This window comes from Chryseobacterium sp. Leaf201 (genome assembly GCF_001421435.1).
GTDB lineage: Bacteria > Bacteroidota > Bacteroidia > Flavobacteriales > Weeksellaceae > Chryseobacterium.
In genome coordinates this window covers 1-57,601 of the sequence record NZ_LMKA01000059.1, presented here as the reverse complement: position 1 = coordinate 57,601, position 57,601 = coordinate 1, and the positions used below count along the sequence as shown (strand labels likewise).

Genomic DNA, 57,601 nt, shown 5'->3' with positions numbered 1-57,601 from the left:
GATTAGAAATAAAGTTTTACTTTTGCACACGCAAATACGGCAAAGCCCAACGACAGAAAAGGGTAGCCGGGGAAGCGGAAGAAAAGAGATCATTGAAAAAYAGATATAACAACCAAGTAAGGAAAAACTAAAGCGTAAAATAACTTTGAGTGAGTCAGACAAACATACAATGGAGAGTTTGATCCTGGCTCAGGATGAACGCTAGCGGGAGGCCTAACACATGCAAGCCGAGCGGTATTTGTCTTTCGGGACAGAGAGAGCGGCGTACGGGTGCGGAACACGTGTGCAACCTGCCTTTATCAGGGGGATAGCCTTTCGAAAGGAAGATTAATACCCCATAATATATTAAGTGGCATCACTTGATATTGAAAACTCCGGTGGATAGAGATGGGCACGCGCAAGATTAGATAGTTGGTGAGGTAACGGCTCACCAAGTCGATGATCTTTAGGGGGCCTGAGAGGGTGATCCCCCACACTGGTACTGAGACACGGACCAGACTCCTACGGGAGGCAGCAGTGAGGAATATTGGACAATGGGTTAGCGCCTGATCCAGCCATCCCGCGTGAAGGACGACGGCCCTATGGGTTGTAAACTTCTTTTGTATAGGGATAAACCTTTCCTCGTGAGGAAAGCTGAAGGTACTATACGAATAAGCACCGGCTAACTCCGTGCCAGCAGCCGCGGTAATACGGAGGGTGCAAGCGTTATCCGGATTTATTGGGTTTAAAGGGTCCGTAGGCGGACTCGTAAGTCAGTGGTGAAATCTCACAGCTCAACTGTGAAACTGCCATTGATACTGCGGGTCTTGAGTAAGGTAGAAGTGGCTGGAATAAGTAGTGTAGCGGTGAAATGCATAGATATTACTTAGAACACCAATTGCGAAGGCAGGTCACTATGTCTTAACTGACGCTGATGGACGAAAGCGTGGGGAGCGAACAGGATTAGATACCCTGGTAGTCCACGCCGTAAACGATGCTAACTCGTTTTTGGGTCTTCGGATTCAGAGACTAAGCGAAAGTGATAAGTTAGCCACCTGGGGAGTACGTTCGCAAGAATGAAACTCAAAGGAATTGACGGGGGCCCGCACAAGCGGTGGATTATGTGGTTTAATTCGATGATACGCGAGGAACCTTACCAAGGCTTAAATGGGAATTGACCGGTTTAGAAATAGACCTTCCTTCGGGCAATTTTCAAGGTGCTGCATGGTTGTCGTCAGCTCGTGCCGTGAGGTGTTAGGTTAAGTCCTGCAACGAGCGCAACCCCTGTTACTAGTTGCTACCATTAAGTTGAGGACTCTAGTAAGACTGCCTACGCAAGTAGAGAGGAAGGTGGGGATGACGTCAAATCATCACGGCCCTTACGCCTTGGGCCACACACGTAATACAATGGCCGGTACAGAGGGCAGCTACACAGCGATGTGATGCGAATCTCGAAAGCCGGTCTCAGTTCGGATTGGAGTCTGCAACTCGACTCTATGAAGCTGGAATCGCTAGTAATCGCGCATCAGCCATGGCGCGGTGAATACGTTCCCGGGCCTTGTACACACCGCCCGTCAAGCCATGGAAGTCTGGGGTACCTGAAGTCGGTGACCGTAACAGGAGCTGCCTAGGGTAAAACAGGTAACTAGGGCTAAGTCGTAACAAGGTAGCCGTACCGGAAGGTGCGGCTGGAACATCTCATTTTAGAGACTCGTTTAACGAGTATAAACAAAATTAGTATCTTCGGATACAAGTACTTACTTAAAGTTTAAGCTTTAGTTTTTTTATTGGTTGCTATGTTATATAAAATACAAACCCACTAGAAATTAGTATCAGGGAAGAGAGATAGAGTATATGTAAAGGATTCAGTTTGAAAATAACTTATCACTCATAACTCATGACTCGTAAAAGAGTCTCGTAGCTCAGCTGGTTAGAGCGCTACACTGATAATGTAGAGGTCGGCAGTTCGAGCCTGCCCGAGACTACTAATTGCAAAAGACGGGAAGATATGAGATAAAAGACATCAGATGTTAAAGTCTGAGCTCTGGAATCTTAAATCTGAAGTCTACTAGAGGGGGAATTAGCTCAGCTGGCTAGAGCGCCTGCCTTGCACGCAGGAGGTCAAGGGTTCGACTCCCTTATTCTCCACATATTGTACTTAGTTACGCGAGTAATAAAGTATAATGTATGAGGGTAATAAAAGAAAGTGTATGTTCTACATAATGACGGAGCCGTCATTAATACGCTTCACTTGATTGCTTAAGTACAAGAACAAAGATCATTGACATTAACGGTAAAGACATCACAAAGAGAAAACCGAGCACTTATAAGTGCTTGAGTAACCTAAAAATAGGAAAGAAATCGTTAAGGGCGTATGGCGGATGCCTAGGCTTTCAGAGGCGAAGAAGGACGTGGTAAGCTGCGAAAAGCTGCGGGGATCGGCACACACGAATTGATCCGCAGATGTCCGAATGGGGCAACCCGGCATGTTGAAGACATGTCATCTCGTCTTCGGACGAGAAGCAAACCCGGAGAACTGAAACATCTAAGTACCCGGAGGAAAAGAAATCGAAGAGATTCCGTAAGTAGTGGCGAGCGAACGCGGATTAGCCCAAAAGCTTTTATATGTTTAATAGAATGTTCTGGAAAGAACAGCCGTAGAGGGTGATAGCCCCGTACATGAAAGGCATATTTAAGTGATAAATGAGTAGGGCGGGACACGTGAAATCCTGTCTGAATATGGGGGGACCATCCTCCAAGGCTAAATACTCCTGAAAGACCGATAGTGAACAAGTACTGTGAAGGAAAGGTGAAAAGCACTTCGAATAGAAGGGTGAAATAGAACCTGAAACCGTACGCCTACAAGCGGTCGGAGCCCACAAGTTGGGTGACGGCGTGCCTTTTGCATAATGAGCCTACGAGTTAATTTTACTAGCGAGGTTAAGGACTTAAGGTCCGGAGCCGGAGCGAAAGCGAGTCTGAATAGGGCGCATAGTTAGTAGGATTAGACGCGAAACCTTGTGATCTACCCATGGGCAGGTTGAAGCTCTGGTAACACAGAGTGGAGGACCGAACCGGTTGACGTTGAAAAGTCTTCGGATGACCTGTGGGTAGGGGTGAAAGGCCAATCAAACTGGGAGATAGCTCGTACTCTCCGAAATGCATTTAGGTGCAGCGTCGCAACAAAGTTTATTAGAGGTAGAGCTACTGATTGGATGCGGGGGTTTCATCGCCTACCAATTCCTGACAAACTCCGAATGCTAATAAATGTTCTGCGGCAGTGAGGGCATGGGTGCTAAGGTCCATGTCCGAGAGGGAAAGAACCCAGACCAACAGCTAAGGTCCCCAAATATATGCTAAGTTGAAACAACGCGGTTGGACTGCATTGACAGCTAGGATGTTGGCTTGGAAGCAGCCATTCATTTAAAGAGTGCGTAACAGCTCACTAGTCGAGCGGTCCGGCATGGATAATAATCGGGCATAAGCATATTACCGAAGCTATGGATTTATAATTTATTATATCTGGTAGGAGAGCATTCTGTTTGCACCGAAGCAGTATCGTGAGGTATTGTGGAGCGTACAGAAAAGAAAATGTAGGCATAAGTAACGATAAAGGGGGCGAGAAACCCCCTCACCGAAAGACTAAGGTTTCCTCAGCCATGCTAATCAGCTGAGGGTTAGTCGGGACCTAACGCGAACCCGAAAGGGGTAGTGGATGGACAATGGGTTAATACTCCCATACTTGCTCACACTAAAAAGGGGACGGAGTGCCGTACCTGCTGGAGACTGACGGAATAGTCAAGGCCTAGCCTTCGGGCGAAGCTGCTGCAGGGAAAGTGCTTCCAAGAAAAGCCGAAGTGAAGCAACCCGTACCAAAACCGACACAGGTGGTCGAGGAGAGAATCCTAAGGTGCTCGAGTGAGTCGTGGCTAAGGAACTAGGCAAAATAGTCTCGTAACTTCGGAAGAAGAGACGCCAGCAGCAATGCTGGCCGCAGTGAAGAGGCCCAGGCGACTGTTTATCAAAAACACAGGACTCTGCTAAATCGAAAGATGCTGTATAGGGTCTGACACCTGCCCGGTGCTGGAAGGTTAAGGAAGGGCGTTAGCAGCAATGCGAAGCGTTTGACTGAAGCCCCAGTAAACGGCGGCCGTAACTATAACGGTCCTAAGGTAGCGAAATTCCTTGTCGGGTAAGTTCCGACCTGCACGAATGGTGTAACGATCTGGGCACTGTCTCAGCCACGAGCTCGGTGAAATTGTAGTATCGGTGAAGATGCCGATTACCCGCAATGGGACGAAAAGACCCTGTGAACCTTTACTATAACTTCGTATTGACTTTGAGTAAGTAATGTGTAGGATAGGTGGGAGGCTATGAAGCGGGCACGCTAGTGTCTGTGGAGCCAACGTTGAAATACCACCCTTTACTTACTTGGAGCCTAACTTCTTTTAGAAGGACATTGCGTGGTGGGTAGTTTGACTGGGGTGGTCGCCTCCAAAAGAGTAACGGAGGCTTTCAAAGGTACCCTCAGCACGCTTGGTAACCGTGCGTAGAGTGTAATGGCATAAGGGTGCTTGACTGTGAGACCTACAAGTCGATCAGGTGCGAAAGCAGGACATAGTGATCCGGTGGTTCCGTATGGAAGGGCCATCGCTCATAGGATAAAAGGTACTCCGGGGATAACAGGCTAGTCTCCCCCAAGAGCTCACATCGACGGGGAGGTTCGGCACCTCGATGTCGGCTCGTCACATCCTGGGGCTGGAGAAGGTCCCAAGGGTTGGGCTGTTCGCCCATTAAAGTGGCACGCGAGCTGGGTTCAGAACGTCGTGAGACAGTTCGGTCTCTATCTATTGCGGGCGTTAGATGTTTGAGAGGGCTTGATTCTAGTACGAGAGGACCGAATTGAACAAACCTCTGGTGTATCAGTTGTACCGCCAGGTGCACCGCTGAGTAGCTACGTTTGGAAGAGATAAACACTGAAAGCATATAAGTGTGAAACTCGCCTCAAGATGAGACATCTTTTAAGGGTCGTGGGAGATGACCACGTTGATAGGCTACAGGTGTAAAGTTGGTAACAGCATAGCCGAGTAGTACTAATTACCCGTAGATTTATAGCCTATTGGTTACAACCAACAAGCCTTATAAGTGCAACAATGGTTTTGCCTTTGTGATGATATTTACCGATAAAANTACTAATTACCCGTAGATTTATAGCCTATTGGTTACAACCAACAAGCCTTATAAGTGCAACAATGGTTTTGCCTTTGTGATGATATTTACCGATAAAATTTGTAAAATGTAGAGGGTAAAAAGTATAATGTAAAATACATTGTACAAAATACATCCTACATTCCTACACTATATACAACCTTTAGGGTGGTTTTAGCGGTGGGGCTCACCTGTTCCCATTCCGAACACAGAAGTTAAGCCCACCAGCGCCGATGGTACTGCGAAAGCGGGAGAGTAGGTCGCCGCCAGTCTTTATTTAAAACTCCTTCATTCCGATGAAGGAGTTTTTTTTGTTTAATACATACCGGCTGAATCTGCAATAATCAATTTTCAAACATCTCTCAACTSAGGATAATTATATACCTAAATCTAATTATATATTTATAGATAAGATTTTTGTTCGCTATTACACATGCATATCTATGCATTTGAAGATATCTGGGACAACATATAATATTCTAATAAGCCTGAAATATAGATATCTTCAGCGCTCAGATAATACGCGGATGATTCTATCTTGAATAAATATTCAATATAAAACAGGATCAAGAGCTTCTACTTTCATTTCAAATAGTGTTGTTTAGGTATTATTTGACTTATAATGTTACCGAGACAATCCATCGATTATTACACATTTTATATTAACTCCTATAAAGCACTTATTGTAAAAATAATCCGGCTGTTGTACGTAGCTGCAGGAATAGTAACTGAAACACCGGATAATTGCAGCTGGACGGGAATATTCGTATAAGAAGCCAATGCAAGTGTAGCCTGAATACGGAACAGTTCCACATCGGTTAACGGAATCATTACATAAGAAGTTCCGCCGGTTAGCGTGCAAGCTACACAGGCAGTTGTCCCGTTTCCGGTTCGTCTTGCCTGTAAAATTAAACTGCTGTCCCAATTAGGATTGGGTTCATACCGTACGGTTATTTTACCGTTTCCTAATAATAACGGTACACTGGCATTTAACAATACCTGATTACTGGCGCTTTCATAAGTCCCCGAATAATTGCTGCCTGCTTCTGTAATGGATGGAACAGCTACAGTCCAGTTATTTCCCCCAACAGTAAGAACCCGTTGTGATTTTACATAACAGGAAATAAGTAGAAAAACAGAAATAATACTTTTATAGAAGAAGACTTTATTTAACAAACTATTATTATAGATCATGTTTTTACAATTATTCAGTAATGGTATAAGTGATGATAACCGGAGTATTTGTTCTGGCAGATAAATTAGCATACGTATTTGTAGTTAAGCTTATGCTCAATTGGTGACCATTGTTAGCGCCATTCCCGGTGAAGGCACCTCCGATCCCGCTGATGATGATTTGTGCAGCTGTCGTAAGTGTTATCTGTGCAGAAGGTATACCTAATATTCCGCCTCCGGATCCTGAAGCTCCTGAAGCCTGAATCTTTATATCAACTCCTGGAATCACCTGATTAACGGATGCCGTAATTCGTCTGCTTATCCCTCCCAAAGCTATCGCTGAAGTATAATTAACCCATTTAGTCATATTGACAGAAGGTAGGGCTACAGGCCTTCCCGCATCTGCAGGTGCAGAATAGCTTAAAGTAATCGGGCCGCTGGGCTCAACATCCATCAATGTTACTACGGGTAAGGTTACGGCAACAGTTCTGTTTCCTGTGCTCTGGGCGGATATTCTACAGGATACCATCAGAAAAATCACCGTATTTATTCCGAAATGTTTCATTCTACTTCTCATTATACGTTACTTTAATACTTTCCTTTTGAAATTTTATTTCTGATGGCTGTTTGATCACATGGATCATAAGTTCTTTTATTTCTGACGATTTTAATATAAACTGAAAGCTGTCAATGGGAATTTTATATCTTTTGTCCAAACCGTTTCTGTATACTTTTATGTTCCATATCCCGGGACGCAGATAAGTAAAATCATATTTTTCTCCCATACCAACTATTTTTCGGTACGTCTGGTCACCGTTGGATGCTTCCAGGATTAATTTTTCCTTCTTCTTATTTTCTTTTTTAGGTGGAATGCTGGTAAAAACCGGTGTACTTTCACTTTCGGAATAACGGATGTTTCCCTTGATCTGCCCGGCTGACAGCAATCCGAAATTGAATATGTTTTCTTTACCGGCAAGCAGTAATGAAGCTGGAAAATTAACATCAGGAATATCATTGATGTCCGTTGTTGACCTGTCAATCTCCAGAATATAGTTTCCGGGGATAATGTTTTTAAAGGTATAATTTCCGTTTTTATCAGTTACCGACAGATGATTGCCCAATGTCAGGCGGATTCCCTCAATCTTTTTTACTCCGAGATTCTTAACGGTTCCCGAAAGGGTTGTGTAATCTGCTATTTTTTGCGTTGGGACATTAAGATGTACAGCATAGCGCAATGAAAAAATAAAATCTTTATGGTCGAGTTCTCCGCGTTGTAAAGTATATCTTCCCGAAACATCAATTTCATGTCCCGGAAATAACCGGCGGTGAAAAAGGATCTCCAGAAGATTCCGGTCCGCATAATAATCTTCCGGCATGTAATTGTTCTGATAAAAAAGGCTGAAGCTCATGCGGTCTGAAAAACGACTGAAGATTCTCGCCCCGTAATAGAACTGTTTCTGCTGCTGCATCTGATACCGGGATGTATTGGCATAACTCCCATAGAGATTAAATGAAGTTTTAAATTTTTCAAATCCTATATTCGCGGTATAGAAACTTGAGTTTCCGGAAAATCCACTCAGATAATTATCTGTTTTTCCGAATTGCCCTTCCATATTCAGCTGGAAAATCCCGATCTGCTGATCAATGCTTATTTTGAAAAAACGTTCTTTGTAATCAAATTCTTTAGGCATCAGCCGGTCTTCATACCTTTGGAACCCATTGTACAGCATTACAGATCCGCTTTTCAGATATCTGTACTGTAAGCCATACTGCAGAAATTTCCGGTAGGGAGCAGCAAGAAACAGTGTATCCCTCTGGAAATTTCTGGCATCCTGCACATAAGTTGCCAGCACATTTATTTTTTTTGAAAGCCTGTACTGGAGATTCCCGTTGAACGTACTGGTATTGTTAAAATAGCCGGCATATTCAGGGCCTGATCTCGTATACATGATATTCCCGTTAATCTTTTCAAAACCAGCAGTGGCCTGAAGCATAAAAGCAGTTCCGTCCGTATTATTGGTTTTACTGTAAGAAGCTTCCCCGGATACTTCAAGATGGTTGTTAAGCTTAAACTTTCCGGCGAGATAAGGCAGATGCGCATCAGAATCCAGTCTGAAACCTGAGAACCCAGGTCCCACATTTTCCCTTCTTGGCACCTTGTATAAATATCCGGCTGTAATTTCCGATTCTCCGGCGAGCCTGAATTTCGAGTAGATATTAAACTCATCTTTGATATCCCGGAAGAATCTCGGGTGATTGTAAAATCCGCCCACGCTTACATTCTTCATGTCAAAACGGATTTCTGCACCGCGGCCGTACCTCGCATACTCCGTTAAGAAGGAGGATGAATAATTCTTATCTCCCAAATGAAAAAAAAAATGGTCCTGTTGGTAATTGATAAAATACTCTTCATACTGCGTAAAAGAATTAAATTCCACAGGATTTTTGGTGACAGCCCGAAATTCCAGCAGGTGCTGATTGTTTTTATCAAGGCTTCCTTTGCCATATACTTCACCCTGAAAACCATTATTATATTCGCCGCGGTTTCGCATTCCGATGAAAGAAGCAGAAGCTTTTACAGGAAGCCGGTGGAAAATGTCATCTTCTTCAGGTTGTACAGAAATTATTTTTACACCGGTATAAGCGATTTGCTTTTCCTTTATATTATCTTCAGAATATGCGGACAGGCTTATATTCTGATATTCATTCTTACCCAGATCAGGGTTCGTTTTTTTATGTACGGTAATTATCTTCCCTTCTCCCGCAGATAATATTAAAGATGTTCCTTCAATAACAGCAGCACTTATACTTTCCAGAATAACATTTTCAGATACATTTCCGTTATTTTTCAGCAGGAAAGAAGCTTTAATCGTTTCCCCCGCTTTTACAAAGTCCGGAGCATTTAAAACACTGACTGAGATTTTCCGGTTTCCCGAAACCGTTAATTCGGAATTCTTAATCCACTTTTCACCGGTGTTTTTTTCTGTCCCATGCAGAGTGACGCTGTATTTTCCCTGAGGAGTTTCTGCAGCAATTTTTATAGGAACAATATAAATGCTGTTTTCATGAGCATTGATTTTTAGTTCCCCGCTTTTTAAAATAGGTTGAATATATGGATTTGAAGTGGTCACAGAGACTTCATAAACAGGACTCCCGGAAGTTCCGTTTTCTATTATAAAAGAAACAGAAGTGGATGTCCCCGGCTGCAGACTGTCTTTATTGCTGTCAGGATTTTTTCTTTGGGCAATAAGCAGTGCCGGGAACAGCAAAGTAAAATATAATACATACTTCCTAATCATTCTTTACTTCCAATTCGACATTGAGGGCAAAAGCATTGTCGTCTTCATCCGTGGCAATCAATACGGCATTATAACCGGCGGGCGGTATTTTATCCAGATCAATAAGGAAAGATTTGGAAGTCTTCGGCAATAGTCCCATAGCCTGGCTGGAAAAATTACCGATTTTCTGTCCGTTCTTTTTATGGTAGATTTCCGCAGTTACTGTTGGCTTGCAGTAAAGCGTCCCCGTGTTGGTTATTGCTACTTTAAGAAATTTCCTGCCATCTTCTTTTTCAATCTTTACACCTTCAAATTTCAGATCCGAATTTGCTTTTTCGGAGTTTACATCGGTTATAATCTGTATGGCATACCGGACAATGGATGTGATATTGACACCCTGCCGGTCATTGTCAGGTTTAATGTCTTCCACAGGTTCTACAATAATCACGCTCCAATGGCTCCCTTCATCAGGATCCTGTTCCGGAATTGTTATTTCATAGAAAATTTCTGTTTTCTCTTTTCCTTTTAAAGAAACAAGATTTGTATTAAGCCTTATCCATCCTGCATTGCTTTTCTCGTTTTTAGCCTTGTCCGGAGTCGTATAATTTGCAGTTCCGTCAGACTGATAAGTAAAATCCTGTAGAAACAGTTTTACATTCTGAGGCTGGCTGCTTATATTCTCTATTGAAATTTTTCCTTTGTAAACCTGTCCGTTTTCTACCTTATAATGATGGGTAAGGCCGTTAAGGATCACAATATTAGCCTTTGATAAGCATGACAGGATCAAAAAGATAAACAAAAAGGAGGCGTGCTTTATCATTTTAATGTAAAGTTTAAGTTTAAAAAAATCACAGTAAATAGTAAGAAGCCGGTAAACAGCTTCTCCTGATTAAGACACAAAGGTTTTTCAGGCCTTAGTTATCAGAAATGGTGTAGGTTACTGTAGCTACAGCTGTAGTCGTTGCCTCCAGATCTGCATACGCAGCAACGGTGCCGGTTCCGCTTCCCGGAGCCAGTGCATAGGTAAGATTGTGACCGTTGTTTGCACCGTCACCCGTATAAGCACTTCCGATCCCGGAAATAAGGGTCTGGTCAGCTGCACTCAGTGTTAATTGTGAAGAAGGCACGCCTAAAGTTCCTCCGCCTGCTCCTGTTGCCGCAGCTGCTGTTACCCTGATATCAATCCCGGGAACCAGGGCATTTAGTCTTACGGAAACATTCCGGGTAGCATCAGTAACAGATTTAATTGAAGAATAATTAAGCCACAGGGTATTGTTGGTCCCGCTTGCTACAATAGGAAGACCGGCTTCAGTAGGAGCGGTAAATCCTAAAGTAATGTTTTTGTTGGCGGCCGGTTCTATGTCTACCAGTGCAACTTCAGGGATGGTAATGCCAATGGTATGGTTGTCCGTATTGGTATCCTGTGCATTTAATTTTGAAGAAGCTGTCAATGCACATACAGACAGCACTAAAGTAAAGGTAACTTTTTTCATGGTATTAAGATTTGTTTTAAAGATGATAAAATTCAATATATGATGAAATATATTTTCGTGCAATTTGTTGATTTTTAAACTAATGGTTTATGATTTCAATCAGTATTACAAAAAAAAGTCTTACCCGGCAGACGGATAAGACTTGTTATTTTAAATATGGCAGCGTTTAAAATCTGCTCAGGATTCCCCAGTGAATTTTAATATCATTGAATTTAAAAGGGTTTCCGAATTCATTACCGTTGGAAAGCTGGAAGCTCATCAGGCCGATCGGGATAAAGAAATTAAACCCGAGCCCGACACTGTAGAGTTTGGGTTTTACATTCAGCGATTTGTTGTTGAGCTGGCCGTATTGCCCGAAGACATCAAAGAAAGCCTGGCTCCCGATAAGATAGCGGTACTCTAAACCTCCGTAATAATAAAAGTCGGCGGCGAGGGAATTTTCATTAAAGCCCCGCATGGAATTCCAGCCTCCGAAGCGGTAGAGCTCATTGGCAGAAAAGTCGATTTTAGAGTCCATCATGGCTCCTTCCGCTTTCATATTGAGAAAATGGTTGCCGTTGATATGGTAATTATGCTCCCCGAAAAAGTAAAACTGGTTCTGCGGAGACCTGATGTTATCTTTGGTGTAGTTTGTCATCAGATAGTCATAGCCCGCATTAATCCTGGTCTTGTACAGGAACAGATCAATATCTGTAGGTTCCACCATTTCAAACCAGATCCCGATTCCTTTTTTGTTGTAATCTTTTCCCTGGACATACAGGGTATCAATGATACTTGAACTTTCAAAAGTTCCTCTCAGACCGAGCTTATTCCTTGCATTAAGGTGATAATAAAATGCGGGAAGTGCTTTTACATTGGCAAAAGTAGAATCCTGCCTGAAGATATTCACCTTCATATTCAGCCCGACATTGGATTTGAAAAGATACGGGATATCCGTCTGCAGGTCAAAAGTCTGGCCTTTGTCCGGGTTTCTCTGCCAGTACAGATTTACCGTTTCAAAACCGTTGAAGATATTCCTGAAATTAACGTTCAGCGTTCCGTTTAGGGTAAACTTATCGGTTTTATCATTACCGAAACCGATCACCCCGTCAAAGCTGTTTGTTTTTTTCTTCTCCATGAAAAGGTAAATACTCGTGGAGTCTTTTGTAAATAATGTCTGCGGAGGACGTTCCAATGTAATGAACTGGTGGCTCTGGAAACTTTTATTAATCGCGATAAGGTTTTTATCGTCATAGGTTTTCCCTTTAAATTCCTTTTCGAGGTTTTTAATAAACCTTTTCGGGACACCGGTGTAACCTTTTACCACAAACCCGTCAATCGTTCTTTTATTGTTTTTATTGATATCAAGCTCTACCACAGGATACCCGTTTTTCTGGCCCTTGTATCTGGACTTGATCCTGCTGAAGGCAAATCCGTCATCAATATAGGTTTTGCTGATTTTTTTCTTGGTGGAATCTAAATTTTTAGTGAAAAACTCCTTCTGGATCTTAGTGCGCAAGGCAATAGAATCTGAAAGGCTGACATAGGTTTCATTAAAGTTTTTCCCCTTGTCATACATAATTTCCGTGCTGTCTCCTTTTTTCCTGACTTCTTTCAGCTGTGTGAAAAAATAGTTGTTCTGGGCAAGGGAATCCAGGAATTTCACGGCAGCAGCAGAGTCATTTACTTTTTTTCTGACTTTGGTTTCGGTATCAATAAGAAAATAACTCTTCTTCTGCGCCTGTACAGCAACGCAAAAAAGGATAAAGAATATTTTTAAAAATAATTTCAATTAATACAAAAGTTTAAAAAATATCGTTGTTTGTCATTTCTTAAAAAGTCAGATGCTTTGCACAGATTCCTGCGGAATGACAAAATGCCGTTTATTTTGATTAAGGATGACACTTAAAATAAAAAGCTTAATAAGTTTAACTGAAACTAAGCCAGTTTATTATATTTCTTCATTAAATTCTCATAAGTTCCCTGGGGTAAGATCCATTTCAGAGGAACCCCGATTTTCTGCCCGAATTTACCGAAATAATAATGAGCTTTCCATTTATTTTTAGTTAAAAGTCCGTCAATATATTCCGCTACTTCCAGCGGTTCCGTTCCGTCGCCCACATGAGAATTCATCAAGGCATATACTTTATCAAATACATTTTTATAAGGCTCCGAAACTTTTGTCTTTACACGGTTTTCAGCGATATTGGTTTTGATGTCTCCCAGATGAAGCGAACAGACATGGATATTCCACGGATAGACCTCATATCTCATAGCCTCGGTCACTTTATCCAGCGCTGATTTTGAAGCCGAATAAAATCCTCGGAAAGGCAGTCCCATTTCGCTTCCGATGCTGGAAACATTGATGATCTGTCCGAACTGATGTTCACGCATTTTGGGCATTACGGCAGTCATCATCTGAACAGATCCAACCAGGTTCAGATTAAACAATTTCAGGATATCTTCTTTGGTGGAATCTTCTACAGCACCTACCATTCCCATTCCGGCATTATTGATCAGTACATCAATCCTTGTTTCTGTTTTCAGAACTTCTCCAATGGCATTCTGTACGGCATTATTATCTGTAATATCGGTCGGAATAGATGTGAAATACTGACTTTCGGTGAATTTCCGGCTTAAGCCATAGACTTTATGTCCTTTCTTCCCGAAATATTCTGCTAGTACGAAACCTATTCCTGATGAAGTTCCGGTGATGATGATTGTTTTTGACATTTAGTCTAAATTTTTTGAGTTTATAAAAATAATAATTTCATCAGTATTAAATTTTGCAAATATTGAATCTCCGCTTATATGGTTTATTAAATATAATTTCCCATTGTATTTAATAGATTTATCTTTCTCTTTTAAATGTAAAAAAGCAAATTCTTTCTCTTCATTTGAATAAGGATGGTCAAAAAAATTAAACTTTTCCACAAAAATGCTTTCGTTGTGAGGTGTTATTCTTTTAGATAAGATATTCCATTGATAAATCCATCGATTTATTACTAGATAGTTTTTATTTTCAAATCTCACGAAGCAATCTTTTGGATAAATATTAAAATGATCTTTTTCGAATCTTGCAATAACAACTTGATAATCTTTCTTTAGAACTACAAAGCCTAATAAAGCTAATATTGAAATTAAGGAGAATGAAAAAAATATTACTTTTTTCATTACGCAGTAAATATCTGAGACAAATCTTCCCAAAACATCGGATATGATTTTTCCACTACATTTTCGTCTTCAATATTCAGTTCGCTGATCAGGCAGAACGGAGCAAAGCTCATGGCCATCCTGTGATCCTGGTAGGTTTTGATTGAGATATTTTCTTCTGGTTCATTGAAGCCGACTGATTTAATGGCAGAATCTGTAATTTCAGTTTCAGCACCCAGTTTTTTCAGTTCATTATACAGAGCCAGCAGCCGGTCGGTTTCTTTTACCCGTAAAGTCCCCAATCCTGAGATTTCAAAAGGGATTTTTAGTGCTGCTGCCGTTACGCAAAGGGTTTGGGCAATATCCGGACAGTTGTTCATATCCAGGACAATCTTTTCCGGAAACCGGAAATCAGGATCCGGCTGAAGGGAAATTTTATGTTCGCTTTCCGTAAAAACGGTTTTAATTCCGAAAAATTCATTATAAATTTCTGCAATCGCAGCATCTCCCTGGGTGGATGTTTTATAAAAGCTTTTTAAATGAATGGTTTCTCTTCCTAAGGCTGCAAAAGAATAAAAGTATGATGCGGAGCTCCAGTCACTTTCCACTTCATAATTTATAATTGATGAATGATTATTGATGAATGGTTCAACTTTGATCGTGTTTCCGATGAAACTGTTTTTAATTCCGAATCTGGATAAAATATCAAGCGTCATTTCAATGTATGACCTTGAAGTCACTTCGCCGACAAGATTAATGTCTAACCCATTTTTCAGTTTTCCAGCTATCAATAGGAGGGAAGTGATGAACTGGCTTGAAATATTTGCCGGAACATCTACTTTAGTTTGAGTGATTTTTCTTCCTTTGATTTTCAACGGGGGAAAACCTTCATTCTCCAGATATTCAATTTCAACGCCCAGATGCTGTAAAGCGGCAACAAGATTTTTAATCGGCCTTTCTTTCATTCTTTTGGAACCGGTAAGAATGGTGGTCTTTCCTTCCATAATCGAATAGTAGGACGTAAGAAAGCGCATGGCGGTTCCGGCATGGTGAATATCCACCGTTTCTGTATTTTCAGACAGGGCTTTTTTAAGCAGCTGTGTATCCTGAGAGTTGGAAAGATTCCCGATCTGTATACCTTTAAACAGACTTTCTAAAATCAACAAACGATTCGAAATACTTTTCGAACCGCTGATCTGTACTGTTTTATCTTTGGTTAATTTTGACTTTTCTAGCTTCTTCATTCTTCAGATTTCAGATCCAAGACATCAGATTTCAGATATTTCCCCTCTGGTTTCTGCAATCTAATATTCAGGATCTTATTTTAATTTTTCATTATTCTGATGCCGGTCCTTATCCCGATCTGTCTTAATTTTCATCTTTTTATCAAAAGCTTCCTGCAGATTCACGCCGGTCTGGTTGGCTAAACATAAGGTTACAAACAGCACATCGGCCAGCTCTTCGCCCAGGTCTTTGCTTTTATCGCTTTCCTTTTCGCTCTGTTCACCGTATCTTCTTGCGATAATCCTTGCCACTTCGCCCACTTCTTCCGTCAGCATGGCCATATTGGTCAGCTCATTGAAATAACGGACACCGATGGTTTTAATCCATTCATCAACTTGCTGCTGCAGATTGGTAATTTCCATTATGCTTTATTATTGATCTGTTGTTCTAAAGTGGCTATCTTCGTGTTCAGCGCTTTCAGCTCATCTTCATGATCAGCTGATTTGCCGATAGTTTCTGTAACGTCAGCTACCTTTTTAAAGAATTTTCTTACAGCAAGGTAGACCAATACCAGTACGATAAAAACAGCTATTTTAAAGATATTAATCTCCATTTATGTAGTATTGATTTAGAAATATTGATAGGCTCCCAAAGTAGGATTGGAAGTTCTTGAAACCTCTGCAATATCCGTAGGAACGGTTGCTGCAACAGTGGCATTTCCTTTTCCGATAGCCGGAGAATTCTGCTTCACCCTTAAGTTCATCTGTGCCACAAAATAGTTGACAAACAGAGGATCTACGTTTTTAACCGACTGGATGACACTTGCATTATTTTCAAACGGGAAACCGGCCTCAGAAGTACCGGAATATTTCAGCAGGCAGTTCTGAAAAGTAAAGTTGAACATCTGCCCCGGCGTCTGCTCGAAATTTACGGCATTATCACGGTCAGAATATACAATACTGTTCCGTACGTTAAGGATTAACGCACCCTGTTCCGTCTGTCCTGATGCATTGGTCCATTCATTGGTGGCAAAAATTCCGTTCCTGTTGTAAGAACTCAATATATCAGAATAATTAACAAGGGTAGAGTGGGTATAATTATGGGTGCCGCCTTTAAAAATCCCTACAGCAGATTCGCCGCAGTTATTCGTCACCAGGTTTCTGGCATTCACGGTAGAGGCAACAGCATAAATACCGTACTCCTGAAAAGTGTGAATGAAAGAATTATTTATCGTAGCATTGGCCTGCTTTAATTCCAGTCCGGTAGCACCTCCGAAAAGCCTTGCATAATTCATGGTAAGGGTAGATCCCGCTTCCATTTTAATGGAATTCCAGTTTTTAGGAATCGTATCATAAGCAGGATCGTTCCGGTCTCCCCGCAGAATAACATTATTGGCTAATGTTCCGTTGATGTTTAAAGATGCTCCGGACAAAACTTTCATTCCACTGTTTTTATGGAAATATACTTTAGTCCCCGGCTGAATATTCAGGTTAACATTCTGATCGACTGTTAAATCGCCGTAAATTATTTTAGCCTTATTGTTGGTCCATGTTGCATCAGTAGTAATTATATTCGGATTGGTTGAGCTTTTGATGAAGAATTCTGCATCTTGAACCACAGAAAACAAAACCACACGCTGTTCCCCTGCAGGGCTCTGGAATAATATTTTATCTTCGGCAATAGCCTCCGGGCCCGTGGCTTCCGGTGCAATTTCCACGAAAATATACAAACTGTCTTTCTTTCTCAGCGGAACATCTTTAAAATCATGCCCCGGTTTTCCGTCTACATTGATTTTATATAGAGAGGACGCTCCTTTTTCAAGATGGATTCTCGGGATCAGGATGTCTTTATCTTCATTGTTGTATACTTTTACCGCGTAGGTTTCAGAACGGACCTGGTGATAAACGGTATCGCAGAAAACCGTATCCCTTGAAAAGCTTAATTCCTGAGAAGGCGCATCAAAACTAATGTCGTCCTTATTACATGATACAGCCATGACAAGCATCCAGAAAGAAAAAGCCAGTACTAATTTGAATTTCATCGAAATTAAAGTTTAAATAGATTTCAAATGTAACGAAAATACTTTAATTTTCATATCTCTAAAAAATTATTGATCAGGTATTTGTATATTTTAAAAAATATTGTATTTTTGCAACCTAAAATTAGCAGAGAAATACCATTACTATTTCGAAAGCAAAAACTTTAATTTTTTTTTAAAAATTGTATTATGAAAAAAGGACTTCACCCAGAAAATTATAGACTTGTTGTTTTCAAAGATATGAGTAACGACGAAGTATTTCTTAGCAAATCTACTGCTGAGACAAAAGACACCATCGAATACGAAGGTCAGGAATATCCATTGATCAAAATGGAGATCTCTTCAACGTCTCACCCTTTCTACACAGGAAAAACCAAATTGGTTGATACTGCAGGTAGAGTAGACAAGTTCATGAACAAATACAAAAAATTCGCTAAGTAATTTTTTGCAATTAAAAATATTTAAAAGCCTTTCGATTTTCGGAAGGCTTTTTTTATTGTAATTTTGTCACTACTGAATGTTAAACTTTAAACCTGACTGAACGATGCAATTGGTATTTTCAGATGCACAATACTGGGAAGATTTCCTTCCGCTTACTTTTACCCGCCCTGTTGCAGAAATGCGGTGCGGCATCCTTACCTTCTCCGAAAGATGGCAGAAAATTTTAAGTAATACAGAAGTTTCTTATTTTACGGAAACTTATTTACAGGATAAATTTACAGAGCCTGAAAAAAAAGAAAGCCTTTTTCTGGTAACGAATTTTTTACCGACCGAAAATATAATTCAGCAGATTAAAGATCTGAAGCAGGGCGAAGCTTTGGTGTATGAAGATGAGCTGGTGGCCGCAAAAATCAATATGGATGGTTTTTCGCTGCACCAGATTGAAAAGATGACCGATATTAAAGAGGAACTGGTGTTCTTTAAAAAGCCGTCGGACCTTTTTACCTATAATAAAGAAGCCATTGATTTTGATTTTCAGCTTTTGACCCACGGAAGGACTTCTCAGGAACTTTCATCAACCAACGGATTATTGGGAGATAAGAAAGACCTGTTTATCGAAGAAGGGGCCCAGGTTGAATTTTCCACATTGAATACCAAGACAGGGAAAATCTACATCGGCAGAAATGCTGAGGTCATGGAAGGCTGCCATCTCCGCGGCCCCATTGCCCTTTGTGAGGAGTCCAAATTTAACTTAGGAGCTAAAATTTACGGCGCGACAACCATTGGTCCGCACTCTAAAGTAGGAGGAGAAGTCAACAATATTATTATTTTCGGATATTCCAATAAAGGGCATGACGGTTTTGTGGGGAATTCCGTGATCGGCGAATGGTGTAACCTGGGAGCCGATACCAATTCATCCAACCTGAAAAACAATTACGGACACGTAAAATTGTGGAGCTACAGAACCAAAGCTTTTGAAGATACGGGATTGCAGTTTGCCGGATTAATTATGGGCGACCATTCCAAGACGGCCATTAATACCCAGTTGAATACTGGAACCGTTGTAGGCGTTGCTTCCAATATTTTTAAAGAAGGCTTTCCTCCGAACCTGATTGAAAACTTTTCATGGGGCGGATTTAAAGGCGATGAACGTTTCAAATTAGACAAGGCCTACGATGTCGCCGAGAAAGTAATGGCCCGAAGGAAAGTGCCTTTAACAGAGCAGGACAAAGCGATTTTCAAATATATTTTTGATACGTATTAAGAGAATAAAATAAAAACTTCAAAAAAATTGAAGTTTTTTGTTTTTTGATGTAATAGAATGTAAAAATTGATTGTCTTACTTATAGAAACAAGCTTATGACCCAGGAAATCTTTAAGGATTCGGTATTCGTTCTCAAAAATGAGATGTATCGCTTTGCGAAAAGGTTTGTCATGAGCAGTGACGAGGCAGAAGATGTGGTGCAGGACCTGATGATTAAATTCTGGCAGAAAAGAGAAGAGCTGGCACAGTTTGGGAACTTAAAATCCTATGCTTTGAAAGCCGTCAGGAATGAATGCCTGAACCGGCTGAAGCATCACGACGTCAAGCTGGGTTTTGCAGATATGCAGCTTCACCGGTCAGAACTGTACAGCATGGAAGTCAATAACCTGAAAGAGCATATCATAGGTTTTATCAATCAGCTTCCGGAAAAACAGAAGACCGTGATCCATTTGAAAGATGTAGAAGAATATGAAGTTTCGGAAATAGCAGAAATGCTGGAAATGGAAGAAAACGCAGTAAGAGTAAACCTTATGCGGGCAAGACAGAAAGTAAAAGAACAAATTTCTCAACTGATGAGCTATGAGCAAAGACAAATTTCAAGATAAATATAACGAGGTCTTCCAGAATATCAAGGAAGAAAAAATGGACTGGGATTTCGAAGATTTCCTGAAAAAAGCAGAAGGAAACGAGGATGAGGTCCAGAATAACGAAACACCCATTATCCCGATAGGGACAAAAGCAAAACCTTCATTCCCGAAATGGTTCTGGATGGCAGCAAGTGTAGCTGTGCTGTTGAGCATCGGTTTTATATTCAACGATAATCAGAAAAACGGGATTGAAGACCAGGCACAATTGGTTGAAAATCAGATTAAGCAGCAGAAAGGTGATTTTATTGAAGAAAATACAGACCACGAGGAGCAGGTAGTACTGAATCAGCCGTCAGATTCTGTTTCCGGAACTAAGAAAGATTCCGTATCACAGGAAAGAACCGTTGCCGAAAAAGATGTCATGGATGAAATCCTGCCTAAAAGAGGCCGTCTTAAAAAGGAAAGGAAACCTAAGTTTGTAAACAATTCTCCGAATAAACCTAAAGCTTCAGAGGCTGCGGCTTACCAGGATTCTTACGTAATTGTAAACGGAAAAAGAATCGAAAATGTAGAAGAAGCCATTAATGTAACTAAGTATTCATTTCAGATATTTGCAAATAACGTCAGTGAAAAATTAGCACAACCTAAAGTTGTAGACGACGATTATTAATTAACCTTAACCGATTATATATCCTGATCAGGCACGCATAATCAAAAATAAAAAATTGACTCATGAAAAAAATATTCTTCATATTCGCACTCGCTTTTTCACATTTCTTTAATGTGTACGGGCAGGATAAATTAGACCTGTTGTTCGAGAAATACCAGGATGTGGAAGGCGTAACTTCCATTAAGATTGCAAAACCTATGTTCGGGATGCTGAGCAGCCTGGACCTGGGAGACGCAGAACTGGATCAGATCAAGCCCCTGCTGTCAAAAATTACAGGGCTGAAAGTTTTGATTGCAGAAAAATCAACCGATGGAAAATCGGCTAAATCAAGGCAGCTGTCGCAGATCGGTAAAGATATTTCGTCTTACCTGAAAAGTATGAACTACAGTGAAATCATGTCCATGAACAGTGGCGGGGCCAAAATAAAATTTATGTCGGCGGAAGAAAAAAACGGTATTCTGGATGATGTACTGTTGAGTATAGACAGTGGTGGCGAAGAAAGTATCCTGGTGAAGCTGGACGGAAGGCTGTCCATGGACGATATCAGTAAGATTGTGAATTCAAACGAAACGAAGACCAATCCCGTTACCAATACAAGAAATGATCTTACCTCCCAGGGAAATTCTTCATATTTAAACGGAGAATCCAGAAATGTAAAGGACTTTACAGGAATCCAGGTAAGCACAGGGGTAAATGTAGTTTTCAAACAGGAAAGCCCGACCAGTGTGAAGGTAACTGCAGATGCCGATAAGCTTCAATATGTTATTACCAAAGTAGAAAACGGTGTTTTAAAAGTATATATTGATAACAAAGGTGTAAAAAACCTGAAGTTTAAGAACTTAAGTGTCAGTGTTTCCTCCCCGCGTATGGAAAATATCCAGACCATTTCCGGGGCAAGTTTCATCGTACTAAATACCATACAGGAAAATAACTTAAATATAGAGGCTTCATCAGGGTCCAATATAAACGGAAAGTTTGATGTGGCTGATAACATGAATGTATCCGTAGATTCAGGTTCAAATATAAGAGCAGGAGTAACCTCAGGGAAGATTGTTTTTAAGGGAACGAGCGGTTCCAATACGAATCTTGAAGGAACGGCAGGCACGGGAATATTTGAGGTTACCAGCGGAGCCGTATGCAGGGCGGAAAATTTAAAAATCAACACGGCAAATGTAGAATCTTCGTCAGGCGCAAGTATCAGCTTAGAGGTAAGAAATAAACTTAAAGTGGAGGCTTCATCAGGCGCTTCGGTAAAATATAAGGGAAATCCGGAGATCGATTCCAATATCAGCAAAGTTTCAGGAGGATCTTTAAGACAAATTAATTAAAATCAGTTACCATGAAAACATTGAAATATATTTTTCTGACCGTTTGTACCCTGTTTCTAATGCAGTCATGCATTGTATCCGAAAAAGCGAATATGGCGTACTTTTCAGATTCCGGAAACGATTTTAAAGGAGCAAAGTTTACCAGCATCAATATTCCGGTGTTTTTAGCCAAACCGGCTATTAGAAAAGCACTGAGAGAAGATTGGGATGATAATGAAGAGATTATCCGGATGATTAAAAAGGTCTCTAAAATCAAGATACTGACCGTTGAAAACGGAGACCGGGCCATGCTGAAAGATTTTGCAAGCTATCTGAATGATAACAATTATGAAGACTGGGCAACCATAAAGCATGACGGCGAAAATGTAAACATCAGGGTAAAGCAGAAAGGCGAAACCATTAAAAATATGCTGATTACCGTAAACTCAGGTAAAGAACTGGTTTTTGTTGATATAAAAGGAAGTTTTACGGCTGATGATATTTCAAAAATGATTGCTTCTGCAAGAGATAAATAGTTACTTTCATATTCAAAACATATTAAATTGTATTTTTTTTATAAAGGCCTTTCCGGATTTTGGAGCGGCTTTTTTGATTTAAGTTATTGATTGTTAAGTTTTATTTAAACTATTAAAATCGATTTTCGTAATTCAGCAAAATACCTTAATTTTGCAAGAAAGTAAAGATGTCTATTCATAACAAAATTGTAGAGACAGCCATCACTTTCGATGACGTGCTTCTAGTCCCTTCTTATTCAGAAGTTTTACCTAACCAGGTTTCACTGAAATCAAGACTTACTGACAAAATTACGCTTAATGTTCCCATCGTTTCTGCTGCAATGGATACCGTTACAGAAGCTGAGCTGGCAATTGCTCTGGCAAGAGTGGGCGGTCTGGGCTTTATCCATAAGAATATGACGATTGAGGAACAGGCTGCACAGGTTAACCGTGTAAAGCGTTCGGAAAACGGAATGATTTCAGATCCTGTTACCCTTTCGAAAGACCATACCCTGGCTGAAGCCAAGGAGACCATGGCGAAATATAAAATCTCCGGTCTTCCGGTAGTGGATGCTGAAAATATTTTAATCGGAATTATTACCAACAGGGATGTAAAATATCAGGAAAACCTTACCATGAAGGTGGAGGAGATCATGACCAAAGAAAACCTCATCACTTCGGATAAAGATACCAACCTGGAAAAAGCAAAAGAAATCCTTCTGAAGAGCAGGATTGAAAAGCTTCCTATTGTTGATAAAAATAATAAATTGGTGGGCCTGATTACGATTAAGGACATCGATAACCAACTGGAATACCCGAATGCAAATAAAGATGATAACGGCCGCCTGATTGTTGGCGCAGGCGTTGGAGTCGGTGAAGATACGCTGGACCGGATTGAAGCTTTGGTGAAAGCCGGTGTTGATATTATCGGGATTGATTCTGCCCACGGACATTCAAAAGGCGTACTGGATAAGATTTCTGAAATCAGGAAGGCCTATCCGGATCTGGATATTGTCGGAGGGAATATCGTAACGGCTGAAGCAGCTGAAGACCTGATCAAAGCAGGGGCAAATGTTCTTAAAGTAGGCGTAGGGCCTGGTTCTATCTGTACAACAAGAGTAGTTGCAGGAGTTGGGGTTCCCCAGTTATCTGCCATCTATAACGTTTACGAATATGCCCGATCTAAAAATGTTGCAGTAATTGCCGACGGAGGGATTAAACTTTCCGGGGATATTGTAAAAGCAATCGCAAGCGGGGCAGGAGCAGTGATGCTGGGATCACTTCTGGCAGGAACAGATGAAGCACCGGGTGAAGAAATTATATTCCAGGGAAGGAAATTTAAAACTTACCAGGGAATGGGAAGCCTTTCTGCAATGAAGAGAGGAGGTAAAGAAAGATATTTCCAGAGTGAGGCTAAGAAATTCGTTCCGGAAGGAATTGAAGGAAGAGTACCAAGCAAAGGCTCATTGGAAGAAGTTATTTTCCAGCTGACCGGAGGCTTAAGAGCTGGAATGGGATATTGCGGTGCCAAGGATATCAAGGCATTACAGGAAGATACAAAAATGGTAATGATTACAGGAAGCGGATTGAAAGAATCCCATCCTCACGATGTAATCATCACGCAGGAAGCCCCGAATTATTCTTTGTAATAATAATTTTAGTTATAAAATAAAAAAGACTGTCCAAATTCTGGGCAGTCTTTTTTATTTAAAATACAGCCGTAATATGAAAGGCTATACTGTATGTCAGATTAAATGAAATTATTTATGCAGATGGTCCTTAAAATCATCAATCCGGTAATCCGTCAGGGCATTTCCTTTTTCAATTTTCTCTTTGGAATAAAGTCTGAAATCATTTTCCGTTTTCTCCAGAAGATAATCATAAGGCCCGACCTGGGAAATCAGTTTTACCAGGACCGGAGAAATTTCCAGACAGATGAAAAGCCCCATAATAAATGTTGCCGCCAGGCCGATGATGGCCGAGTTTTTCCCCAGCTCATCCAGTGCCTGCAGCCTTGCCGCAAAACCGTTGAACCGGTCTTCAAAAGTTTCCGTAGATTTCCTTTCGGTTTCCAGGTTCGTATACACTTTTGAAATTTCTTTATCCAGATAAGCCAGTCTCGGGGTCACCTGTTTCTGGTAATTTTCAAGATCCAGCCGTCTCTGTTCCTTCAGTTCCTGCTTACGTTTGGCATTCGGGCCGAAGCCTTCCTTCCCGCTGGTCAGTCCGGACTGTTTCCCCAGAATTTCTTTTTCAAGCTCTACCGCTGCGGAATCATAGGATTTCTGGTATTGAACGATCTTGTCTGAAATCTGTTTTTTCTCTGTCTCAAAAGGTCCGCTCTGCTGAAGGATCCTTCCGTTCATCTCGCCCTGAAGCTGTTTTTTATTCCTCTGGATAATGGTATTCAGCTGCTTGTTAACTTCCTTTTCAAAAATTTTAAGCTCTAACGGCTTGGAAATAATAATTCCTAAAAAAGTGGCCAGGATCAGTCTCGGAATGGCCATCAGGATCTGGTTCCACCAGGTTCCTGTTTTCTTGATGGAAGATACAATATACCGGTCAAGGTTAAATATCATTAATCCCCACAGCAGGCCGAAACCGATTGCTGTCCAGATCTCGTCAAAAACCGTGTACATTGCATAGCCGGCAGAAAGTGTGGCAAAAACCGCCGTAAAAAGAACGATCCCCCCGATCCCTGCAAACTTATTCCATTCGCTGGGTGTTTTTCTGAGGATATGAATGTTTCCTCCGGAACAGACCATCAGAAACTTCTGAAACCAATTGATGTTATGATTGGCTTGATTTATAGTTTGTTGATTGTTTTTCATTATTGAAAATTTATACAAATGTACTATTAAAAATCATACCAATGCAAAAGATAGTATTATGTTTAACCCAGTATACTTGTTGTGACAGTCATTAAATTGAAAATCAATAAATTAAATTTATATTGGAAAAAAATCTTATATTTAAATATCATTCAAAAAAAATTATTATGAAAAATGTACTAAGACTTTCAGCCGTTTGTCTGGCGTTGACGCTGGTTTCGTGTAACAAAGAAAAAACCATTGATGATGAGCTGAAGGAAGCAGCAGCAGGGATGAACAAGCTGGGCCCGCAGATGATGAGTGACGGGATCCGCCTTGACAGTGTTTCTGTACAGCCCGGAAAAATATTCAAGTATAATTATACTTTAACGGAAGACGTAAAAGAAAGTGTAAGCCCTGAAGAAATCGAAGCCTTTAAAAAGCAGGCAAAAGAAGGAGCTCTGGCCGTTGTAAAAACCTCTCCGGAGATTAAGGAATTCCGGGATAATGATGTTACTATGACCTATTTTTATTACGATAAAAACGGGAAGCCGACCATGGATTTTACCATTATTCCTGCCGAATATAAAGCAAATAAATAATTTTTTTCAAAAAGTAAATTTCCCGCAGACTTCTACTTATAGATGATCTTTAAAAGTTTCTATAAATTTTCAATACTGAAATTTAAGCAGATGTTAATCCGGATTGGTTGATTGAATTATTTATTTCAAACGGTCCGGATTCTGCTTTAAAAAGCTGTCCCAGCCGGTATATGATTTAGTATCGGCAATGGTTCCGGAATTGAAATGATGGCAGACGGCAACCGCCAGTCCGTCAGAAGCATCAAGATACTTTGTAGGAAATTCTTTCAGTTTCAAAAGGTTCTGCAGCATGCCTGCCACCTGTTCCTTGCTTGCGTTTCCGTTTCCGGTGATCGCCATCTTTATTTTTTTAGGTGAATATTCCGTAATCGGGATATTCCGGTACAGGCTTGCTGCCATGGCAACGCCCTGGGCGCGGCCCAGCTTCAGCATACTCTGGACATTCTTGCCGTAGAAAGGAGCTTCCAGGGCAACCTCATCAGGATGATACTCATCAATCAGCGCCAGTGTCTTCTCAAAAATATATTTCAGCTTGGTTTCGTGGTTGGGATACTTTTTAAGGATCAGTTCATGGATGGAAACCATCTCCATATTCCCTTTTTTCACGGAAATCAGTCCAAACCCCATTATCGTAGTGCCCGGGTCAATCCCTAAAATAATCTTCTCTGCAATCATTAGGGCAAAGATAAGGCTTCTGCATTGTCCTGATAGGAAATTTCAGGCATAAAATGTAAAATAATTTGATACATAAGAAAATTATGTATAGATTTGCTAGGTATAAAAGAACAGTATTGAAAAAAAACAGTCTGTATAAAGGGACGCTCCAGAATATTATCCTGAAGCTGCTTGCCAGAGAAGTGAAAATGTACGGGTACCAGATTACCCAGCGTGCTAAAGAACTTACAAAAGGCGAGCTTGAAATGACCGAGGGCGCATTATATCCGCTTCTCCATAAGCTGGAAGCAGAAGGGATGATAACTTCTGAAATCCGGAAAGTCAGCGGGAGAGACCGCAAATATTACCTTTTAACGGATAAAGGGAAAAAACAGCAGATTGAGCAGGAACAGGAAATGCAAAACTATTTATTTAACCTAAATACCATTTTTAATCTATGATTACTCAGGACCAGGAACTTCAGATCGAAACGTATCTGCGCTCAAGAAAACTTTACCATGAACTGCATCTGGAAATTAAAGATCATTTTATGTCTCAGATTTCTGATGAAATGGCAAATCAGGGCATCGGTTTTCAGGAAGCATTTTTAAAAACAAAATCAGATTGGGGAAAAGAACTTGAAATGGTTCGTGCTGATCTTTTCTCCTTTAAGAAGATTGCAAGGATTGAAAAGCAGGTCCTGAAAAAAAGATTCAGGAAAATTGTCTTTTCTTCTGCTGCCTGGTCTCTGCTGTTCATCGCATTTTTCTTTATCAGTGCAGAAGCTTTTACGGTTTTACAGGTTGTATTAATGGGAAGCTGGATAGGCTTGTTAGGCTATAGTTTTTTAACTAAAAAAATTGCATTCTCTCATTACGTAGCAATCAGCTTCCATCCGCTGGTAATCCGGAATATGCTGCTGTCAGTGGCCTTGGTTTTTTTAATCGGTTTTCTTCCTGTTGACTTTATTACAACTCTGACAGATATGGAAATCAACCGGTTCTTCCTTGTGTACGCTACTTTTGTACAGCTGCAGATCTTATATTTTAAAGTGAAAAGAATAAATGTTTTAGTCTGAATTGATCATGTTAAATCTTAAAAATGATATCAAAAGAACAGGAACATCAGATTACTGATTATTTAATCTTACACAGGCTTCCTGTAGATATTCTGCTGGAAGTAAAAGACCATATGACAGAACAGGTTTCTGATATTCAGATGCAGGAAAACCTGGACTTTGACAAAGCTTTTTTAAAGACACAAAAGCTTTGGGCGGATGAGTTTAAAATGACAACCTACCCTGTTTTTTACAGTGGGCAGATCCCGGTAATCATCAAAAAAATAGTAAAAGAAAAGTACAGCAGCATCATTAAGAAATCACTTTGGTTTGGTATCCTGTCATTTGCCATTAATTTTATGCTTATTTATCTATCCGAAAATCAGGAAGTTTATAACGATCTTTTCAGATTTTATAATTCCATGTTTGTCCTGATCCCGTTTTTATTTTGGATTTTCAGTCCGGAAATGCGGAAATATGTAAGAAGAGATTTCAAATACCAGGGAAAGCTATTTTATACCTTATACCAGCAGAATTTAGGCCTATATATCATCTGTGCCAATGTCATGTTCCAGATTATATTAAGGGAAGACCGATACGTCTTTAACTTTTTCAGAACTGAAGATTCAGTAGCGTTGCTTCCGTTAATGATTGCGCTGCTCGTTCCTTTTATTTTACAGGTGATGATTATTTTTGTACTCATTAATTTTTTCGAGCACAGAAAATCATTGTATAAGATGCAGGATTTCCTTAGTATTCCAGAATAAGCTGCGTTTTTGATAGTCAAAAAAATTATTGGTCTTGAAATCTAATTTCTGACAGAATGATTATTCTGATGTACTGTTCCTCACAAAAACGATATAAATATCTTCTACCTTATTACTTTCGGTGAAAAATTTTGTCAAAGGCTTAGGGATATAATGAACATCATAGTGCTTTGAGTACAGAGAATAGCTTTTATTATACAGTTTATAGTCTAACCGTTTCCCGTGAAGAAAGACAAAAGAATGCTCACCTGCATATGGCGGACCCACGCTAATCTCTCCCAATGATTGCAGCATACCGTTTTCCTGAAGTTTTATAGTAGTATTTTGTGAAAGTTCATCCTTAGAAAAAACTTTTAACCTACGGTCAAAGATAAATGGATCCGGATTGAATTCCAGCAAAAAGTTTGACTCTTTAACCAGTTCCTCCGGAATTTCCAATGTGAAAAATCCGTTTTCATCTGTTTTTGTTGAATATACCTGTGATACGGTAATTAAGCTGACGTTTGCTGATATAGGTTTTCCGGTTCCATCTGATACTATTTTTCCGGAAATAGAAGGAAGGATATTTGTATCTTTTTGCTGTCCTTTATCCTGTTTTTTCTGAGGAGTTTTGACTTCAGTTACCGATATATGTCTGGTTTGAGCAGGGTAATGCTGGATTATGCCGGCTGTTAAAGCGAACCCTGCAGCGATTTTTGTAAAGGTAATGTTGCGTGGTCGGATATCTTTATTGAATTGCAGCCGGTTTTCCAAATGTTCTTCCGGCTTCCTGTTGATAAGGATACCACAGAACTTTTCACTATTGTTCTGTATAATAATGTCGGCAATTTCTGTATGGGTAAGTGTTGTAAGGTCGTACACTTTTTTTGAACACAGGCTGCAGTATTTTCCTCCCGGAATATCAGCCATCTTATCTGCTGATTCCGTGCAGGGCTTTTCAATTCTCAGATATGGTTTCATAAGCTTAGTTTACACCAGAACGGAAATTCAGGACAATTATTTTGAAATCAAATCACAGAACCAGAAAACATATTCTCCTTTACCGTCTTCATCATTTTCATCAGATTTAGGTTTCGGATATGTTTTTTTAACGGTTTCCCCAATTTCAAACTGAACCGGATTTTTAAAAATCGGTCCGTCAAAAGTGAAAGTGTGGAATTCCCCGTTCTCTCCGCAGGGATCCACATTTTCAGGTAAATCTTGAATAAAATCCTGATCAATAATTCTGCCTGCAAAACTTTTGTCCAGATACGTTTCATTGACGCAGGTAATGATGGTTTTAAAGCCTGAATCTAAAAATTGATGGATGAGGTCTGTGGTGTTCTGTTTCCATAACGGGAAAACGGCTTCCATACCGATGGCCCGCAGCTGATCTTCACGGTATCTGCGTAAGTCTTCCAGAAAAATATCCCCGAAAATGGAATGTGTTATGCCCCGGGACTGTATTTCATTCATGGTTCTGGTCATGATCTGATGATATTCTTCCATAGAAGGTTCCTGTGGAAGCTCCATTTTAATCAAAGGCAATCCTAAGCTTTCTGCCTGCTGTTCCAGCAGTGAAACATGAACACCGTGCATGGAAATCCTCTGAAATTCTTTATTGATACTCGTCAGCAGGGAAGAAACTTCAAATTGATCTTCCTTTAAAATTGTATACAGGGCGAGCGCAGAATCTTTTCCACTGCTCCAGTTGAAGATGGCTTTTGGTTTCATGTGTTGATAAGGTCTGTCATTATACCTGGGATTTCTGCATTTTTACTGCAGGCCGCTCATTTCTGCTTCAATCTGTACCATGCCCGCTTTCATACTGCCTTTATCAACCGCTCTCTGCCATTCTTTTTCAGCTTTGCTTTTATCTCCCAGGCTGTGATAATAACTTCCTAAAATGGTATGCCCTTCAATCTCACCCATGCTGATGATTTTCTGTCCCAGTTTTATAATTTCAGGGTTCTGCTTGGGCTTTTTAAGCTTATTTTTTAAGACAGCTTCCATTCCGCCGGCATCCTGCATCACCATTAACCCAAATTTTTCCATACAGGCTTTGGCGAGGCCTCTGGTGCACAGGTCATCTATGGTTTTGGTATAGTTGCTCATTGCGCTTTCATCAAACAGCTTGTCAAAATTATTGGCTTTGGATTTTGCTCTGATTTTACGGTAATATTCATACAGCAGCTGTGCATTCTTTTTAGCCAGGGCATTATCTTTCCTGTTGTTTTCAGCCAAGCTGTCTTTTTTCAGGTCCCATCTGGTATTCTGTACCCATGAGGAAATCCCGGTTAAACGGTTTTTAGACACTTTAAATACAAAAATATCTTTATCCGGAAAAACTACCAGTGAGTCATTCTTTACAAAATAATCCCCTTTCCCATAGCCTGCAATATCTACTTTCCCATTGCCGTCAAAAGCAAAATACGGGTATAAAGTTTCTTTAGCGTTGGTCATGAAATAGCCTTGTAGATTGTTGTCAGCCTCTTGTGCATTGAAATATCCACAGGAAATAATTCCGAGCAGAAATAAAATATATTTCATTATTTAAAATGTTTTCTTTGAGTAAAAATACAAAACCTCAAAGAAAATTCCTTGAGGTTTTAATTTATATTTTAAAACAGTCAGTAGTAAAACAGTCTGCCCGAAACGGATCTACATGTTTCTTCTGTACTTTCCGCCTACTTCAAACAGAGCATTGGTAATCTGCCCAAGCGAACAATATTTCACGGCATCCATCATGACATTGAATAAATTCTGCTGGTTGATGGCTGCGTGCTGCAATGTTTTTAAAGCATCTTCGGATTTATCTTCATTCGATTTCTGGAAATTGTGAAGCGTTTCAATCTGAACCTGCTTTTCTTCCTCCGTCGAACGGATTACTTCACCCGGGCGGACCGTCGGCGAACCGTCTTTTCCTAAGAAAGTATTCACCCCGATAATTGGATACTCACCGGTATGCTTCAGCCATTCGTAATGCATGGATTCTTCCTGGATTTTTGAACGCTGATACATCGTTTCCATGGCTCCTAAAACACCACCTCTTTCCGTAATTCTGTCGAATTCCGTATAAACGGCTTCTTCCACTAAATCTGTCAGTTCTTCAATAATAAATGAACCCTGAAGCGGATTTTCGTTTTTAGCCAATCCCAGTTCTTTATTGATGATCAGCTGAATGGCCATCGCTCTTCTTACAGACTGCTCAGTCGGAGTCGTAATGGCTTCGTCATACGCATTGGTGTGCAATGAATTACAGTTGTCATAGATGGCATAAAGCGCCTGAAGCGTCGTTCTGATATCATTAAAATCAATTTCCTGTGCGTGAAGTGAACGTCCGGAAGTCTGAATGTGGTATTTCAGCATCTGGCTTCTTTCATCAGCGCCGTATTTCAGTTTCATGGCTTTCGCCCAGATTCTTCTTGCTACACGTCCGATTACGGAGTATTCAGGGTCAATCCCGTTGGAGAAGAAGAATGATAAGTTCGGGGCAAAATCATTAATGTCCATTCCTCTTGACAGATAGTATTCCACATACGTGAAACCGTTGGCCAAGGTAAAGGCTAACTGTGAAACCGGGTTCGCACCCGCTTCTGCAATGTGATATCCGGAAATAGAAACGGAGTAGAAGTTCCTTACTTTTTCCGTGATGAAATATTCCTGAACATCACCCATTAATCTCAGGGCAAATTCAGTAGAGAAAATACACGTATTCTGGGCCTGGTCTTCCTTTAAGATATCAGCCTGAACGGTTCCACGAACCGTTGCGATTGTTTTAGCTTTAATTTCAGCATAAGCTTCGGCAGGAATAACTTCATCCCCTGTGATTCCTAATAATTTTAAGCCTAAACCGTTATTGGAAGGCGGCAATTCGCCATTATATTTTGGTCTTTCCAGCCCTTTATCGTCGAATTTTGCTTTTAAAACTTCTTCAACTTTAGCTTCCAGTCCGTTTTCAGCAATATATTTTTCAACATTCTGGTCGATGGCAGCATTCATAAAGAAAGCGAGCAGCATCGGAGCCGGTCCGTTGATCGTCATTGAAACCGAAGTCATGGCATTCACCAGGTCAAATCCGGAATATAGTTTTTTAGCATCATCCAGTGTGGCGATAGAAACACCCGCATTCCCGATTTTACCGTAAATATCCGGTGGTAGAGCAGGATCCTGACCGTATAAAGTCACCGAGTCAAAAGCAGTTGAAAGACGTTTGGCATCCATTTCCGCAGAAACATAGTGGAACCTTCTGTTGGTTCTTTCTGGCCCGCCTTCTCCGGCAAACATTCTCGTAGGATCTTCTCCTGTTCTTTTGAAAGGATAAATTCCGGCGGTATAAGGAAATCCTCCCGGAAGGTTTTCCTGGCCTTTCCATTTGATCAGATCACCCCAATCGGTGTATTTTGGTAATGATATTTTTGGAATTTTTAAATGAGATAAAGATTCTGTTGAGGTTTCAACCTTAATTTCTTTTCCACGGACAAAATAAGAATAAAACTCAGCTTTAAAAGCCTGTTTCGTATCATCCCAGTTGTTCAGGAAGTCTATATTTTCCTGTTGAAGATCTTTTTCGGCTTTCTGATATTCAGCATCCAAAGTTTCATGAGAAAGGAATTTTTTTACCCCTTCAATATGATACATTTTTCTTGCTAAATCTGCCTGTTTTTCAACATTGGCGTCATATTGCCTGTTGTTTTCAACAATTTCAGAAAGGTAACGTACTCTTTTCGGAGGAATGATGGTTACTTCATCGGTAATTTCCTGTTCAACAAACCCCTGCAGGTTTAACCCTGAAAATTTATCGTTTACTTTTTCAACTAACCTGTTGTATAATTCAGTTGTTCCGTGGTCGTTGAACTGAGATGCCTTTGTTGCATACACCGGCATATCGTCCAGCGGACTTTCCCATAACAAATGGTTTCTCTGGAACTGTTTTCTTACAGCCTGAAGTGCATCCAGAGCACCACGTTTATCAGATTTATTTAAAGCAACAAGGTCTGCATAATCCAGCATGTCGATTTTTTCCAGCTGTGTGGAAGCTCCGTATTCAGGAGTCATTACGTACATGGAAACGTCTGCAAAATCAGATACTTCAGAACCGGACTGTCCGATACCCGAAGTTTCCAGGATGATGACATCCGGATGAGCCAGTTTTAACACATTTAAAGCTGAATGAATAAACGGCGAAACAGAAACGTTGTTCTCCCTCGTCGCCATGGAACGCATATACACCCGCGGGTCATTGATGGCATTCATACGGATCCGGTCACCCAAAAGCGCACCTCCGGTTTTCTTTTTCGAAGGGTCAATAGAGATGATGGCAATTTTTTTATCAGGGTTTGAACGGATGAAACGTCTTACCAATTCGTCAGTAAGGGAAGATTTTCCGGCCCCGCCCGTACCTGTAATTCCGATAATCGGAATGTTGAGGTCTTTTGATTTTTCGTCAATGGCTTTTACCAATTCCGGTTTTTCTTCCGAGAAGTTTTCAACCGCAGAAATAATCTTGGCAATGCTGGTAGAATTCTCAAAGCTGATGGAATCCAGGTCTTCAGCCGTTACTTCTTTTCCGGTTGCGAAATCTGATCTTTTTACCAGATCATCGATCATGCCCTGTAAACCAAGCTCACGGCCGTCATCCGGGGAATAAATCCTGTCGATTCCGTAGGACATGATGTCTTCGATTTCTTCAGGAAGGATAACGCCGCCGCCACCACCGAAAATCTTAATCTGCGGAGAATTTTTTTCTCTTAGAAGATCATAGATGTATTTGAAATATTCGTTGTGGCCGCCCTGGTAAGACGTGAGGGCAATGGCATTCGCATCTTCCTGAATGGCTGTATTCACCACTTCTTCTGCCGACTTATCATGACCAAGGTGGATGACTTCGCATCCTGTTCCCTGGATCACGCGGCGCATGATATTAATCGCTGCATCGTGGCCGTCAAACAAGGAGGCCGCTGTAACGATTCTTACTTTATTTATTGGAGTATATTTTTGGGTTTCCATAAAAAATCTAGAAATTTTCTGAATTTTCAAATATAATAATAAAATAACAACCGGTGATTTATATTTAAATGATTGGATTTTAGTATTTTATATTTCAAAGGTTTAACATAAAGATGTCGCAGTCAGGCTATAGGCTGATTTACAATGATCATTTCCACCATTGATTAATATCCGGCTTCTCAAATTAAAAATCTCTATTTTTGCATCCTATTATATATATTCAGTATGAAAAAGGCATTCTTATATTTTGCATTGGGAACGGTTGTGAGTTTTTTGATCAATTATTTCTTTTACAGTTCAGAAAATATCGGGCTTGATATATATTACGCACTGGCTTTCGGTTTTGCGTGGGGGATTGCTTATTACCTGGATACACCCAATTTCACACTGTCTCAGAAACTGGGGCTGTCTTTTGCTGCCATGGCAGCTCTTGTACTGGTCGGGACATTGCTTTTCAGCCTTGAACTTGCCATTCCTTCCATCCTGAAATTTTCAACGGTTTTTGTGGCTTATTACCTGATTGCCAGCTTCCGGGCAAATAAAACACTCAGGAAGTAAGTTCTATACCATATATATTTATTATTTTATCAGAAGTTTGATAAACTTCATTCTGTTAAAAAAACAAGAAACAGGTTTGTCTGAATATTTCTTTTATTAATTATAGGGGAGTCTTAAACGAGCTTTTTTATTTACAGCATAATTAGAAATTTAAGCTCTTGTTATCACATTTGTACCTTTATTGTTATTATCCACATTCTTAATGCAGTAACGCAAATAAATGATTTAAGTATTTAAAACAAAATATGTTTTTGCATTCTGAAAATAATTTGTACCTTTGCACACCCTTATGGGGAAAATTATGTTTAATCTTTAACTAAAACGTGTGAATACATTAAGTTACAAAACTGTTTCAGCGAACAAAGCTACTGCTAATAAAGAATGGGTTGTGGTAGACGCTGAAGGACAGCCGTTAGGAAGACTAGCTTCTACGGTTGCAAAGATTTTGAGAGGTAAGCACAAAACAAACTTTACACCCCACGTAGATTGTGGTGATAACGTAATTGTTTTGAATGCTGGGAAAGTTACGCTTTCCGGAAATAAGTGGGACGACAAGACGTACATCTGGCATACAGGTTATCCTGGAGGGCAGAAGTCTATGACTGCGGCTGAACTTCAGAAGAAAGATTCTTTAAAAGTATTGGAAAAATCCGTAAAAGGTATGCTTCCGAAAAACAGATTAGGATCTGCATTGTTGAAGAACCTTTATTTATATGAAGGGACTGAGCACAAGCATGAAGCTCAACAGCCTAAAACAATTAATGTTAACGAATTTAAATAATTAATTATGTCTATAGTTCACAAAATCGGAAGAAGAAAAACTTCTGTAGCTAGAGTTTATGTAAAGCCAGGTTCTGGAAACATTACAGTAAACGGAAAAGATGCAAAAGATTATTTCTCTACAGACGTGATGGTTTACAAATTGAACCAGCCGTTTATCCTTTCTGAAACTGCTGGTCAGTATGACGTTACCGTAAATGTTTTCGGTGGTGGTAATACAGGTCAGGCAGAGGCTATCAGATTAGGTATTTCAAGAGCTTTATGTGAAATCAATGCTGAATTCAGATTAGCTTTGAAGCCTGCTGGTTTACTTACAAGAGACGCAAGAATGGTGGAAAGAAAGAAGCCAGGTCAGAAAAAAGCAAGAAAGAGATTCCAGTTCTCAAAACGTTAAGAACTGCGGTAGGCTTAGAGCAATATGCAATAAGCTATTTGAAAAACTTATTAAACTTTTTAACTCGCTTACAGCTTACAGCTTAGTGCCTGAAGCTTAAAGCAAATTGCCCGTTACGTTTAGCATCCAAACGCTTCTCCCATCTAAAGAAGTTGTTGATTGTTTAAGAGACGGAAAGTAAACTAACAAAAACAGAAAACATGGCAAAAGCAAATGTAAAAGACCTCCTAGAGGCTGGCGTACACTTCGGTCACATGACCAGAAAGTGGAATCCAAATATGGCTCCATACATTTTTATGGAGAAAAACGGTATTCACATTGTAGACTTACATAAAACAGCAGTTAAACTGGATGAAGCGTGCAGCGCTTTGGAAAAATTAACTTCTGCAGGTAAAAAAGTTCTTTTCGTAGCGACTAAAAAGCAGGCGAAAGAAGTAGTTGCTAAGCATGCTGCTGAACTTAATATGCCTTATATCACAGAAAGATGGCCGGGAGGTATGTTAACGAACTTCGTTACGATCAGAAAGGCTGTAAAGAAGATGAACTCTATCGACAAAATGAAAAAAGACGGTACGTTCGAAACTTTATCTAAAAAAGAAAGATTACAGGTAGACAGACAGAGAGCTAACTTAGAGAAAAACTTAGGTTCTATCTCTGACATGGTTCGTCTTCCTTCTGCAATCTTCGTTGTAGATATCATGAGAGAACACATTGCTGTAACGGAAGCTAAGAAATTAGGAATTCCTGTTTTCGGTATTGTTGATACCAACTCTGACCCTAGAAAAGTAGACTTCGTTATCCCAGGAAACGATGATGCTTCTAAATCTATCGATATGATCTTGAACATTGTTTCAGATTCTATCAAAGAAGGTCAGTCTCAGAGAAAAGCTGATAAAGAAAAATCTAAAGAAGAAGGAGAAGTAGTATCTGCTGATAAAGATGCTGACTTTGACGGAGAATAATTAAGGTTTTCCTTACCATAAAAAAACCACTGGATCTCAGATTCAGTGGTTTTTTATTTGATACATTGAGAGCCGTGGATTAATATCCATCCTAACAATTCATTTAATCAGCTAACTTAGTTTGAAAGCACCATGCTGTAAGAACTGCTTACCAGTTTGGTTTTCTGGTACACCGCATCACAGATCATCCCGGAAAAGTTGTAATTCTGATTTACCGGAACCATTACGGCAGCCTTTTTATTCACCCCGATCGGGATTTTCTTAAAGTAATTGTTTCCGCTGACAGTCAGTACGATATTACAGCGGGATTTATTTTCTACCATAACCGATGTTTTGCCGGGATCCGAAGAACCGTTCAGTATATCCGTTAAAACCGCAGCTGTTTCAGATTTATAGGTCTTAACCAAAGCCTGATATTCTCTCTCAGCCTGCGCGGCAGGCGTTGTGCTGCTTCCCGTATTGGAGACCGCAGGAACAACGGCTGGAGCTGGTTTTCTCACAGGGTAAGTTGTTTTTTTCGGCGCTGTACTGCCGCAGCTGTTCAGAAATAAAGCAGCCATAAAAGAAAAGGAAAGTAGTATTTTCATTGACAAAGTATCTGGGTGTAAATGTAATATTTTTACTTTTTTCAGCAGCCTTTTTCAATTGTTTATCAAAAAAAATTTGTCGTACATTCCGCCATCTATCAAAATATAAATAAAAAAGGATGTCTCTTTTATGGACATCCTTTTTTATAACTGATCAGAACGACTGATTAAATTCTTTTTTAATTGATTCTGAACTTAATATACGTAATTGTCTTTCCTTTTGCAGAGAACAGTTCCTCATAATAGGTTCTGATATCCCTTAAATGAGGTGTATTCGGGTCATATTCCAGCGCGCCGTAAATATCATGATGCGCCGTAATGATTTCATAGCCTGCTCCCTGCAGGAACCCAAGCGTGTATCCGTGAAGGAATTCAGAATCTGTTTTCAAATGAACGATCCCGCCGGGCTTAAGGAATTTTTTGTACCTCTCTAAAAAATCAGGGTGGGTCAGCCTGTGCTTCGTACGCTTGTATTTAATCTGCGGATCCGGAAAGGTAATCCAGATTTCATCCACTTCATTTTCCCCGAAAAAATGGTCAACCAGTTCAATCTGGCTTCTTAAAAATGCAACATTCTTCATGCCGTTCTCAACCGCTTCCTTGGCTCCGAACCAGAATCTTGCCCCTTTGATATCGATCCCGATAAAATTTTTCTCAGTGAAAGTCTTGGCAAGCCCTACAGAATATTCGCCCTTGCCGCAACCTAATTCCAGAACAATCGGATTCTCGTTTTTAAAGAAGTCCGTTCTCCATTTTCCCTTAAGGCCAAAGCCGTTCAATGCTTCCTCCCTTGACGGCTGGATCACGTTCGGCAATACTTTGTTTTCTGCGAATCTTACTAATTTATTTTTACCCATGAGAAATTTAAAATCCTGCAAAAATAACGAAAATTACACAAATGCCTTATTGTTGACATTAAAAATAGGGAACTGAGGCTTATTTTTTTGAAGAACTCCCTAAAGCGACCATCAGGGGTTTCTGGATTGTCTTCTGTGAAGCATACTGCGCGCCGCAGACAATACTCGTGAACAGGTAGTCGCCTTTCTGTACCACAATTGAATTGTCGCCGCGTGAAGGGACCGGAAGCCTGTATTTTGTAGTCCCGATGCCTTCGATCCGAACGATAATATTGCAGTCGGATTTATTTTCAATCATAATGATGCACTCTTTGGCATTGGGATCATTGTCAAAAAGGGAATTCAGGATTTTTACCGTTTTGTTTTTATGCTCTACCGGGTTTTCGGCCATCAGCATATTGAATTCTGAAGCTTCCGTATCCGGAATAGCTGCAGCGGGTTTGGCAGCTGCTACAGGCGCAATATAAACATTCTGGGGATTACTCGGGGTATAGACCACGGCAGCCTGCCCGGCCTGTAATTCTTTCTGGTATTTTGCAATCTGCTTCTGTTTGATGATCGCATTCATCTCATCAAAGGATATTTTTGTGGAAGAACGCCTTTTCAGCATAGCCAGCCAATCCTGCATCTGGCGGACCTTGGTATCTCCGGGCTGGGCGTTTTTAATATATTCCTTCATCATCTCCATCACACGCGGTTTCAGGACAGACCTGCGGGGATCATCAGGATGGGCATCCCTCAGGAAAGCATTGATCTCGTAAATATTTTTGCTTTTTAAAATATTACTGTAATCTTTTCCTTTTGACTGGGCTGAAAGATTCATAAAAAGGAGGGCACTAAAAAACAGAAGCAACTTTTTCATTTACTAAAATTAATTTATACTAAAATTATCCTCTCAGCCTAGTTGAATTCAGGTTATCAGTATGAATAAATTCTGTGAAGGCAGGATGATTTTTCTCCATTCCCAGATTTATCGATAAAATTACTATAATTTAAATAAAAACAAAAAATGTATACTGCAATTTTTGCCATATACATTTTCCGGCTTAATAAAAGCGGTAGTTTATTTCAGGACGTCCTGAAGATGCGAGTTCCTTAACCGCTTCTGGTAAATCGGCAGGTACTTTTCAATCGGGATTTTTACAGCCTCAAAATTACCGGCTGCCACATACGGATCAATATTTTCTGAAGTATACACAAACTGAAGAAAATTATCAATAAGGTTCTCCGGAATTTTAAATCTTGTGAAATAATCCTTACCCAGATAATTCCTGATCTGCGCTACAGAAGTGTTCATCCGCTCATATGCCATGTAACGCTGTTTCTTTTTTCTTTCTCCGGAAAGGATGTCGTATATACTTTCCAGGCTGAAGGTAAGTCCGCCGTCCCTTAACCCGGCTACCGGAAGCTGCGGAGGCGTGCCGTCGCCTTTTGGTTCAGGCAGACCGATCACTTTTTTTATGGCAAGACCCTTATCTTCTTTTTTCAGGGCATTTACATCGTATCTCAGGTTTCCCGTGGGCTTAAATCTGTTGATCACGATTTCCTGAATATCGTGATAGGCAATTTTCAGCTCGACCAGATTCTTCTGATTGACCATCTGAGGGGTAAGCTTAATATCTTTTCTCTCTGTGACAATAGAGGTAAAACGCACAATATCGCCGGCATTGGCGGGAAGGTTGAAATCACCGTTGTAATCACTCAGAACGGTTTTCTGCGTGGTAAGATTGGTAACATATACCTGATTGAGATATAAAACGGAGTTGTCTTTCAGAAAAACTTCTCCGGAGTAGAGCTGGGCGTTAATTTTTGCCAGAAAAACCAACAGCAAGAGGGTAAATAGCTTCTTCATATAAGTAAGGGCAAAATTACGCACAATTGCATCAATTTATATCTTATGCAGCCAGTTCCGGTGGTTAAAGTTATATTAAACTTTAGTTTGAAACTGTTAATGAATGTTATAGGAATGATGTAAATAAAACAGACTGTTTTTTCATAATAGACTTAATAATTCTTTACCAGAAGCCAGCTTGAATATTTTACCGTTGTGCTTCCCCCGAATTCCGTCCAGCTGATGAAATACCAGTAGGTGGCTGTATTTACGGACCTTCCGGTAATTCTTCCGTCCCAGATATACCGGTTTGCCTTGCTGCCTCTGAACACTTCCGAGCCATATCTGTCGAAGATCCTGAACTCGATACGGTCGTTATCCATCAATGCCGAATAATCTATGGCGTCATTGTACCCGTCCATATTCGGAGTAATGGTATTGATCAGGTTGATAATAACAAAAGTCCTTGTGACCTCATCACACCGGTTGGCATCACGGACATGAATGATATGATTTCCTCTCGGCACATTCATAAATACATTTGAAGCCTGCCAGGTGGTTCCGTCTAAAGAATATTCATAAGGAGGCGTTCCTCCGCTGACTCCGATGGTCACCGTATTCCCGATGATTTCAATCAGGCTGATAACCGGAAGCACAGATTCAGTTACGGTAACGGTCTGCCTGTACGTACAGCCTCCGGAAGTAAGATCTACCCAATAAGTCCCTGCCGTAACATTTGTAATGGAAGGAGTGGTTGCTCCCGTGTTCCAAAGATAACTGTCAAATCCCGGCCCGGCATCCAATGTCGTCAGTGTTTTCGGACAGATAATTTTATCCGTTAAAACAGTGGAGTGCTTAGGTATTGTTACCGTAATGGTAATGGAAGCGATATTAGGACAGACACCCGGTTTTTCAAACCGGATATAAATAGTCTGTGTTCCCGTTAAGTTTGCCGGACTTGATATCTGGGCCGTGTTGTTCTGTGCATCCGCCAGGGTAGGATGGAAAGTTGCGGTAACCAGGGGATCAGTCGTGTATTGACTGATGTAAGAACTTAAGTCTATGGATTTTATTCCGTCTAAATCATCGTCACATAAGCTAACGGCATGGCTGGTCTTGATCAATGGGATTTTAGTCCCGATGGTGAATATAAGGGGTTTGATGACAGGCGGGCATCCGTCCGGAGAATCCACCCGGATATAAATGGTTGTTGTAGCCGTATAAGACCAGTTATTCGGAAGGGTATTGGCATTTCCGGCATTGGCATCCGTTAGATTCGCATAATACCTTACGCCCGTGAAATAGGTTGGATTCCCCAAAACCAGCGGAGTAATGGTGGATAGGGTTACATTTACCACGCCGTCTAAATTATCATCACAGAAGGATCCCGTATAATTGCTGATGACGTTTGCAAAAGGATATACGTTTAGCGTTATTTGTGCAATGCTTTTACATCCGATATTGTTTTTCACCATGGCATAAACTATAGTCCCGTTAGTCGCAGGATAAGCAGTCGGCGTGGCTATTAATGTTCCGGGAGTCTCATTCTGGGCATTCAGTAACGTAGGATAATAGGTAACGGTTACCGGTGAACTGCCGGTGACGTTGGCGGTTGTCAGATTGAATATTCCCTGTCCGGATCCGGTATCGCAGGCATTCAGTATAGCATTATTAACGGTTAAAGTCTGGATGTTAATGGTTACCGTTACGGTTTCACAGTCGGGGAAATCAGGATTGTTTCCACAGAAGGTGTAGGTGAAGGTATCGGTTCCTACTGTCCCCGGGCTGGTTACCGTATAGTTAATAATGCCGGTTGCTGCATTTATGGTTGCTGTTCCTGAGGTTGGCGGCGTAAGGATGGCTACTGTTGAAGGAACCGGTGTCTGTGCGGATGTTGTAAATGCGGGAGTAATGGTTTTTGTGGTACAGACATCATACGCTGCTGCTGTCAGTTTGGTGCAGTTTAACACTTTAAACTGCTCGGTTACCAAAGGTGCGCAGCTGCCCATGGTTACTGAACAGGTATAATATCCCGCCTGGGTCGGAGTGATGGATGATCCCGTCGCTCCCGGAATAATATTTCCGTTGATGTACCACTGATACGTTTCATAAATAATCGGGTCCACAGTAAGAACAATTCCCGGAATACAGTTGCCTCCGGATTTCAGGATCACGGGCTGGGTAGGGAAACCTGCAAAAAATCCTCCGTAGCCCACGGCGTCACTTCCTGCTGTGATTCCTCCGGTAATCGCTTTAGAAGAAACCACAGTAATGGTTCCGGTGGTATTCGGGATTCCGTAGGTTACCCAGTTATTGGTGCCGGTCATATTAAAAGGGCCGGTGGTTGCGGGTGGTGCAATTCCGTTTACCGTAACTACCGCTCCTCTCTCTGTAATGAGGTTAAGTTTTGTCGGAATATTTAAAATACCCGCGGGGTTTCCCCCGGAGTAGACGAAATTTTCATTGATTAAGCCCAGCTCATTGATTTGTTTGGGCAGGTAACAGTTCAGCGAAGGGATGAAATTAAAGCCGCCCGTAGCCACTTCATTTCCCGTAGCGTTGGAATCTCCTGCCAGTACCTGATAAATATAAGCATTTTTGGAGGTCCTGATGTATAAATTGTAATGACCGTTCCCCTGGAGCTGATATTTATTGCCCGGGATCATAAAATACTGGCCGATATTTAAAGTGGCAATAGGAACAAGTTCATCATTCACCCGCACTTCCGTATTGTTTTCAGTGGCCACGACAAGCGCGCCTTCCATGTTTGAAGTAATGCTTCCATTTCCTTTTACCAGGGCGAATTCATTTCCCAATCTTTCTACGGGTACGGCCTGATCCATTAAAATATCCGAACTGCTGGGGAAATTTCCGGCATACTGGCCGTTAAAATTTCCGTTCGTGACATTTACAGGTTTATTGGAAACGATTTTGGCTCCGATAAAGCCGTCGGAATTTCCGGTATTGCTTCCGCTACCGTCAATAATATAAGACTGCCCTTTGTTTAAAGTAAAGGTCATTGTAGGCGTAGTGGTACCTGTGGTCCCGTTTGAAAACTGTACCGCAGGTTTGTAGCCTGATACCGTGACTGTGGTATTGTCTTCCGTAGCCAGTACGCTCGTCATAAAGTTCAGAATTGAATTGCTTACCGTAATCGGGGCATTGGCGGCATAGAAGAGCTTGCCGGTAGAAGGGATTCCTTTTGAAGTTATAATTTCCGCGTGGTTATAAACAGAAAATCTGAGGTTGGCGTAAAAAGGGAATTCGGCTTTTACGTAGAGGCCTTTCGTGATCGGGGTAAAAAGGTCAGTCTGCTGCGTGGTGATGATATAATCGCGTAGGATATCGACTTTCTGCGGATTGCCCTTGCTGATTATTGCGGTGGCAATCAGAACGTTATTGTTATAAATACTTACCGGGAATGGAGTGGTGCGGCTGGTGGAAAGATAAAGCTTCTGATTGGGATTCGGGTTTCCCGTGCGGTCTACCATAGGCGCAAACCAATGCTCCCTGTCCAATTGTGCAAATGCAGAAATGAAAAAATAAAATATAAATAAAAAAGATAGAACTTTCTTCATTAAGACGTCGTATTTATTACAAATTTAATAATAAAAAGTTTTAACTGCTTAAAAAATAAACAAAAAACCATGATTTTAAGATCATGGTTTTCAGTACATTATTGTGAGATATTATTCCATGTTTTTTACAAGGACCCATCCGGAATATTTTATCTGGGTCTGGGCTTTGTTAGGTTCCGTCCAGGTAATCTCGTACCAGTATGTGGCAGTCGGGATTTTTTTACCGTACATGGTTCCGTCCCATTTATAAGCATTGAATTTATGGGCCTGGTGTACCTTATTCCCATACCTGTCATAAATATTGAACACGAGGTTTTTCTTATAAGCCAGTTCAGAATAATCAATATAATCATTTTTATTGTCCCCGTTCGGCGTAATTGCATTAAGCAGGTTCGGAACGGTTACGGTTACATCAATAGGCTCACAGTTATAGAAATCCTTTACATAGATGCTGTTTTCACCTCTCGGAAGATTATCGAAAAAGTTTGAATCCTGCCATTTTATGCCATCCAGTGAATATTTGTAAGGAGGCGTTCCCCCGATTACGCTTACGGTAATGGTGTTGTTTTTAATCTCAAGATTTGAGATCACGGGCTGTACCGCAGGGATTACCTTTACATTCTGTTTGGTAAAGCATTCCCCTGTTTTAAGGTTAACCCAATAGGTTCCCACTCCCGCACTGATGGTCTGGCTTGTTTCTCCGGTACTCCACTGGTAGCCGTCAAATCCGGGTCCTGCATCCAGAGTCGCTTTATTTTCTATACAGATTATTTTATCACTCAGGACGGTAGACTGTACCGGAGGAATCACATTTAAGGTAATTTCTGCAATGCTGAAACATCCGTTTGAGTTGATCACTTTCACATATACTTTTGTATTTGAAGCAATATAATCGATAGGACTAATTTCATTGATTCCGTTGGAAAGGTCTGCAAGGGTAGCATAATATTTCTTAGTAAGTCCCAGTTGCGTTGTGAATCCTGATGTTTCAAGATTGAACATGGCCATCGTAGGACGCCCTTCAATATAGCATGCTCTTATGGATACATTTTTTACGATAGGATTCGGAGCTACGATCAGGGTCATAGTTACCTGTTCGCAGCCTACACCGGTAGCGGGATTTGCGCAGAAATGATATACCATAAGGTCATTGCCTGAAAAGCCGGGATTTGCAGTATAGGTAATAATTCCCGTTGCAGGATCTATGGTTGCCGTTCCTTTTGTAGGCGGGGTATCAATCTGTACGGTACCTAAAATAACCGGAATATTGGGATGGTTGGTAAATTTCGGAATAATTGTTTTCTGGGAATCGCAGATAATCAGGCTTTTCGTAATCTGCTCATAGCAGGATTCTACGAAAAAGATGGGCGTTGTTGCAAAGCATCCTCCCATTCCTACTTTTACGGTATAGTTTCCGGCCTGCATCGGCGTGTAGGTATATGTATTGGCGCCGGGAATAGGATTGCTGCCCAGGAACCATTGGTAAGATTCAAAACTGTCTCCCGTTTCCAGTACAGCACCCGGAATACATTCTCCCGTCTTGCTGATTGCCGGAACAGAAGAAAACCCTGCAAAATAACCTCCGTATCCTACAACACCGCTTCCGCCGGCAATCCCTGCCGTAACCGCTTTATTTGAAACAATGGTAACGTTTCCGGTAACTCCGGTAAGGGAATAAGACTCCCAGTCCAGGGTTCCCGTTACATTATAAGGACCCTGTGCGGCAGTCGGGGTTACACCATTAACCGTTACAGCAGCTCCTTTTTCTGTTAAAATGTTGAGCTTGATATTATTGGCAGCCTGAGGGAGCATTTCTATCATCCCGATCTCGTCAATTTTCCTGGGCAACAGGCAGTTTAACGGAGGGATGTAATTAAACCCGACCGTTGCGCTGGAAGTCGCCGTACCGGCAAGAAGCTGATATACATACGTGTTTTTTGTTGTTCTTACATACATGTTATAGTGGCCGCTTCCCTGGTCTATGTAGTTGGTATTGTTCGGTTCGTTTACCCGGTAATGCTGCCCTTCATTAATGGTGGCAACAGCAATAGGGTTATTGTTGACAAATATTTCAGTATTGTCTTCTGTTGCAACCAAAAGGACATCTTCTGTTTTGGCGGCAATATTACCGAATCCTTTCACAATCACGAATTCTTTCCCTAACCTGTCTGTAGGAACAGACTGGTCCATTATGATATCCCCGCCTGTTAATCCGGTTCCGATGTTGTATTCGCCCAGAAAGTTTCCGTTCGTTATGGAGACCGGCTTGTCTGAAACTATTTTAGCCCCGATGAAACCGGACTGGTTTCCGGCTTGGTTCCCTCTTCCCTCAATAATATAGGATTTTCCTTTGTTGAGTGTTATGGTAAGCGTAGGAGAAGCTGCACCGGTAATGCCGTTGCTGAATACAACAGCAGGCGAATACCCTGAAACCGTAACGGTGGTATTGTCTTCCGTTGCCAGAATTCCGGTTGTGAAATTCATTCCTGAGCTGGAGTTTGTAATCGGTGCCACAACGGCATAGAATTTCTTCCCGATCCCTGCTTTTCCTTTGGATGTTAAAATTTCACCATGGGCAGGAACCACAAACCTGAAGGTTGCAAAGAAAGGCTTGGTACCTTTAAGATAAAGCCCTTTGTTACCTACCGTAAAAAGGTCACCTACCGCAGAGCCGATCATATCCGCAGCATTGATGTCATATACCTGCGGGCTGCCCTTACTGATGGTTGATGTTCCGAGAACGATTCCATTATTGTAAATGGTAACCGTGAACGGAGTCACTGAATCTGTGGAAAGGTACAATGCCTGTTTTGCCGTGGTAGATAAATTGGATGCTGAGAAAGGAGCAAACCAATGTTCTGTATCTCTTTGGGCAGTAAGCTTAATAAACGTAAAAGTTAATAGAAGAATAAAATAGAACTGTTTTTTCATGGTTAGGCAGTTAGTATTAGCAAAAGTAAAGTTTTATTTCTTAAATTTTGTAAAAAACATAAAAAAAACACAGTTTTAAAACTGTGTTTTTACTAATTTATGATAAATACTGTTATTCTCTGTTTTTTACCAGGATCCATCCGGAATATTTGATCGGGGTCTGTCTGCTATTCGGTTCATTCCAGCTGATATCAAACCAGTAATTTCCTGTAGATACTTTTTTACCGCCTACGGCTCCATCCCATTTGTAGCTGTTGTCTTTGTTTCCTTCATGCATTTTACTTCCGTACCGGTCAAAAATATTAAATACAAAATTTGGCTTGTATGATAATGCTGAATAATCAAGAATATCGTTGATGCCGTCTCCGTTCGGAGTAATCATATTAATTAAATTAGGAACTGTAACTTCCCCATCAACAGGGTTGCAGTCATAATCATCCTTTACATAAAAAACAGTATTGCCTCTCGGAACATTCGTAAATATATTGGTATCCTGCCAGTTGGTCTGGTCTGTTGAGTATTGATAAGGGGCAGCTCCTCCCGTAACATTTACGGTAACGGTATTGTTTGAGATTTCAATGCCGGAAATAACAGGCTGTTCAGATGCATATACTTTTACGTTCTGTCTGGTAATACATTCTCCTGTCTTCAGGTCAACCCAGTAGGTTCCGGGCGCTACATTGCTGATAGACTGGCTTGTTGCTCCGGTGCTCCATGTGTACGAGGTAAATCCGGGGCCGGCATCCAGTGTGGTGGTATCTTCCATACAGATAATCTTATCTTCCAGGAGATTTGAATATACCGGTGGCAGGACAACCAGTGTAACTTTTGCAATTCTGTAGCATCCGTTGGCATTGCTCACTTTGATATATACCACACCGTTTGGCGCAATGTATGTGGCGGGGTTCAGAATTTCATTGGTCCCGTTCTGTGCATCGGTAGGAGATGGGTAATACTGCTTTACAACACCGGTCTGTCCTGTAACCGCAGCTGTTGTTAAATTGAACAGGGCCGTTGCGGGTGCGGACGGGATGAAACATGATCTCAGGGTCGCCTCATTTACCGTAGGGCTTTCAGAAACGGTGAAGGTTAAAGTTACCTGCTCACAGTCAACAAATTCAGGATCATTTCCGCAGAATTTATACACAATGGTATCCGTTCCGGCAAATCCGAAATTGGGGGTATAAACAATTACTCCGGTCGGGTCAATTACTGCCGTTCCGTTAGCCGGCGGGGTAATAATTGTTACTGAACTCGGAACGTAGGTCTGTGACGAGCTGGTAAATGCAGGTACAACCGACTGATACCCTTCACAAACCGTAAGCGCTTTTGTAGACTGCTGAAGGCATGTAAACACCTTATACACCGGCGTAATTGCAGGGATACAGGAAGCTACCGTAATTTTTACGGTATAATTTCCTGCCACCACAGGTGTAAAGGTATTGGAGTTGGCGCCAGGGATCGGGTTTCCGTTCAGAAACCACTGATAGGTATCATAGCTGTCATCCACTTCCAGTACAATACCCGGAATACATTCTCCGGTCTGCTTGGCAATTAACGGGATGGAAGAGAATCCTGCGAAATACCCTCCGTAACCGGCTGTGCTGTATCCTCCGTTGACGCCGGCAGTTACCGCTTTGGTTGAGGTTACCGTTATGTTCCCTGTAATTCCCGTAATTGCATAGGTTACCCACTGCGGGTTTCCTGTTAAAGGATAAGGCCCCTGTGCAGCGGTTGGCGCAGTTCCGTTTACTGTAACAGCCGCCCCTGTTTCTGTTAAAATATTAAGTTTTAATGTAATTGCCGAGGTGATTCCGGGCATAAGATTGATATTGCCGATTTCATCAATTTTTCTCGGCAGGAAACAGTTCAGCGGCGGAATATAGTTGTATCCTCCTGTATTATTGGCTGAGCCGGCTCCCACCAGCTGATACAGATATACATTTTTGGTAGTCCTGACATACAGGTTGGAGTGGCCTCCGCCCTGGTCTTTATACTGGCTGGCCAGAATCCTGTAATATTCACCCTCATCAATAGTGGCAATTGGTGTGGTAGCATCATTAAGAAAAATATCAGTGTCATTTTCCGTAGCGATGATAATTCCGCCTTCCATGTTTGCGGTGCTGGTAGAAATACTTTTTACCATGGCAAACTCATTTCCAAGCCGGTCTGTAGGAACGGACTGGTCCATGATTAAATCAGATCCGTCATTGCTTCCTGTCGCATAGAAGCCATTGGAATTTCCATTGGTTACCGAAACGGGTTTGGTTGATTCGATTTTTGCCCCGATGAATCCTTCCCGGTTAGCCACGACGCCGGCGTTGCCGGTCAGGATATAAGACTGGCCTTTGTTGAGGTTTACCGTAAGTGTAAGCGGAGTAGGCGTGTTTACATTGATAAACTGTATATTGGGATCATAGCCGGAAATGGTAACAGCGGTATTGTCCTCTGTTGCCATGATCGCGGTGGTGAAGTTGTAACTGGTTCCTGTTGTGGTAATTGGTGTGGCTGCAGCATAAAATTTGGTTCCTATACCGGCTTTGCCTTTAGAGGTGATAATTTCGCCGTGTGAACTGATGGCAGCCCTTAATGAAACAAAGTAAGGTTTTTCACCTTTTGTATAGACCCCAAGATTAGACGGAACTGCAGCGCTGGACGCAGCTGTTGTTCTTATGAGGTTGGTATTCAGGCTGAATGTCTGTGGTGTACCCTTACTTATGGTTACGGTTCCGATAACCGCATTATTGTTATAGATACTCACCTGAAACGGAGTTACAGAATCTGTAGAGAAATATAAAGCATGGCTGTAGCTGGAACTTGAACTGTCAAAATATGGGGCAAACCAATGGTCTGTATCCCTTTGTGCAAAGAGTGTACTGGTACCAAAGAGCATCAGTAAAAAAGATAATAAAAGTCTTGTCATAAATATGGAATTAGAATTATTGCAAAAATAATAGAATATTTTAATAGGTTATTAATCTTATTAACATTTTATATATAGATCTCATTTAAATAATTGATTTTTAGTGTAAATAAAAGATATATACAGACAAAATACGCAGAAGCTATCTGTACAGTATAATAATTGGAATGAAAAGTTCCTGGAAGAGTAAAAATAAAATTTAAGCTCAGAATGTGTTCATCTGTAGTTTATCTATGAATTTAAGATTCTGAATCTTTATTTCAATTGATAGAGGAAAGGATATATGAAAAAGCCACGATAATAATCGTGGCTTTAATCTGTTAAAAGGAATTTAATTTATATTCTTCACCATAATCCATCCGGTATATTTAACTGGTGTCTTGTCTTTATTCGGTTCATTCCAGTTGATGTGGTACCAGTAGGTTCCGGTTACCAGTTTCTTGTCGTAATGCTTACCGTCCCACTTGTAATTGTTGAACTTCTCGCCGGTAAAGATCTTGTTTCCGTACCGGTCATAGATCACGAAAGAAAGGTTGTCCTTATAAGCGAGCTCACTGTAATCAATGAAGTCATTTTTATTGTCTCCGTTCGGGGTGATGGCATTGATCAGGTTCGGTACGGTAACTTCCACGGAAACCGGCGTACAGTTGTAAGCATCTTTTACATAGAATGTATGCTGCCCTCTGGTAAGTCCGGTGAATACATTTGAATCCTGCCAGTTGGTCGGTGAATCCACTGCATACTGGTAAGGAGNGCATCTTTTACATAGAATGTATGCTGCCCTCTGGTAAGTCCGGTGAATACATTTGAATCCTGCCAGTTGGTCGGTGAATCCACTGCATACTGGTAAGGAGCTTTGCCTCCRGTTACTTTTACCGTTACCGTATTGTTGGAAATTTCAATTTCTGTGATGACAGGATCTAGAGCTTTTTTAACGCTCACCATTTGTTTTACAAAACATCCGTTATCTTCCAGGATTACCCAGTATTCCCCGACTGTTACGCCTTCAAGTACCTGGGTTGTGGCGCCTGTATTCCATTCATAAGAAGCATATCCCGGCCCTGCATCAAGATTGGTCCTGCCGTCAATACAGATWATTTTGTCAGCCAGGACAGTCGATCTTTTCGGAGGGATTACTTTTAAGTTCAGCTTGGCAATGGCGTAACACTGGTTGCTGTTGAATACCCTTACATAAACCGTTGTATTCCCGGAAATATAAGTATCGGCATTCAGGATTTCATTGGTATTGTTGCTGGCATCCGTAAAAGTAGGGTAATACTTTTTCGTAATCGGGCTGTTGTAAGGTTGAATGCAGCTTTTGTTTCATCGGTTTCAAGGAAACACTCACTCATGGTGGCTTCGTTGACTACCGGGGCAGGCAGGAAGGCCAGGGTGATCTTTGCATTGCCCACGCATCCTTCGCTGGTGGTTACTTTTACATACACCGATCCTTCTGAAGAAAGGTAATTGGTAGGATTGGTTATTTCATTGGTTGCTGCATTGAGATCCGCCAGGGTCAGATAGAATTTCTTTACGACCGGAGTATAATCCGTTACAGCAGCCGTGGTAAGATCGAAAAATCCTTTTCCGTTGTACTGGCATGCTTTAATGGTTTTGTCCGATAAGATGAAAGGAACAACATTCAGGTTTAAGGTCACATGCTCACAGTCGATAAACTCAGGGGCATTGCCACAGAACTGGTAGACAATGGTATCCGGCCCGGTATACCCAGCGTTCGGAATGTAGGTAATCTGTCCTGTTGTCGCGTTTAATGTAGCTGTTCCGTGGGTAGGGTAGGTAAGGATGGTTACAGTGCTGGCAACCGGCGTCTGTGTTGTGGTGAATGAGAATGCCGGGGCAATTACTTTGGTGGCGCATGCATTTAATGCAGCCGTTGTGTTTCTGATACATGAGAATACTTTGTAAATGGGCGTTGTAACCGGTGGGCATGCTCCCATGGTCACCTTTACCGTATAGTCTCCTGCAACAGCGGGGGCGTGGGTATACTGTGTAGCGCCCGGGATTGCAACCCCGTTCAGGAACCACTGGTAAGTTTCATAGCTGTCATCTACTTCAAGAATAATTCCGGGTGCGCATTCGCCGGATTGCTTGGCGATAACCGGAATAGAGGAAAACCCGGCAAAATATCCGCCATAACCCACCGCTCCGCTTCCCCCTGCAATACCTGCGGTTACGGCTTTGGTAGAGGTTACCGTCACATTTCCTGATAATCCGGGAATAGAGTAGGATACCCAGGCTGTTGTACCCTGTACCGGATAAGGACCCTGTGCAGCAACAGGAGCTGTTCCGTTCACGGTAATGGCAGCACCGGCTTCCGTTAAAATATTCAGTTTAATATCATTAGAACTTCCGTTAAGATCATTAATCAGGGCGATTTCATCAATTTTTCTCGGCAGGAAACAGTTTAATGGCGGAATATAATTGTATCCCAGCGTGGCAATACTTATCGCAAGCCCGGCAAGCAGCTGATACACATATACATTTTTACTGGTCCTGATGTACATGTTGTAATGGTTATTTCCCTGATTGATATAATTGGTATTGCTGGCTGCGTTTACCCTGTAATACTGCCCTTCGTTAAGTGTTGCTGCGGGATTTGTGCTGCCGTTAACATATATTTCTGTGTTGTTTTCAGTCGCTATTACAAGAGCATCCTCTACCCTGATGTCGATATTGCCGTTCCCTTTTACCAGGACAAATTCATTGCCCAGACGTTCTACCGGAACCGACTGATCCATAATGATATCTGAGCTTAATCCGACTGATCCAAGGGAAAACTGGCCGTTGAAGTTGCCGTTGGTTACCGAAACAGGTTTGTCAGATTCAATTTTGGCACCGATAAAGCCTGCCGCATTGCCGGACTGGTTTCCGATCCCTTCAATAATATAAGACTGTCCTTTATTTAAAGTGAAAGACATGGAAGGGGTTGTACTTCCGTTGGTTCCGTTAGAAAATGTAACGCCGGGAGAATACCCTGATACTGTAACGATCGTATTATTTTCAGTGGCTAAGATCCCGGCCATAAAATTATAGATGGATCCGCCGCCAACATCAGTAATCGGGGCTGCCGCCGTATAAAACTTTTTACCGATTCCTGCTTTCCCTTTAGAGGTCAGCACTTCCCCGTGACTGGGAACCGAGAACCTGAGATTGGCATAATACGGTTTTGTACCTTTGGTATATAACCCTTTCGTGATGGGCTTAAATAAATCAGTCTGTGATGTGGTAATAATGTTGGCTACCGGAACATTATAAACCACCGGGCTTCCTTTACTTATCGTCACCGTGCCGATAACCGCATTATTGTTGTAAATATCTACATTAAACGGCGTAGTGGAATCCGTAGAAAAATATATGGACTGGCTGTTGATGCCTCCGGTAAGACCCGTCCTGTTCATCATCGGTGCAAACCAATGTTCCGTATCCCTCTGCGCAGAAAGCGTATTAACGGTACTAAAAATTAATACCAGAACTAGTAGAAATCTTCTCATATATAGGTAGTTGTGATTAATACAAAATTAAAACAATATCCTATATACCGTTAATAAAATGGCAATAAATTTTATATTTTATTCCCGATTCTTAATTAATAACCATCCTGAATACGAAACCGGTAATTTTTTATCCGGCTCGGTCCATCTCAGTAAATACCAGTAAGTTCCGGTAGAAAGCGGCCTGCCGTTTACCTTTCCGTCCCAGATATAGTTTTTGCCTGATGATTTATAAACCGGTGCCCCGTACCGGTCTACTACTTCTATGGAGACATTCTGCTTGATTCTCAGGTCAGAATAATTCAGAACGTCATTCAGTCCGTCTCCGTTAGGGGTTATGGTATTCACAAGGTTCAGTACCAGGAATTCTTTGGTGACCGGCGAGCAGCCGTCTGCACTTAACACATACACCATATGCATGCCTCTTGATAGTCCCTGGAAAACATTATGCGTTTGATAATCAATTCCATTCAGGGAATATTGATATGGAGGCGTCCCTCCTGAAACCGATACTGTGGCATTGTAGCCGGAAACCTCAATTTTGGTAATCGTCGGTGCCTGTGCTGTGGTAACATTTACATACTGACGGTAAACACAGCTGTTAAAGCCAAGGTCAACCCAGTAGTTTCCTGTTCCTGCATTAATGGTCTGCGTGGTTGCTCCGGTGCTCCATGCATAAGATGTAAACCCGGAGCCGGCGTCCAGTATGGCTTTGTCATTGCTGCATACCATCTGATCTTTCAGGCGGTCTGATTTTTTAGGTGATTTCAGTGCCATTTTTAAAACAGCGGTATTGGGACATTCGGAAGCGCTTGTAAATCGGATATAAAATGTACTTATTGCCGTAATGGACTGGTTCGGGGAAATTGCATTGATGCCGTTCTGGGCATCAGCTAAAGTGGAATAAAATGATAAGGCAACGCCTGTATTGGTCGTGAATAAATTTTTATAGTCATTAAGATTCACATTTTCCGAACTGTTAAGGTCATTATCGCAGATCTCATTAGTCAGGTTGTTGGTAATCAAAGTAATTCTGTTCCCGATCTTAAAATTAATCTGACCGAACGCTGGAGGGCAGGTTCCGGTAAGCGCATCCACTCTTACATAAACGGTTGTATTTGCTGTATAGGTCCAGTTCGCAGGTAAATTGTTTGCATTGCCGGCGTTGGCATCTGCCTGGATAAGGTAATATCTTACATTGAAACTGGCCGGATTTGTTACGATTGCAGGGGTAATGTTTAAAAAATTAACATTCACTGTTCCATCAAAATTATCATCACAAAGGTTGGCATTAAAGTTTCCTGTATTGATGTTGGGAGATGGAGTAGTGGCAAGAACAATCTGGGCCACTTTTGTACATCCGTATTGAGACGTCACATTCGCATAAATGGTTCCTGCTGGTCCGGTGTATGTTGCCGGTGCTGCGATAGGTGTTCCTGTGAGCGCAGGATTTGTAAAATACTGGACGGTAGTTGCCGGATCCGGCGAAACATTGACGGAAGTCAGGTTAAAAGTCCCGTTTCCGTTGGCGTCGGCGCAGGATGTTAAAGTTCCGTTGGCAGTCTGCAGGACATTAATGTTGATATTGATTTTAAAATATTCAAAAGCGGAAGGGTTTCCGTTGCCCTGTATATAATAAATAAATGAATCGGTTGTATTGGCGGTAATCCCCGGGTTTGGGGTATAGGTAATCTGCCCTGTTGCAGGATTTACGGTTGCGGTAGCTGAAGTTGGTGCCGCCGTAATGCTGGTATTGGCAGAGATAATGGTCTGGGTAGAATTTGTAAAGGCCGGTGTAATGAGTTTTGTGCCGCAGGACCCGATGGTATAGGTGGTTGTAGTCATCGGAGGACAGGCCGTATACGTGTAAGGTGTGGTAAGTTTTGAGTCGCAGTTTGTTTTTGTAATCAGGCAGGTGTAGGTCCCGGCTCCGTACAGTTCCGGATTAAGGGAATAAGACGTAGCACCTGGAATGGCCACTCCGTTAAGAAACCACTGGTAGGCATCATACGTATTGTCAACCTGCAATAAAATGCCTGTATAACAATCTCCGGTTTTTGAAATAACAGGGATGGACGAGAAGCCTGCAAAATATCCGCCATAGCCTACGGCACCGCTGCCCGCTGCAATTCCTGCAGTAACAGATTTTGTAGAGCTTACGGCGATAGTTCCGGATACATTCAGGACAGAATAGGTTACCCAGTTCGGGTTTCCCGTTACGGGATAAGGACCGTTGACGGCTGCAATCGGGTTGCCGTTTAACGTAACCGCAGCGCCTGTCTGGGTGATTATATTTAATCTGGTGTTGAACGTCTGGCTGCCTATTTTATTGATAAAACCTATTTCATCCACTTTATTCGGCATAAAACAGCTTAAAGGCGGGATAAAGTTCATTCCTCCGGTAGCATATTCATTTACGGAAGCACTTCCGGTAATTCCTGCCAGCAGCTGGTACACATAGATATTCTTGGTGGCAGAAATCCCCATATTGTAATTTCCGCTTCCCTGGTTAAGGTAATTGTTGCTCGGAACCATAAAGTGTTCTCCCGCATTCAGGGTAACTGCCGCAGTACCGCCATTGAAAGCAACCTGCGTATTGTCTTCTGTGGCAATGATCAGGGCTGTTTCCATCTTATAAACGATGTTTCCGTTTCCTTTTACCAGCACAAAATCTTTTCCCAGACGGTCAACAGGCACGGCCTGGTCCATCAGGATATCATTGTTGGTGGTATTAAGGACATTGTAGATTCCGTTAAAGTTTCCGTTGGTTACTGAAACAGGCTTCGTAGATTCTATTTTTGCTCCTACCAGCCCGGCCATATTGGAACCGGAATCACTGCTTACGGCATCAATAATATAAGACTGTCCGCGGTTTAAGATAAATGTTTTGGTAGGTGTGGAAGTCCCGTCCGAAAAAATCACATTCGGGTCATAGCCTGAAACCACGACAGACGTATTGTCTTCCGTTGCGGTGATCCCTATGGTAGAGTTGATATAATAATTTGAGCCTGTAAGCGGGGCAACGCCTGCATAAAATTTTGTTCCGAGGCCTGCCAAACCTTTGGAGGTAATGATTTCGGCATGATTGGGAACCGAAAACCGGTAGTTGGCGAAAAACTTTTTAGGGCCTTTTACAAACATCCCCATTGAATTGGGCGTAAAAAGATCTCCCTGCTGATCCGCAATCATGAAATAATTAGGAATATTAACCTGTACCGGGTTTCCTTTGCTTACCTGAAGGGTATTGTAAAGTGTATTGCCGTTAAAAATCTGCACGGAAAAAGGTGTGGTTTCATTGGTGGAGAGATACAGGTACCCTTGCAGGTTGGTCATTCCGGATCTTGCTGCCATAGGTGCGAACCAGTGGTCCGTATCCAGCTGAGCATTAAATAATAAGCAAAAAAAAGTACAAATAACCAGTAAAAATTTTTTCATGTTTATCAATAAGGGCTGCAAATGTAAATATTAATAATCAAATATTTGTATAAAATTAACACTATAAACACTTATTCCATGATTTTAATGAATATTTAATTATTTGTTCATATGGGAAATGATCTCGCAATTATATAAATAAAAAAATCCCGGTGAAAAAATCACCGGGACTGATATTTTGAATCTGAAAAGATTATAAGCTTACTCTTACAAATCCGGTTACTTTAAGGTCTCCGTTTACAGACTTAACATAGTCTGCTACAGACATGCTTCCATCTTTAATAAAAGACTGGTGCACCAAAGTATTGTCTTTGTAGAATCTCTGCATTTTACCTTTAAGGATGTTTTCGATAATGTTTTCAGGCTTACCTTCCTTCGTTAACAGTTCTCTTTCAATTTCCAATTCTTTGTTGATTATTTCCTGGGAAACCATAGTTTCGTCAAGAGCAATCGGGTTCATGGCAGCTACCTGCATAGAAACGGATTTAGCAGCTTCAGCAGCGCCTTCTACGTTAGCAGAAAGGGCAGTGATAGAAGCGATTTTGTTTCCGGCGTGGATGTATGCCCCTAAGAAAGGACCGTCTAGTCTTTCAAATGCTCCGATCTCGATTTTTTCACCGATAACACCTGTCTGCTCCACTAATTTCTCTGCAACAGTGATCCCGTGGAAATCCGTAGCTAAAAGTTCTTCTTTGGTAGCAGCCGTGATTGCGATTTCAGCCAGTTCGTAAGCCAGTTCAATGAACGCTTCGTTTTTAGCCACAAAATCAGTTTCGCAGTTCAGGGAGATGACAACACCTAATGTATTGTCTTCGTTTACTCTCGCGATTACTACTCCTTCGGTAGTTTCTCTGTCCGCTCTGTTAGCTGCAACTTTCTGTCCTTTTTTTCTAAGGATATCTACCGCTTTTTCGAAATCTCCTTCTGCTTCAACTAAAGCTTTCTTGCAGTCCATCATACCTGCACCCGTTTGGTTTCTCAATTTTGCTACGTCAGCAGCTACTGGTGTATAAGACATAATTATCTATTATTTTTTATATTTAATATTAGTATTAATTTTTAGCTT

The 57,601-nt window shown here is 41.2% G+C and carries 44 protein-coding genes, 2 tRNA genes and 3 rRNA genes; 20 read left to right on the top strand and 29 right to left on the bottom strand.

The genetic code is table 11. The annotated features are described in order from the left end of the window. The first annotated feature begins 166 nt into the window (after positions 1 to 166). The 5 genes from ASE55_RS07135 to rrf all read left to right on the top strand — a co-directional run bounded on the left by ASE55_RS07135 (position 167) and on the right by rrf (position 5,459). Positions 167 to 1,683, top strand: a 16S ribosomal RNA gene (locus tag ASE55_RS07135). Between the two features lie 207 nt (positions 1,684 to 1,890). Further along, positions 1,891 to 1,964 (top strand) — tRNA-Ile (locus ASE55_RS07130). An 89-nt stretch (positions 1,965 to 2,053) separates the two neighbouring features. Continuing rightward, positions 2,054 to 2,127: transfer RNA gene (locus ASE55_RS07125), tRNA-Ala, on the top strand. A 206-nt stretch (positions 2,128 to 2,333) separates the two neighbouring features. Beyond that, positions 2,334 to 5,096, top strand: a 23S ribosomal RNA gene (locus ASE55_RS07120). 255 nt (positions 5,097 to 5,351) lie between these two features. Further along, a 5S ribosomal RNA gene (gene rrf / locus ASE55_RS07115) occupies positions 5,352 to 5,459 on the top strand. Together the 16S, 23S and 5S rRNA genes with 2 tRNA genes alongside form the textbook arrangement of a ribosomal RNA operon. 397 nt (positions 5,460 to 5,856) lie before the next feature. On the opposite strand, the gene ASE55_RS07110 is transcribed toward rrf, so the two are convergent. The 12 genes from ASE55_RS07110 to ASE55_RS07055 all read right to left on the bottom strand — a co-directional run bounded on the left by ASE55_RS07110 (position 5,857) and on the right by ASE55_RS07055 (position 17,528). After that, positions 5,857 to 6,381, bottom strand: coding sequence for a hypothetical protein (locus ASE55_RS07110; protein ID WP_238585009.1), 525 nt, complete (start codon positions 6,379 to 6,381; stop codon positions 5,857 to 5,859). Between the two features lie 10 nt (positions 6,382 to 6,391). After that, positions 6,392 to 6,937: a hypothetical protein gene (locus tag ASE55_RS07105; RefSeq protein ID WP_238585008.1), complete on the bottom strand. Its 546-nt coding sequence runs from the start codon at positions 6,935 to 6,937 to the stop codon at positions 6,392 to 6,394. Next, positions 6,927 to 9,659 carry a carboxypeptidase-like regulatory domain-containing protein gene (locus tag ASE55_RS07100; protein ID WP_056217120.1) on the bottom strand — a complete coding sequence of 911 codons (2,733 nt, stop codon included), beginning with the start codon at positions 9,657 to 9,659 and terminating at the stop codon, positions 6,927 to 6,929. Before ASE55_RS07100 ends, ASE55_RS07105 begins: the two co-directional genes overlap by 11 nt. Next, positions 9,652 to 10,458, bottom strand: a complete 807-nt coding sequence (locus ASE55_RS07095) for a WxL protein host-binding domain-containing protein (RefSeq protein WP_056217118.1) — start codon at positions 10,456 to 10,458, stop codon at positions 9,652 to 9,654. The genes ASE55_RS07100 and ASE55_RS07095 overlap by 8 nt, the downstream gene beginning before the upstream one ends. A gap of 94 nt (positions 10,459 to 10,552) precedes the next feature. After that, positions 10,553 to 11,131: a hypothetical protein gene (locus ASE55_RS07090; protein ID WP_056217131.1), complete on the bottom strand. Its 579-nt coding sequence runs from the start codon at positions 11,129 to 11,131 to the stop codon at positions 10,553 to 10,555. A gap of 166 nt (positions 11,132 to 11,297) precedes the next feature. After that, positions 11,298 to 12,902, bottom strand: a complete 1,605-nt coding sequence (locus tag ASE55_RS07085) for a hypothetical protein (RefSeq protein ID WP_056217116.1) — start codon at positions 12,900 to 12,902, stop codon at positions 11,298 to 11,300. 146 nt (positions 12,903 to 13,048) lie between these two features. Then, positions 13,049 to 13,843: an SDR family oxidoreductase gene (locus ASE55_RS07080; RefSeq protein WP_056217113.1), complete on the bottom strand. Its 795-nt coding sequence runs from the start codon at positions 13,841 to 13,843 to the stop codon at positions 13,049 to 13,051. Beyond that, positions 13,844 to 14,284, bottom strand: a complete 441-nt coding sequence (locus ASE55_RS07075; RefSeq protein ID WP_056217112.1) for a hypothetical protein — start codon at positions 14,282 to 14,284, stop codon at positions 13,844 to 13,846. Then, complete coding sequence (locus ASE55_RS07070; RefSeq protein ID WP_056217109.1) at positions 14,284 to 15,507, bottom strand: 3-phosphoshikimate 1-carboxyvinyltransferase; 1,224 nt, start codon at positions 15,505 to 15,507, stop codon at positions 14,284 to 14,286. Before ASE55_RS07070 ends, ASE55_RS07075 begins: the two co-directional genes overlap by 1 nt. 75 nt (positions 15,508 to 15,582) lie before the next feature. Further along, the gene (locus ASE55_RS07065) at positions 15,583 to 15,909 is read right to left on the bottom strand and encodes a nucleotide pyrophosphohydrolase (protein WP_034678907.1); all 327 of its coding nucleotides are present in this window, start codon (positions 15,907 to 15,909) and stop codon (positions 15,583 to 15,585) included. Further along, complete coding sequence (locus tag ASE55_RS07060) at positions 15,909 to 16,100, bottom strand: hypothetical protein (RefSeq protein ID WP_056217107.1); 192 nt, start codon at positions 16,098 to 16,100, stop codon at positions 15,909 to 15,911. The genes ASE55_RS07065 and ASE55_RS07060 overlap by 1 nt, the downstream gene beginning before the upstream one ends. A 15-nt stretch (positions 16,101 to 16,115) precedes the next feature. Next, a complete protein-coding gene (locus tag ASE55_RS07055; protein ID WP_056217103.1) occupies positions 16,116 to 17,528 on the bottom strand; it encodes a hypothetical protein in 1,413 nt (470 codons plus the stop codon). A 186-nt stretch (positions 17,529 to 17,714) separates the two neighbouring features. Here ASE55_RS07055 and ASE55_RS07050 point away from each other — a divergent pair, with 186 nt between their 5' ends. From ASE55_RS07050 to guaB, 7 genes are all read left to right on the top strand, one after another. Further along, positions 17,715 to 17,966 carry a type B 50S ribosomal protein L31 gene (locus ASE55_RS07050; RefSeq protein WP_027387566.1) on the top strand — a complete coding sequence of 84 codons (252 nt, stop codon included), beginning with the start codon at positions 17,715 to 17,717 and terminating at the stop codon, positions 17,964 to 17,966. A gap of 103 nt (positions 17,967 to 18,069) precedes the next feature. After that, positions 18,070 to 19,230 carry a GlmU family protein gene (locus ASE55_RS07045; protein ID WP_056217100.1) on the top strand — a complete coding sequence of 387 codons (1,161 nt, stop codon included), beginning with the start codon at positions 18,070 to 18,072 and terminating at the stop codon, positions 19,228 to 19,230. A gap of 95 nt (positions 19,231 to 19,325) precedes the next feature. Next, positions 19,326 to 19,835, top strand: a complete 510-nt coding sequence (locus ASE55_RS07040; protein WP_056217098.1) for an RNA polymerase sigma factor — start codon at positions 19,326 to 19,328, stop codon at positions 19,833 to 19,835. Further along, positions 19,810 to 20,487: a hypothetical protein gene (locus ASE55_RS07035; protein ID WP_128414518.1), complete on the top strand. Its 678-nt coding sequence runs from the start codon at positions 19,810 to 19,812 to the stop codon at positions 20,485 to 20,487. The genes ASE55_RS07040 and ASE55_RS07035 overlap by 26 nt, the downstream gene beginning before the upstream one ends. Positions 20,488 to 20,549: 62 nt before the next feature. After that, positions 20,550 to 21,815, top strand: coding sequence for a DUF4252 domain-containing protein (locus tag ASE55_RS07030; RefSeq protein ID WP_056217095.1), 1,266 nt, complete (start codon positions 20,550 to 20,552; stop codon positions 21,813 to 21,815). A gap of 11 nt (positions 21,816 to 21,826) precedes the next feature. Continuing rightward, positions 21,827 to 22,330: a DUF4252 domain-containing protein gene (locus ASE55_RS07025; protein ID WP_056217090.1), complete on the top strand. Its 504-nt coding sequence runs from the start codon at positions 21,827 to 21,829 to the stop codon at positions 22,328 to 22,330. 167 nt (positions 22,331 to 22,497) lie between these two features. After that, a complete protein-coding gene (guaB, locus tag ASE55_RS07020; protein WP_056217088.1) occupies positions 22,498 to 23,958 on the top strand; it encodes an IMP dehydrogenase in 1,461 nt (486 codons plus the stop codon). Positions 23,959 to 24,069: 111 nt separating this feature from the next. Here guaB and ASE55_RS07015 read toward each other — a convergent pair whose 3' ends face one another. Next, positions 24,070 to 25,140, bottom strand: a complete 1,071-nt coding sequence (locus ASE55_RS07015) for a DUF4407 domain-containing protein (RefSeq protein WP_056217085.1) — start codon at positions 25,138 to 25,140, stop codon at positions 24,070 to 24,072. A 167-nt stretch (positions 25,141 to 25,307) separates the two neighbouring features. Here ASE55_RS07015 and ASE55_RS07010 point away from each other — a divergent pair, with 167 nt between their 5' ends. Beyond that, the gene (locus ASE55_RS07010; protein ID WP_128414517.1) at positions 25,308 to 25,721 is read left to right on the top strand and encodes a hypothetical protein; all 414 of its coding nucleotides are present in this window, start codon (positions 25,308 to 25,310) and stop codon (positions 25,719 to 25,721) included. A gap of 120 nt (positions 25,722 to 25,841) precedes the next feature. Here ASE55_RS07010 and ruvC read toward each other — a convergent pair whose 3' ends face one another. Continuing rightward, complete coding sequence (gene ruvC / locus ASE55_RS07005) at positions 25,842 to 26,396, bottom strand: crossover junction endodeoxyribonuclease RuvC (RefSeq protein ID WP_056217079.1); 555 nt, start codon at positions 26,394 to 26,396, stop codon at positions 25,842 to 25,844. Positions 26,397 to 26,512: 116 nt separating this feature from the next. Here ruvC and ASE55_RS07000 point away from each other — a divergent pair, with 116 nt between their 5' ends. Genes ASE55_RS07000 through ASE55_RS06990 form a run of 3 tightly spaced genes read left to right on the top strand, consistent with a single transcriptional unit; the run spans position 26,513 to position 28,199 of the window. Next, complete coding sequence (locus ASE55_RS07000) at positions 26,513 to 26,836, top strand: PadR family transcriptional regulator (protein WP_082474367.1); 324 nt, start codon at positions 26,513 to 26,515, stop codon at positions 26,834 to 26,836. Beyond that, positions 26,833 to 27,453, top strand: coding sequence for a hypothetical protein (locus tag ASE55_RS06995; protein WP_056217073.1), 621 nt, complete (start codon positions 26,833 to 26,835; stop codon positions 27,451 to 27,453). The genes ASE55_RS07000 and ASE55_RS06995 overlap by 4 nt, the downstream gene beginning before the upstream one ends. A gap of 23 nt (positions 27,454 to 27,476) precedes the next feature. Then, on the top strand, positions 27,477 to 28,199 hold the full coding sequence (locus ASE55_RS06990; protein ID WP_056217070.1) for a hypothetical protein: 723 nt from the start codon (positions 27,477 to 27,479) through the stop codon (positions 28,197 to 28,199). Positions 28,200 to 28,259: 60 nt separating this feature from the next. Here ASE55_RS06990 and ASE55_RS06985 read toward each other — a convergent pair whose 3' ends face one another. The 4 genes from ASE55_RS06985 to ASE55_RS06970 all read right to left on the bottom strand — a co-directional run bounded on the left by ASE55_RS06985 (position 28,260) and on the right by ASE55_RS06970 (position 34,187). Then, positions 28,260 to 29,159 (bottom strand): carboxypeptidase-like regulatory domain-containing protein, encoded by a 900-nt coding sequence (locus tag ASE55_RS06985; protein WP_056217067.1) that lies wholly within the window; start codon positions 29,157 to 29,159, stop codon positions 28,260 to 28,262. 36 nt (positions 29,160 to 29,195) lie between these two features. After that, on the bottom strand, positions 29,196 to 29,912 hold the full coding sequence (locus ASE55_RS06980) for a diphthine--ammonia ligase (protein ID WP_056217063.1): 717 nt from the start codon (positions 29,910 to 29,912) through the stop codon (positions 29,196 to 29,198). A gap of 42 nt (positions 29,913 to 29,954) precedes the next feature. Continuing rightward, positions 29,955 to 30,728, bottom strand: a complete 774-nt coding sequence (locus ASE55_RS06975; protein ID WP_082474366.1) for a hypothetical protein — start codon at positions 30,726 to 30,728, stop codon at positions 29,955 to 29,957. Between the two features lie 111 nt (positions 30,729 to 30,839). Next, positions 30,840 to 34,187, bottom strand: coding sequence for a methylmalonyl-CoA mutase family protein (locus ASE55_RS06970; protein ID WP_056217058.1), 3,348 nt, complete (start codon positions 34,185 to 34,187; stop codon positions 30,840 to 30,842). 225 nt (positions 34,188 to 34,412) lie between these two features. On the opposite strand from ASE55_RS06970, the gene ASE55_RS06965 reads away from it, so the two are divergent. The 4 genes from ASE55_RS06965 to rpsB all read left to right on the top strand — a co-directional run bounded on the left by ASE55_RS06965 (position 34,413) and on the right by rpsB (position 36,881). Continuing rightward, positions 34,413 to 34,745: a hypothetical protein gene (locus tag ASE55_RS06965; RefSeq protein WP_056217055.1), complete on the top strand. Its 333-nt coding sequence runs from the start codon at positions 34,413 to 34,415 to the stop codon at positions 34,743 to 34,745. 325 nt (positions 34,746 to 35,070) lie between these two features. Next, positions 35,071 to 35,526, top strand: coding sequence for a 50S ribosomal protein L13 (rplM, locus tag ASE55_RS06960; protein WP_027387549.1), 456 nt, complete (start codon positions 35,071 to 35,073; stop codon positions 35,524 to 35,526). A 6-nt stretch (positions 35,527 to 35,532) separates the two neighbouring features. Continuing rightward, the gene (rpsI, locus tag ASE55_RS06955; protein ID WP_056217052.1) at positions 35,533 to 35,919 is read left to right on the top strand and encodes a 30S ribosomal protein S9; all 387 of its coding nucleotides are present in this window, start codon (positions 35,533 to 35,535) and stop codon (positions 35,917 to 35,919) included. Between the two features lie 200 nt (positions 35,920 to 36,119). Next, complete coding sequence (gene rpsB / locus ASE55_RS06950) at positions 36,120 to 36,881, top strand: 30S ribosomal protein S2 (RefSeq protein ID WP_056217049.1); 762 nt, start codon at positions 36,120 to 36,122, stop codon at positions 36,879 to 36,881. A 116-nt stretch (positions 36,882 to 36,997) separates the two neighbouring features. Here the strand turns inward: rpsB and ASE55_RS06945 are convergent, their stop codons facing one another. The 11 genes from ASE55_RS06945 to tsf all read right to left on the bottom strand — a co-directional run bounded on the left by ASE55_RS06945 (position 36,998) and on the right by tsf (position 57,553). Continuing rightward, entirely contained in the window at positions 36,998 to 37,468 is a 471-nt protein-coding gene (locus tag ASE55_RS06945; RefSeq protein ID WP_056217046.1) for a DUF6759 domain-containing protein, read from the bottom strand. Positions 37,469 to 37,647: 179 nt separating this feature from the next. Continuing rightward, entirely contained in the window at positions 37,648 to 38,325 is a 678-nt protein-coding gene (gene trmB / locus ASE55_RS06940; protein ID WP_056217042.1) for a tRNA (guanosine(46)-N7)-methyltransferase TrmB, read from the bottom strand. 79 nt (positions 38,326 to 38,404) lie between these two features. Further along, positions 38,405 to 39,187, bottom strand: coding sequence for a DUF6759 domain-containing protein (locus tag ASE55_RS06935; protein WP_056217039.1), 783 nt, complete (start codon positions 39,185 to 39,187; stop codon positions 38,405 to 38,407). Between the two features lie 201 nt (positions 39,188 to 39,388). Further along, a complete protein-coding gene (locus ASE55_RS06930) occupies positions 39,389 to 40,177 on the bottom strand; it encodes a hypothetical protein (protein ID WP_082474365.1) in 789 nt (262 codons plus the stop codon). A gap of 152 nt (positions 40,178 to 40,329) precedes the next feature. Continuing rightward, positions 40,330 to 43,734 (bottom strand): T9SS type B sorting domain-containing protein, encoded by a 3,405-nt coding sequence (locus ASE55_RS06925; protein ID WP_056217034.1) that lies wholly within the window; start codon positions 43,732 to 43,734, stop codon positions 40,330 to 40,332. A gap of 111 nt (positions 43,735 to 43,845) precedes the next feature. Then, a complete protein-coding gene (locus tag ASE55_RS06920) occupies positions 43,846 to 46,665 on the bottom strand; it encodes a T9SS type B sorting domain-containing protein (RefSeq protein ID WP_056217030.1) in 2,820 nt (939 codons plus the stop codon). A 112-nt stretch (positions 46,666 to 46,777) separates the two neighbouring features. After that, positions 46,778 to 49,588 (bottom strand): T9SS type B sorting domain-containing protein, encoded by a 2,811-nt coding sequence (locus ASE55_RS06915; protein WP_056217027.1) that lies wholly within the window; start codon positions 49,586 to 49,588, stop codon positions 46,778 to 46,780. 331 nt (positions 49,589 to 49,919) lie between these two features. Beyond that, entirely contained in the window at positions 49,920 to 50,219 is a 300-nt protein-coding gene (locus tag ASE55_RS20630) for a gliding motility-associated C-terminal domain-containing protein (RefSeq protein ID WP_238585010.1), read from the bottom strand. Between the two features lie 598 nt (positions 50,220 to 50,817). Further along, a complete protein-coding gene (locus ASE55_RS06905; RefSeq protein WP_238585007.1) occupies positions 50,818 to 53,100 on the bottom strand; it encodes an Ig-like domain-containing protein in 2,283 nt (760 codons plus the stop codon). 78 nt (positions 53,101 to 53,178) lie between these two features. Then, complete coding sequence (locus ASE55_RS06900; protein ID WP_056217022.1) at positions 53,179 to 56,535, bottom strand: T9SS type B sorting domain-containing protein; 3,357 nt, start codon at positions 56,533 to 56,535, stop codon at positions 53,179 to 53,181. Between the two features lie 193 nt (positions 56,536 to 56,728). Continuing rightward, a complete protein-coding gene (tsf, locus tag ASE55_RS06895) occupies positions 56,729 to 57,553 on the bottom strand; it encodes a translation elongation factor Ts (RefSeq protein WP_056217020.1) in 825 nt (274 codons plus the stop codon). Positions 57,554 to 57,601 lie beyond the last annotated feature (48 nt).

Bases quoted from the DNA above. Each gene is read 5' to 3' on its own strand.
- ASE55_RS07110 (WP_238585009.1), bottom strand. From the start codon at position 6,381: ATGATCTATAATAATAGTTTGTTAAATAAAGTCTTCTTCTATAAAAGT.
- ASE55_RS07105 (WP_238585008.1), bottom strand. From the start codon at position 6,937: ATGAGAAGTAGAATGAAACATTTCGGAATAAATACGGTGATTTTTCTG.
- ASE55_RS07100 (WP_056217120.1), bottom strand. From the start codon at position 9,659: ATGATTAGGAAGTATGTATTATATTTTACTTTGCTGTTCCCGGCACTG.
- ASE55_RS07095 (WP_056217118.1), bottom strand. From the start codon at position 10,458: ATGATAAAGCACGCCTCCTTTTTGTTTATCTTTTTGATCCTGTCATGC.
- ASE55_RS07090 (WP_056217131.1), bottom strand. From the start codon at position 11,131: ATGAAAAAAGTTACCTTTACTTTAGTGCTGTCTGTATGTGCATTGACA.
- ASE55_RS07080 (WP_056217113.1), bottom strand. From the start codon at position 13,843: ATGTCAAAAACAATCATCATCACCGGAACTTCATCAGGAATAGGTTTC.
- ASE55_RS07075 (WP_056217112.1), bottom strand. From the start codon at position 14,284: ATGAAAAAAGTAATATTTTTTTCATTCTCCTTAATTTCAATATTAGCT.
- ASE55_RS07070 (WP_056217109.1), bottom strand. From the start codon at position 15,507: ATGAAGAAGCTAGAAAAGTCAAAATTAACCAAAGATAAAACAGTACAG.
- ASE55_RS07065 (WP_034678907.1), bottom strand. From the start codon at position 15,909: ATGGAAATTACCAATCTGCAGCAGCAAGTTGATGAATGGATTAAAACC.
- ASE55_RS07060 (WP_056217107.1), bottom strand. From the start codon at position 16,100: ATGGAGATTAATATCTTTAAAATAGCTGTTTTTATCGTACTGGTATTG.
- ASE55_RS07055 (WP_056217103.1), bottom strand. From the start codon at position 17,528: ATGAAATTCAAATTAGTACTGGCTTTTTCTTTCTGGATGCTTGTCATG.
- ASE55_RS07050 (WP_027387566.1), top strand. From the start codon at position 17,715: ATGAAAAAAGGACTTCACCCAGAAAATTATAGACTTGTTGTTTTCAAA.
- ASE55_RS07045 (WP_056217100.1), top strand. From the start codon at position 18,070: ATGCAATTGGTATTTTCAGATGCACAATACTGGGAAGATTTCCTTCCG.
- ASE55_RS07040 (WP_056217098.1), top strand. From the start codon at position 19,326: ATGACCCAGGAAATCTTTAAGGATTCGGTATTCGTTCTCAAAAATGAG.
- ASE55_RS07035 (WP_128414518.1), top strand. From the start codon at position 19,810: ATGAGCAAAGACAAATTTCAAGATAAATATAACGAGGTCTTCCAGAAT.
- ASE55_RS07030 (WP_056217095.1), top strand. From the start codon at position 20,550: ATGAAAAAAATATTCTTCATATTCGCACTCGCTTTTTCACATTTCTTT.
- ASE55_RS07025 (WP_056217090.1), top strand. From the start codon at position 21,827: ATGAAAACATTGAAATATATTTTTCTGACCGTTTGTACCCTGTTTCTA.
- guaB (WP_056217088.1), top strand. From the start codon at position 22,498: ATGTCTATTCATAACAAAATTGTAGAGACAGCCATCACTTTCGATGAC.
- ASE55_RS07015 (WP_056217085.1), bottom strand. From the start codon at position 25,140: ATGAAAAACAATCAACAAACTATAAATCAAGCCAATCATAACATCAAT.
- ASE55_RS07010 (WP_128414517.1), top strand. From the start codon at position 25,308: ATGAAAAATGTACTAAGACTTTCAGCCGTTTGTCTGGCGTTGACGCTG.
- ruvC (WP_056217079.1), bottom strand. From the start codon at position 26,396: ATGATTGCAGAGAAGATTATTTTAGGGATTGACCCGGGCACTACGATA.
- ASE55_RS06995 (WP_056217073.1), top strand. From the start codon at position 26,833: ATGATTACTCAGGACCAGGAACTTCAGATCGAAACGTATCTGCGCTCA.
- ASE55_RS06990 (WP_056217070.1), top strand. From the start codon at position 27,477: ATGATATCAAAAGAACAGGAACATCAGATTACTGATTATTTAATCTTA.
- ASE55_RS06985 (WP_056217067.1), bottom strand. From the start codon at position 29,159: ATGAAACCATATCTGAGAATTGAAAAGCCCTGCACGGAATCAGCAGAT.
- ASE55_RS06980 (WP_056217063.1), bottom strand. From the start codon at position 29,912: ATGAAACCAAAAGCCATCTTCAACTGGAGCAGTGGAAAAGATTCTGCG.
- ASE55_RS06975 (WP_082474366.1), bottom strand. From the start codon at position 30,728: ATGAAATATATTTTATTTCTGCTCGGAATTATTTCCTGTGGATATTTC.
- ASE55_RS06970 (WP_056217058.1), bottom strand. From the start codon at position 34,187: ATGGAAACCCAAAAATATACTCCAATAAATAAAGTAAGAATCGTTACA.
- ASE55_RS06965 (WP_056217055.1), top strand. From the start codon at position 34,413: ATGAAAAAGGCATTCTTATATTTTGCATTGGGAACGGTTGTGAGTTTT.
- rpsI (WP_056217052.1), top strand. From the start codon at position 35,533: ATGTCTATAGTTCACAAAATCGGAAGAAGAAAAACTTCTGTAGCTAGA.
- rpsB (WP_056217049.1), top strand. From the start codon at position 36,120: ATGGCAAAAGCAAATGTAAAAGACCTCCTAGAGGCTGGCGTACACTTC.
- ASE55_RS06945 (WP_056217046.1), bottom strand. From the start codon at position 37,468: ATGAAAATACTACTTTCCTTTTCTTTTATGGCTGCTTTATTTCTGAAC.
- trmB (WP_056217042.1), bottom strand. From the start codon at position 38,325: ATGGGTAAAAATAAATTAGTAAGATTCGCAGAAAACAAAGTATTGCCG.
- ASE55_RS06935 (WP_056217039.1), bottom strand. From the start codon at position 39,187: ATGAAAAAGTTGCTTCTGTTTTTTAGTGCCCTCCTTTTTATGAATCTT.
- ASE55_RS06930 (WP_082474365.1), bottom strand. From the start codon at position 40,177: ATGAAGAAGCTATTTACCCTCTTGCTGTTGGTTTTTCTGGCAAAAATT.
- ASE55_RS06925 (WP_056217034.1), bottom strand. From the start codon at position 43,734: ATGAAGAAAGTTCTATCTTTTTTATTTATATTTTATTTTTTCATTTCT.
- ASE55_RS06920 (WP_056217030.1), bottom strand. From the start codon at position 46,665: ATGAAAAAACAGTTCTATTTTATTCTTCTATTAACTTTTACGTTTATT.
- ASE55_RS06915 (WP_056217027.1), bottom strand. From the start codon at position 49,588: ATGACAAGACTTTTATTATCTTTTTTACTGATGCTCTTTGGTACCAGT.
- ASE55_RS06905 (WP_238585007.1), bottom strand. From the start codon at position 53,100: ATGAGAAGATTTCTACTAGTTCTGGTATTAATTTTTAGTACCGTTAAT.
- ASE55_RS06900 (WP_056217022.1), bottom strand. From the start codon at position 56,535: ATGAAAAAATTTTTACTGGTTATTTGTACTTTTTTTTGCTTATTATTT.
- tsf (WP_056217020.1), bottom strand. From the start codon at position 57,553: ATGTCTTATACACCAGTAGCTGCTGACGTAGCAAAATTGAGAAACCAA.